The organism is Dysgonomonas gadei ATCC BAA-286 (assembly GCF_000213555.1).
Lineage (GTDB): Bacteria > Bacteroidota > Bacteroidia > Bacteroidales > Dysgonomonadaceae > Dysgonomonas > Dysgonomonas gadei.
On record NZ_GL891985.1, the window covers coordinates 1 to 57,671 of the forward strand.

The following is a 57,671-nucleotide window of genomic DNA, read 5'->3' on the forward strand; positions in this document are numbered from 1 at the left end:
TTCCCCTGTTATAGGTAGGTTGCATACGCGTTACTCACCCGTGCGCCGGTCGCCATCAAAGTATTGCTACCCTATGCTGCCCCTCGACTTGCATGTGTTAGGCCTATCGCTAGCGTTCATCCTGAGCCAGGATCAAACTCTTCTTTGTATATTCTTTTTTTAAACCTTTTGATCCTGTTCAAGCTTTCTTTACTATTGGGTAATAGTAATTGACGGTAGCACCTTTTTTAACTATCTCTAGCTTTTTTCCGGATATTTAATTTAATAAAAACCCAAATTGTGTACTACACTCTATAATGTTGTTATTTCAGTTCCTTCAAAGATCGCTCTTCCGCCCTACGCAAAACACCCTTCTTTAAACGTGCCCTTTAGTGGTAAAGCGGGTGCAAAAGTAGAAAACAATTCCTTACACTCCAAACTTTATGAAACCTTTTTTTGAAATATTTTTTAGACAAACATTGTAAAATCAAAGTATACACCTAGAATACAACATGTTGTTAAACATAAAAAAGTTTATATAAAATGACAAAATAGTTTTGAAAGCGACCTTCCATAAACAAGTTCAACTATTTTTATGTTTTATATTATATATATGGTAGCTTTAGATGTCATATAAATCACTACTTTTACACAAAATAACACCTAAATAACCGATTTATGATCTATGAACAGCTAATCAACCCCAAAAGCATCGTAGTAGTGGGCGCATCTGATAACATTTTGAAACCTGGAGGCAGTGTTTTACACAATTTAACCACAGGAACGTTTGACAAGGATTTATATGTTGTTAATGCCAGAGGCGGCTCGATACAGAACACAAAAGCGTATGTAAGCATTGAGGATATCCCACAAACCGACCTGGCTATCATCTCAGTTCCGGCAAACCAATGCCTGCAGACTGTGGAATATCTGGCCAAGAAAAAAGGAGTAAAAGCCTTTATTGTTTTCTCGGCAGGATTTAGTGAGGAGTCTGAAGATGGGGCTAAATTGGAAAAAGATTTGGTAGACATAGTCAACAAAGCCGGGGCAATCATGATAGGCCCTAACTGCTCGGGCTACTTCAACACTAAGCATCAGAGCATTTTTACCCGTCCGATCCCAAACCTGGATCCTCAAGGTGTAGATATCATATCCAGTTCGGGGGGTACTATTACATATATTATAGAATCAGCCATGCGGATTGGCCTAAGATTCAATTCTGCGTGGTCGATAGGAAATGCGGCACAAGTAGGCGTTGAAGACATTCTGGAATTCTTAGATAACGAATTCGACCCAGAATCCAGCCCTAAGATCAAACTATTATATCTGGAAAAAATAGCAGATCCAGACCGCTTCCTCAACCACTCAGCATCTCTCATCCGAAAAGGCTGCAAAATCGCCGCCATAAAATCAGGCAGCTCCAGTTCCGGCAGCCGGGCAGCCTCATCTCATACCGGAGCCATAGCAAGTTCAGACTCTGCCGTGGAAGCACTCTTCAGAAAAGCAGGGATCATTCGCTGCTATTCCAGAGAAGAACTGGCCAATGTAGCCGCCGTACTCACCCTTAAAGAAATAAAAGGGCGGAACCTGGCTATCATCACTCAAGCGGGAGGACCCGCAGTAATCCTAACCGATGCCTTATCAAAAGGAAACATTGACGTTCCGGAAATGAATAAAGAACTTGCAGCTGAGTTAAAAAAACACCTTCTCCCCGGAGCAGCTGTATCCAACCCCATAGATATTATCGGAACAGGAACAGGGGAACACATGGCTACCTGCATTGATTTTTGCGAAAAACGCTTCAAGGAAATTGATGGCATTGCCGTTATATATGGTAATCCGGGAGTAAGTAATGTGGCTGAAGCCTATGAAATATTAGACCAAAAAATAAAAACATGCAAGTTACCTATTTATCCTATCCTGCCTTCAGTCATTGCAGCTTCACAAGAAATGGACAACTTCGTCAAAAAAGGACATGTAAACTTTACTGATGAATACGCCCTGGCAAATGCCCTATCAAAAGTAGTATCATGGACTCCCCCATCGGTAGGAAAAATGGAGGATATAAAAATAGACATACCACGTATCAGAAATATTATAGACAATGCTTCGGACGGATATATAGACAGTGATACAATAAGGAAATTATTTGACGCAGCCGGAATACCTCAAGTACAAGAATTGGTTACCAATAACAAAGAGGAAGCCATCAGCTTTGCAAATAAAATAGATTATCCAATTGTAGCGAAGTGTGTCGGACCGGTACACAAGTCGGATGTTGGAGGTGTAGTCCTGAACATAAGATCTGACGACCATCTTGCCCTTGAGTTTGACAGACTGATGAAAATACCGGAAACCACCGAAGTAATGATACAACCTATGCTTTCGGGACAGGAATTATTTATAGGGGCAAAATACGAGTCAAAATATGGACACATTGTTTTGTGCGGTCTGGGCGGAATCTTCGTAGAGATATTGAAAGATGTAGCATCGGGGCTCGCCCCTTTAAGTTTCAACGAAGCATCATCCATGATACGCTCCCTCAGGGCTTACAAAATAATTCAGGGAACCAGGGGGCAAAAGGGACTAAACGAAAGATTATTCACAGAGATAATTGTCCGGCTGTCCATCCTACTAAGATTTGCTACCGAGATAAAAGAAATGGATATCAATCCGCTACTGGCAAATGAAGATAAAGTAATAGCTGTAGATGCCAGAATAAGAATAGAAAAATAAAAATCTATTCCACTCAGCACATAATAAACAGCGTTTATTCTTAGATAAACGCTGTTTGTTTTACACAAAAGCTCGAAATAATAAAGAAGCCATAGGCTTAAGTAATCCAGCCTCTACCCTTAACACTTTAAAAAGCGGCGCAATTATCAACAAAAATCAACTAACCGAACAATCTTTCGTTTTTAGATGTTAATTAACAATTGATTTGCTGTTTTTCCTCTTTAGAAGTATATATTTGTAATATTATTATGGAAAACAAGGAGATGGTCTGATTAAATATCATTCACAGCTAAAGACAATACTTTAAGATAGGCTATAATGTTTAGTTAGTCATCTCAAATTAACGCACTACATTCTTAACATTATGAGAATTGGAATAGACATAGATGGCACGAGCATGCGGTTAGGAATTGTTGATGGAGGTCAAATATTCCGCAAACTAGTGGTTCCCACAAAGGCTGACGAATCAGAGGGCGTCATTATAGATCATCTGATAGAAACGATCGGAACAATAATAAATTCTAATATTCGCGGGATAGGAATAGGTGTCTCGGGCATTGTCAAAACCAGTAAAGGAATCATACAAGATGCTATCAACATCCCGTCTTGGAAGAAAGTCCCTTTAAAAGATATCCTCGAAAAAGAATTCAGGATTCCGGTATTTGTAAACAATGACTCTAACTGCTTCGCTTTTGGAGAGCGCTACTACGGGGAAGGCACCCTCTATCGTGATATTGTCTGCGTAACATTAAGTATCGGGGTTGGAGCAGGCATCATTATAAACAATGAATTATATAACGGATACAATACAGGAGCGGGAGAAATAGGAAGCCTCCCTTATCTGTACTCCGATTATGAACGTTATTGCGGACAGAAATTTTTTGTACGCAATAATACAACGGCTCAAGAGGCTTACGAACTCGCCTTGCAAGGAGATGACAAAATGCTGGCCCTTTGGAACGAACTCGGCGAGCATATAGGCAATCTTATGAAAACTATCCTTTTCACCTATGATCCCCAAGCTATTATATTAGGAGGAAATATTGTAAAAGGATATGAACTTTTTGCAGATAATATGTATGAAAGCGTATATAAATTTCCTTTCAAGGAAACTGTTGAGCGGGTAAAAATACTTTTATCCAAGAAGGAAGATATCAATCTGCTCGGAGCCGCAGCCCTGGTTGTTTAAGCCATTTAATAAGAATGTTTATTCATAAATAATTATATATAAAACCTTTGATATGAGATTAGATTTAAGTTCGCAAATTGTATTGGACAGAGTACCCCTGCGTTACTACCGTCCTGAAAATGAATTTGAGCTATCTGCCCTGACCCGCTACGAAAAAGTGCCTACCGAGATTTATGAGTCCTCTGTAGAGGCATCTTTGCATATAGCGAGAGAAATAGCGCGAAAAATAAAAGAAAAACAAGCTACGGGGTCACCATTCGTACTTGCCCTCCCGGGAGGACATTCCCCTCAAACGATCTATCAGGAACTTATCCGCTTACATAAAGAAGAGAATTTAAGTTTTAAAAACGTCATTCTATTTAATATATACGAGTTTTATCCTATAGCACCTCAATCCAACAGCAATCTGAAACTATTAAAAGAATCTTTGTTAGATTATGTTGATATAGACCCTAAAAACGTATATTCACCTGATGGGTCCGTTTCGAAAGAGGAAATACTGAACTACTGTAAGACATATGAGCAAACCATCCACAATGTAGGAGGAATAGATTATCTTCTGCTAGGCTTGGGACGTGCGGGCAACATTGGCATCAATATTGCCGGATCAAGTATGAATTCACAAACCCGTCTGATTCTATTGGATGTACAGTCTAAGAAAGAGGCTGTCAACACGTTCGGGACTATAGACAAAGTGCCTGTCAGCGCCGTCACAATGGGTGTAGCTACAATCATGAAAGCGAAAGAGATAGCCCTGATCGCATGGGGTGAGGACAAAGCCGGAAGCGTTAAAGATGTGGTAGAAGGAACCATGTCGGATGCCATACCTGCTTCGTGCCTGCAAGCCCATGAAAATGCGAAAGTACACATAGACCTGAATGCGGCTTTTGAACTCACACGCATCAACCACCCATGGCTGGTAACAAACTGCGATTGGAGCAATAAACTCATCCGCAGAGCAATTGTGTGGTTATGTTTCAAAGTGAATAAGCCGATACTGAAGCTGACGAACAAGGACTATCAAGACAACGGACTGGAAGAACTTTTGGCTCTATATGGCTCTGCATATAATGTAAACATTAAGATATTCAATGACCTGCAACACACAATAACAGGTTGGCCAGGTGGAAAACCGAATGCCGATGATACCAATCGTCCGGAAAGAGCAAAACCATATCCGAAACGTGTTATAATTTTCAGCCCACACCCCGACGATGATGTTATCTCTATGGGAGGAACTTTCAAAAGACTGGTGGATCAAAAACACGATGTGCACGTTGCTTATCAGACATCGGGCAACATTGCCGTAGGCGATGAAGAGGTTATCCGCTATGTATCTTTTCTCGAGGATGTAAGACGAAAATATGATGCAGGTAATGAAGCTCTGAAGAAAAAGTATGCAGAAATACTTCAGTATCTGCTACACGACAAGGACGAAGAGGATATAGACACTCCGGATATTTTGTTCCTTAAAGGACATATCCGTCGCCAGGAAGCAACTACTGCCTGCCGTTATGTGGGTATGGATACACACAAAACGACCTTTCTCGATCTTCCGTTCTACGAAACAGGACGTATCAAGAAAAACCCTATATCAGAGGCCGATGTAGAAATAGTGAAGAAATATCTGGAATCGGTTCAACCCCATGAAGTATTTGTTGCAGGAGACCTCGCCGACCCGCACGGGACACATAAAGTATGTCTCGATGCCATCCTCGCAGCAGTAGATGAACTAAAAGGTGCGGAATGGCTCAAAGACTGCCGCTTCTGGATGTACCGTGGTGCATGGGCCGAATGGGAAATTGACCATATCGAAATGGCCGTACCTATCTCTCCTGAAGAACTCCGTTCTAAGCGGAATGCGATTCTAAAACATCAATCGCAGATGGAAAGCGCTCCGTTCTTAGGGAATGACGAACGTTTGTTCTGGCAGCGTTCCGAAGACAGGAACAAGGCTACAGCAGAGCTCTACCGCCAGTTAGGGCTTGCCTCGTATGAAGCAATTGAAGCCTTTGTAGAATATCATCCTCTATAAATTATAGTAAAAGGCAAACCTTTCAGGATATAAGAGTTATCTTTGGAAGGTTTGTCTTATTTTTTACCATAATATTAAAAACACTGATATATCATGAGACTAATTATCCAGCCCGATTACAGTTCCTTATCCCAATGGGCAGCTAACTATGTTGTAAACAAAATCAATGCCGCTAATCCTACATCTGATAAGCCATTTGTTTTAGGATTACCCACAGGGTCTTCTCCTTTAGGCATGTACAACGGTTTGATCAAGCACTATCAGGAAAAGCGGGTATCATTCAAGCATGTAGTCACATTCAACATGGACGAATATGTCGGCCTGCCGAAAGACCATCCCCAAAGCTACCATACCTTTATGTGGAGCAACTTCTTCAATCATGTGGATATAGATCCCGCTAATGTAAACATACTGAATGGGAACGCATCTGACCTGGATGAAGAGTGTGCTTCTTACGAGGCTAAAATGAAAGCTGTTGGGGGCGTAGATTTATTCCTGGGAGGAATAGGCCCGGACGGGCACATCGCATTCAACGAACCAGGTTCATCCCTATCATCCCGCACACGTATCAAAACATTGACCCATGATACAATCATAGCTAACTCCCGCTTCTTCAGCAATGATGTAAACAAGGTACCTAAGACATCTGTGACAGTCGGGGTAGGTACTATCCTCGATGCAAAAGAAGTCCTGATCATGGTAAACGGGCACAATAAAGCCAGAGCTTTGGCCCAAGCTGTGGAAGGTGCCGTTAATCAGATGTGGACTATCACAGCCCTGCAACTGCATCCGAAAGGAATCATCGTATGTGATGAAGCTGCCACGGATGAACTGAAAGTGGGTACGTATAAGTACTTTAAAGATATTGAAAAAGAGAATCTTTAAATATTCAGATTGTCTGTAAATATATCCGGGGAGGTTATAATAGCCTCCCTTAATTTTCATCCTTCTTTTTCCTTAACAATTGATTCTTCAACAAATAATTCGTCACCTGAACTGTCGCGGATGCATATACTCGCATGCTATCAAAAGCCTCTTTATGAACCGAGGCTACATTCTGCGAATTATTAGCCTTGTAATCATAAAGATACTCCTGCTTTGACAAGGTATTATAACAATAGAGGAAGTTATCGTCTATACAGCCCAGTTTGTCATCGGATGAAAACACCGCATACGGACGTGTTTCCTTCATCAGATCTATACCCAGAGAGTTGTTCTCATAATCCATATTCAGCAGCCCCATTACAGTAGGAAATATGTCTATCTGTCCTCCATATGTATCGATAACCTTCGGCGCATCTTCGAACAGAGGCGAATAGATGATAAGCGGAACATGATTGAACGACAGAGGCATCTCATACAAGGCCTGCCCTTCGAGGCGCCCGTGGTCAGCAACAAATACAAATATGGTATTATCAAACCAATCATGTTTAGCCGCATCATCCATAAACTGTTTTATGCACTGGTCGGAATAAAAGACAGCCTGCTCCGAATCGTTCTTGCTTACATACTTGAATTCATCCGGTATTATATAGTCGGGATGATTAGATATAGTCAGTATTCCTCCAAAGAAAGGTTGCCCACCGTTATTACCTAAAGTATTCGCAGCATATTTAAATAAATATCCGTCATTAACGCCCCAGGGGCTAACGTATTCCGACGGCGGATAATTCTCCCGCGAATGAAGGTTCTTCATCTCGTATCCATTCAGGCTAAAGAACATATCCATATTATTATATGCTTTTTCATGAGCCAGATAAAATGACGACACGTATCCTTTCTTGTTCAGATTATACGGTAGGCCTTCACATAATGGGAGCGGTACGGCATTAGAACCGCCTGTAGCAACCCTGTTATCCATAATCACCCTGTCGAAAAGCGAAGGAATGCCGTACAATGAACTGAATGTACCCTGATTTGTATGTATCGCTTGAGAATAAATATTCCTGAAATAATATGACTTGTTTATCAGTTCATTCAAGGTAGGCGTAAGGTGTGGAGTTTCTGTAATGAAATAAGAAGACATCGCCTCCATTATAACAAGTACGATATTGGGCCTGATCTCTTCTTTATCACTCGTTACCCGACGGCGGATACGGGAATCATCTTCTATAAAATACTGATATCCAAAATCCTTTTTTATCAGCTCGAACGAATCGTCCAGTGATATCAGATGATTCACCTCACGGTCTTTATACTGAGGAACAATCATACTCAACCAGAAATTGTATACAGGACTCACGGTCAACTCATTTGTAAAAGAACTTGAGCCCAGATAAGGTGTCCATAGAGTAATCGGATAAACAAAGCGTTGTTTCTTCGTTACACCTGTATAGCAGACTGCGAGCAAAGCAATAGGGATAAGAATATATTTCGCTAGCTTCAATTTACTGTTTACTGAGTCATCTGCATTGTAGTTCTTCCATTTCTTAGAGAAATATACAACACACAAACCAAATAAAAGAATGGTTATAAAAAACAAAGCGAAATATTTATAATAACTGGACTCCGCAAGAATCATCTGATACCCCTCTGTATCGTTACTCAACCAGGCCAGAATGGATACATCAAGATGTTTGAAAAAGAAATTAAAATACGGTATATCAGCTATTGCAAACCCAAATATAACAGTATAAATACTTATATAGTATATATTAAGACTATGCCGGAATATTTTCCGGTCCGATCCCCAAAAAGAGATAAGACAGGCAAAAATCACAGCAAGGGCGCTAATACAAGCTACCGGAATATTATCTATATAAAGGCCTAAACGGAAAGCTCCGGTAATAGATTCATTATCTACATATTCCACATTATGCCAGTTTGTAAACAACAGAATCAATCTGATTATAAAAAAGATAAGCAGCGCCAGCAAATGTATCTTGAAGATATATGCTATTACAGGATATAAGTTTGTAAGATATTTTTTTAAATCCATCTTATTTGTAAAGAATTTTGTGTTAAAGGCCTCTATTGTTCAAATAGATTGCAAAGATAAAAATTTGTCTGCAATTATAAATTATGAGTAATCTATTTTATATCCTTTTCGTTCGTAATTAACATAAGACTGATATCCCTACCGCAATTTTGAAAAAGTTACAAATGATACAATAAACAATATTCTCAAGCAGAGACGCAAATTCCAGCTCATCACCATATTTACGTTTATTAACCGTATTTTGTTAAAACCTGACACATCTGACAGCTTTTCCTTTGTTTTTATCTTGTCATCTTTGCATCCGTTAACTATACATAGTTAAAAAGTAACAAAGGTAACAGCTTTTAGCTATTAGCTGATAGCTGTTAGCCGATAGCTTATGTACAAAACCTGACAAACCTGACGACTTTTCACATAATTTTTATTGTCACTTTTTCTTCTAAAAACTCCGTGCTACTCCGTTTACTCTGTGGTTAAAAATAAAAGGTAACACGGAAAGCAATTAATAATTAAGAACCAACGGCCAGCGAAGCTAATTAACTTTCTACTCTCTCTGTAAGTCCCCCTTGGGGGATTGAGGGGGCCTTTCAATACATCAAAGAACCATAAGCCAACAGTAATCAATCATCAGCCATTACATATAGATAAATATCTTTCATATTCCTTATGCTATACCTCACAAATTCTTGTAACTTTACATGTTAATATGTTTCTTGACTGGTAAAATGACTGATTTTTCACAGACCGATATAAAGTTTTTAGCAGGAGTAGGGCCTAAAAAGGCTGAGATACTAAATAAAGAACTTAATGTGTTCTCGGTAGAAGACCTCCTCTATTATTTTCCCTATAAGTATATCGACCGTAGCCGCATCTATTTCATCCACGAAATAGACGGAAACATGCCTTATATACAACTCAGGGGTAGAATAACAGGCTTTGAAACACATGGCGAAAGACATAAAAAACGGCTTGTGGGACACTTTACCGACGGCACAGGATACATAGATCTGGTTTGGTTTCAGGGCGCAAGATTCATAGAAGAAAAGTATAAACTGAATTTGCCCTATATAGTTTTCGGCAAACCCACCATGTTCGGCGATAAGTTCAATATCGCGCATCCCGATATAGATCCTTATATAAACGAAGAAGAGCGGCCAACCGGCCTGATGCCGTACTACAACACTACGGAGAAAATGAAAAACCATTATCTGAATTCCAAAGCGATTCAGAAAATGATGGCTGCTGCCTTTACTTCCATTATAAGGAACCTACAGGAAACGTTACCCGAAAAAGTGATACAGAATGCCCGCCTGATGGACCTGAAGCAGGCAATGCGTAATGTGCATTTTCCCGAAAATGCGACTTTGCTGCGGGAAGCCCAGTACAGGCTCAAATTTGAAGAATTGTTTTATATACAACTAAATATACTGAGATATACTGCCGACCGTAAGTCAAAACTGAAAGGCTTTGTATTTACAAAAGTGGGTGGCTACCTCAATACATTCTACGAACAGAACCTCCCGTTCCCGTTGACCAATGCCCAGAAACGCATTATCAAGGAAATACGGCAGGATATGGCTACGGGCGAACAAATGAACCGCCTCTTACAAGGTGATGTCGGTAGTGGAAAAACTCTTGTTGCACTGATGCTGATGTTGATAGCCTTGGACAATGGTTTTCAGGCAGCACTGATGGCTCCTACCGAAATACTGGCAACACAACACTATTACACAATCAAAGAATTTCTTGCGGGAATGGATGTGAATGTAGAACTACTGACAGGCTCTACAAAAAAGAAGGACAGGGAGCGTATACATAGTGGCCTATTGACTAATGACGTACAAATCCTCATAGGTACACATGCCCTGATAGAAGACACTGTACAGTTCGGCAATCTGGGGCTGGTAGTGATAGATGAACAACACCGCTTCGGTGTAGCCCAACGGGCAAAACTATGGACAAAAAACACCAATCCTCCACATATATTGGTAATGACAGCCACACCGATCCCGCGCACACTGGCGATGACTGTATATGGCGACCTCGATGTCTCTGTAATAGATGAGTTGCCTCCGGGACGAAAACCAATACAGACCATTCATCAGTATGATAAAAAGCGGGGGGCATTATATAACTCCATCCGCAAACAATTACAGGAAGGACGACAAGTGTATATGGTGTATCCGCTCATAGAGGAAAGTGAAAAACTGGACTTAAAGAATCTGGAAGAAGGCTTCGAACATATAAAAGAAATATTCCCTGAATACACGGTGTGCAAGGTACATGGCAAAATGAAACCGAAAGAGAAAGATGCCGAAATGCAGCGCTTTGTTACCAACGAAGCCCAGATAATGGTTGCCACTACAGTTATTGAAGTAGGTGTAAATGTACCTAACGCCTCGGTTATGGTGATAGAATCGGCACAGCGGTTCGGGCTTTCCCAATTGCACCAGTTGCGAGGGCGTGTAGGTCGTGGTGCAGACCAGTCTTATTGTATTCTGGTCACACCTTACGAACTTTCGGCAGATACTCGCAAGCGTATCAACATTATGGTAGAAAGCAACGACGGGTTCGAGATAGCCGAAGCCGACCTTAAACTGCGTGGTCCGGGTGACCTTGAGGGTACGCAACAGAGCGGTATCCCCTTCAATCTGCGGATAGCCAATCTGGTACGTGACGGTGAAATAGTACAGTATGCACGGGAAATCGCACAAAACGTATTAGATGAAGACCCGTTGATGGAAAAGCCGGATAACCTCATCCTGCGAAAACAGTTGCGAAAACTGGGAGGAAACAGGTACAACTGGGGGCAGATCAGCTAAATGCCGAAGCCGATCCTTCATTATAGAGATACAACATCAAATCCGGAAGAATAGTTCTATTCAACAGTCTACGAAACAATAGAATAGTTTTTTATGATCTACAAGTTTGTTTGAAATCACAACAAAGCAATACAGCACATTATTTGTTGCATCTTGCTGAAAAATCCCTGCTTTATAGTTTTCTTTCAGCGATTGATAAAAAAGGTTATGGAATTTTAAAGTTAATCGGTAAAACGTACCTCACTGCTACTTTTTTCCCTTTATTTTCGCCCGGAATCCAATGAGGCATCAATCCTACTATCCGTTCTGCTTCTTTTGCCAGGACTAAGGAAGTAGAAGGACATTGTTCATTAAACCGGCAACGGACAACCCCGAATATATCAGAGATTTCTCCTGTTGGGGATATAATAAATTGCACCATTACCTTTCCTTCATCCTTATATTCTAATGCCTCAGAAGGATATTGCATATTGTCGGTGATAAACTTTTGCATCTTATTTATTCCGCCAGGGAACTGTGGATTCTTTTCGGCAAAAGCAAAAACTTCACCCTGGTATTGTTCTTTTTGAGGTGGTGGCAAAGGATACAATTTTAGTTTGCCATTTTCCGAATAATAGACGCCACCAAGCAAATAAGTAGTGCGCACTATTTTTCCATTTAGTTTACCGGGACGCCATTTTGTCATTGTTTTTGCCACGCGCAACACTTCGGCATCCAGAGCCGGATAACTTCCGGCATAAAGACTAAAACTATTCAAAGAGCCGTCTTTCTCTACCATAAAATGCACAATAACACTATTATCGCTCCTGTTTAAGGTTGTTCCTGGCGGAAAACGGACATTGTCATTCATATATTGCCATACATCGCCTCCCGAATACTCCGGTAAAATACCGTCTTCTCTGAAAATACGAACATCTTTTACAGGTTCTTCTTGCGAAACATCAGTTATCCCGCTTTCGCCCTCTATATGAACAGAGTCCGGCAATGTATTGGCATTACCCGTTAAGTCTTGTTCTTCGTTGTGTCTTCCGGGTTCGGAATTTTGTTGTTCTTTCGAAGTGTGACCACTGCACGCAGTAACTACCACAATCCACAAAAGAATGATTGTGTATTTGAAATTTACTTTTTTCATCATTTTAGTTATAATTCGTCAGACATTATCTATTTTCTCTCTTCAACAAATAAAGTTTTTATTAAATAAAACATAGCAGCATTGCAGCCAGCCATTTAATCGACCATGACTTTTAGGTCGTGGATAATAGATGAAAAGGGATGCAACATTGAAAGTACTTATACTAAGTAATTAAAAAAGAGAGGCAGAAAGTACTGCTGTCTGCCTCTTTAGAATAGTAGTAATTAGTGATTAGCCTTTATTTATTTTTTATCACTTTTGTTCAGCTTATAAACGATAGGTAAGGTGTAATATACATCCACAGCCTGCCCGTTCTGCTTACCGGGCAGCCACTTCGGCATGGAACCAACCATACGGGCAGCCTCTTTGTCCATGCCCGGATCTATTCCTCGGATAACCGAAACATCACTTACCTCGCCTGAGCTCCTCACAATGAAGCGGACAGTGACACGTCCCTGGATACCATTCTTTTGAGCGTCTTCCGGGTATTTCAGGTTATTGCTGATATACTCATGCATCGCCGACTCGCCCCCGGGGAAAGAAGGCATCTGCTCCACTGTTATAAAAGGCTTCATTTTATCATCCGGAGAACCCTCTTTCAAAGATGCAACTCCTACTTTTTTCTCCTGTGGTGCCCCATAACCGACTGCGACAATTTCATTCGGATCACCGCCGGGCTCCACTTTTTTAGTAGTACCCGCAAGCCTGAATACAACAGGCAATGTGTAGTATACATCCACCGCTTTTCCTCCCTGCTTGCCGGGTTCCCATTTAGGCATGGATTTTACAATGCGGATTGCCTCATTATCCAACAGAGGATCGATACCTCTTATTACTTCTATATCGGATATTTCACCGGTGCTCTTTACCACATAGCGGATAGTCACTCTCCCCTGAATACCTTTAGTCTGTGCCTCCACAGGATATTTCAGGCCATTAGCGATAAAGCGCTGTTGAGCATCTAATCCTCCGGGAAACGAAGGCATCTGCTCTACTGTCACATATACATCCCCTTTCTTTTGAGGAGCCTGGTCTCCATCCATCACTCCGGATATTTCATCTATCGAGAATTTATCTAAAGATGTAGTTGCCTGTACTGCGTTGCCTAAAAGCAATGTTGCGCATACCGGAACAACCAGCAGGTATTTTACGGATGTAAATACTGAGCTTTTCTTTTTATTCATCATCATAATGCGTTGTTTAAGTTGTGAAACGTTGAAATTATTAATAAGTGGTATACCGGTACTTCTATTTGAAACTTGTAATAATATATATTGATATTCTTTCGAATCGAATCCTGATTCCAACACCCCTTTATCTGCCAGATACTCCAGGTTCAGCTTTATCTCTTTCTTCAGTAACCATGCGAACGGGTTCCACCAGAAACAGATACATAAGATTTCGGATAATACGACATCAATAGAGTGATACTGCTTCACATGCATCTGCTCATGCGCAATTATCTCTGCCAGTTCGACCGGATTGTGAGCATCGGAGTTAATAAAAATCCAGTTGAAGAAAGAAAATGGGGATGTCCGTCTGTCTTTCATTTTCACAATACGGTAAGTGGACAATTTTTCAGTCTCATTCGCAATCCTCAATTTAACCAAACTGAATAGTTGCACAAAAAACTTAATCGCACAAAAAAACGATACGGCGGCAAGTATAGCTAAAACAACAACCCACATGCTCACAGTCGCCTCCGTCGAAGCCTCCGCATCAACCGCGCTCCCGACTTCAATATCCGATAGCCAGTATGTAGGAATCTGTACGGGAGCATCACCGGACGCAGATAATTCTATCGTAACGGCAGGGAATAACAGAGAAAATAATAAGGCTGATAAGAAGTAAATTCTCCTCAGTTTCAGAAATGTGTCCCTCTTCAGACAAAGAATGTATAGTCCGTAAAACAGTGCCAGAGCAACTGACACCTTGACCAGGTATATTAAAATTGTGTGATCCATGGTAGCTTCATATTGATTATTAACCTTTGCCCTTTTCTATCATCTTCATTATTTCCTGTAATTCCTCCGGAGATATTTTTTCCTCCTTCACAAAGAAAGAGACGAGCTCTTTGTATGAATTCTCAAAATAACTTTTTACGACATTCGACATAAACGCCTTCTTATACTCGTCTTCTTTGATTTTCGGAGTATACACCCATACATTGCCATATTTCTTGGAATTCAGGTAACCTTTCTGCTCCAGGTTGCGGACAACGGAGGCCACCGTCGTATAGGGAGGCTTAGGATCATCCATCTCATTTATAATATCTTTTACTACACACTCCTTTAGCTGCCAGATGTGCAGCATAATCGATTCTTCCTGATGAGTAAGCTTTTCCATATTTTACAAATTCAACGTAATTCTACTATTTTTTCGTAAATATACGGATATTTTTTTATTTGCAAAATATATAAGACTTTTTTAAAGGTCGAAAATGTTAAAAATCAACAGTAAAGATTCTCAAAAAAGGATTATTCAAAAGGACAAATCACATACCAGCTTTGTCAAAAGTAGCAAAAGCACTACTAACAGCATCGGCCTGACAATCTTTTGCCCGTTCCTGATAGCCAATCCGCTACCAATATAGTGTCCGGCGATGGCGCATAACGCCGCAGGTATTCCTACAACAAAAAGAACCTTTCCCTCTATTAGAAATACAATCAACGATGCTAAATTCGATGTCAGGTTAACCAGTTTCGCATTCCCCATACTTGTCAGCAAATCCAATCCCAGAACCGAAGTATAGGCTAATATAAGAAAAGTACCTGTTCCCGGGCCGAAAAAGCCATCATACCCACCAATAACAAAGCCGATCAGAGATGACAGGGTGATTATTTTGACTTTCGATAACTTTTTCGGAACTATGTTCGAAAAATTCTTTTTCTTAAAAACAACGATGGCAATAACCGGAATACCGGCAATAAGGATATATCGCAGAATTCCAGCGTCGAGACAAACCGCGATTTTAGACCCTATGGCGGAGCCTATAAATGCAAACAAGATGGATGGTATTGCACTCGTCAGGTCATAACTTTTATTCCTGACAAAACGCATTGTACTGAAAAATGTTCCTATACAGCTGCTGAACTTATTCGTTCCCAAAGCAAAGTGAGGAGACAGACCCGCAACATTATAGGCCGGCAGAGAGATCAGGCCTCCCCCACCCGCAATGCTGTCAATAAATCCACTGATAAATATTAAAGGACAGATTATTAGCAATTGCTCCGTATAATCCATTATCCCGGCGTATAGTTTGCAGTCATTCGCATATAAGATGATCAGCTAATAATTAGTAATTATCGAAAATATTACTTTACTACTTCATATCGGTCAACACCTTATTTTTAGGAGTAGTAGCCACGAATTCCTTCAGATAGAAAGGTTCGAAGTAGGCCACATCTTCAAAATCTCCGGCAGCATAGGCTTCCTCTGCCAGACTGATCATATCCAAAGCGCGCGGATAGACATTGTCTAAGAACAAAGCCGTTTCACTTTTCAATACAGTCTTACATTTTTCCGCCCCATTACCAAAGAAAAGAATCCTGCCTTTATTCAGATAATCAGCAAAGGAGTCTTCGTCAATAATATCGGCGCTAACAGGACGAACTTCCTGTAATTCTTTATTTAACAATACATCGTACACTTCCATTCTGCGGGCATCTATCATCGGGCAAAGCAACGTGTAATCCTGTAAATCTTTCATTTTAGATACGCCGTTTGCCATTATTTTTAAAGAATTAAGGGCAATCAACGGAATATTCAGCCCAAAGCAAAGCCCCTTCGCCTCCGATACACCAATACGAAGCCCTGTATATGAACCTGGCCCACAACTAACTGCCACGGCATCCGGTTGCAGATTCTGCGCGCGAAGGATTTTCACGGCTTCATCTACAAATGTTCCTAACAAAACGGCATGGGAAGGTCCCTTTGTTTCTTCCTTTTGAAAAATTACTCGTCCATCTCTGGACACCACTACTGAACACACTTCTGTAGCTGTTTCTATATTTAATATGCAAGGCATAATCTTATATTTCAGTTAATTCAAAAACAAAATTACATAAATTCTGACAAAAGTATTTCATTCACAAAGAATCAGATGTACAATTTAATTCTTTTTTGTACATTTGGTATTTAGTATGACAACCGGGGAATAACATTCTCAACCCGTTAATGTTTGCCCGATAATAGAAATTAATGAAATAAATCACATATGAGTAAGAACAAAGCTCCTCACAAAACTGATAAAAGAAAAACAAAAACAGATATCGTAAATAGCGTCGTAAACTTTTTCAATAGAAATTCAACAGAATCATTCAGCCCGAAGCAAATCACAGAAAAGCTGGGATTCAAAAAGCCTGCTGAAAAACAATTAATTAACAATATCCTCTACAACCTGCTCGAAGATGACTTCATCGTAGAACCTGTACGTGGAAAATATAAATCGAATAATCGCGGACTTTTTCTTGAAGGCACATTTGAAAGAAGAAGTAACGGAAAGAACTTTTTCAAACCGGATGACGAAAGCAATAATATCTTTATAGCTGAACGAAACTCGGCGCATGCCATGAACGGCGACCGTGTAAAAATACAAATATTGGCCAAACGCAAAGGACGTGATACGGAAGGCGAAGTACTGGAAATACTCGAACGTAAGCAAACAACCTTTGTAGGCACACTGGATGTTCAGAAACAATTCGCATTTCTGGTGATGGACAGTAAAATACTGGCTAATGACATATTTATACCCAAAGACAAACTGAATGGAGGTAAAGACGGGGACAAGGCACTGGTAGAAATCGTGGAATGGCCTCAGAAAGCAAAGAATCCGATAGGGAAGGTATTGGACATACTGGGCCAGGCCGGAGAGAATAATACGGAAATGAATGCTATCTTAGCCGAATTTGGCCTGCCATACAAATACCCTGAAAAGATAGAGGCTTTTGCCAACAAAATACCGGATGAAATCACTCCGGAAGAAATCGCGAAGCGTGAAGATTTCAGAAATACGCTTACATTTACAATAGACCCGCGCGATGCAAAAGACTTTGATGACGCCCTTTCGATCAAACAGATAAAAAATGGTCGTTGGGAAGTCGGAGTACACATTGCCGATGTGACACACTATGTTCAGGAAGGCGACATTATAGATAAAGAAGGCGAAAGCCGGGCCACCTCTATTTACCTGGTAGACAGAACCATCCCTATGCTCCCCGAACGGCTCAGCAACGGGCTGTGTTCGCTTCGTCCGCATGAGGATAAGTTATGCTATTCCGCTATATTCGAACTTGATGACGATGCGAATATAAAGAAAAGCAGAATTGCCCGCACAGTCATACATTCCGACAGACGCTTCACATATGAAGAAGCACAAGACATTATCGAAACAGGTGAAGGAGACTACAAAGATGAAATACTCAAGTTGAATGACCTTGCAAAAAAATTAAGGGGTAAACGTTTCGATAACGGAGCAATAGCATTTGACCGCCATGAAGTAAGATTTGAAATAGACGAAAAAGGAAAACCAATCAGTGTATACTTCAAGTATGCCAAGGATTCAAATAAACTGATCGAGGAGTTCATGCTTTTGGCCAATCGTACTGTTGCCGAATTTATCGGGAATGTACCGAAAAATAAGAACGCAAAAACATTTGTTTACCGTATCCACGACCTGCCGAATGCGGAGAAGATGGAGAACCTTTCTGAATTTATCCGCCGGTTTGGCTATAAAATAAAGGTGGACGGATCGAAAACAAACGTTTCAAAATCCATCAATCATTTATTGGATGAGGTAAGCGGCAAGCCGGAAGAAAACCTGATTTCTACCATTGCCATACGCGCCATGGCCAAAGCGATATACTCTACGGTAAATATCGGACATTACGGGCTGGCATTTGAGTATTACACTCATTTCACCTCCCCTATCCGCCGTTATCCCGATATGATGGTTCACCGTTTACTTACCCGCTATATGGATGGCGGGCGCAGTGTGAGCAAACAACTTTATGAAAGTAAATGCGAACACAGTTCGGAGATGGAACAACTGGCTGCCAATGCTGAAAGAGCATCTATAAAATACAAACAAGTGGAATACATGTCCGACAAACTGGGACAAGTATTCGATGCGGTTATCTCAGGAATTACAGAATGGGGCTTATATGCCGAAATCAATGAGAATAAATGTGAGGGTATGATTCCTATCCGTGACCTGGATGATGATTTCTACGAATTCGACGAAAAGAATTATTGTTTGCGCGGACGCCGCAACAAACGCACTTACAGTCTGGGCGATCCTCTGAAAATAAAAGTAGCCCGGGCAAATCTTGAACGTAAACAACTGGATTTTGCCTTAGTGGAAGAGTAAACATATAAAACAGCACGCCGGTTTGATGTTAAAACCGGCGTGCTGTTTTGCAGAAATACTTAAAACAACTACTTTCGTATTCTGCATACCGTTAACATTATTTCTAACAGATACATAAGAAAATGACACAAAAACCTTCAGGAAGACTATTGTCTCTCGATGTACTCCGTGGCATCACAATTGCCGGAATGATAATGGTGAATAATTCGGGATCAGGAGAGTATACCTATGCTCCGCTAAAACACGTTGCCTGGGATGGACTGACACCTACCGACCTCGTATTTCCGTTTTTCATGTTCATCATGGGAATATCCACTTATATTTCCTTGCGGAAATTTAATTTCGAGTTTAACACGCCAACTCTTTTAAAGATTCTTAAACGAACGATTGTCATATTCTTAATCGGACTCGGTCTTTCATGGCTCGGATTATCATTCCGTACGTATCACATGCTGGAGCCTGACAATCTGGGATTCTGGGAACGCTTTTTCAGGGCTATAACGGACTTCGGGCATCTCCGCACGTTAGGTGTTATGCAGCGACTGGCATTGACTTACGGTGCAGCATCCATCATTGCCATTACCGTAAAGCACAAATACATCCCATATATAATAGGTACGACATTACTGGCTTACTTTCTGCTGCTTGCCTTCGGAAACGGGTTCGAGAAAAGCGAAGACAGCATTGTATCCATAGTAGACCAGGCTATATTGGGCATAAATCACATGTACAAAGATTCGGGACTGGCTATAGATCCTGAAGGATTATTAAGCACCATTCCTGCCATAGCCCACGTTCTCATCGGATTCTGTTGCGGTGCACTTATTATGAATACAAAAGACAATGACAAACGGATATCCCAGCTATTCATTGTCGGCACGATACTCACTTTTGCGGGATTTCTGCTCAGTTACGGATGTCCTATCAACAAGAAGATATGGACACCTACATTTGTCTTGGCTACATGTGGTCTGGCCTCTCTGCTTCTTGCTTTATTGATATGGATAATCGACATAAAAGGACATCGAAAATGGAGTGTATTCTTTGAATCGTTCGGGGTTAATCCTCTCTTTATATATGTTATGGCCGGAGTGCTTGGCACCTTAGCCTATCAGGCAGTATTCCCTTACAATGGGGAATATATCTCGGCCAAAGGGTATATATATTCCGTTCTGTTACAGCCATATCTGGGCGATTATTTCGGCGCCTTGATATATGCTCTTATTTTTGTAGGTATCTGCTGGGTGGTAGGAAATATTCTTTATAAGAAAAATATCTATATAAAGATATAATTAATTCCAATTAGTAGTTAAAGTAATTATTGTAGTATAAAATTGTTGGATTTTTTTCTGCTGCACTTCGTTCCGCTTAAACATTCATTTTGGCATTGCCCAAAACGAACCAAAAGGCTAGCGCTCCGCTCCTCGGCGACCCAAAACCGTTTCGTCGGCTGAATCAAACAAACGGGCTATCGCCCCGTTTGATTCTACGCCGTCAGCAACGGATTGGGTACCCCGCCTGCGTCACTAATGCGCAAGGGCTGACGCACGTGGGGCTAAAGCCTGAAAAGACACAGTTCTGTCGCCGCATCGCGGTAACGGCCTCGGCCCTCAGGCGGGGTACCCAATCCGTAAAGCGGAGGTGTAGGGCAAAATAGGATAGCTGCTATACACGGCTGATAATCCGGCTATGGATGATTCCGTATTATTTTGCCCCACCGCAGCTGCGGTTTTGGGTCGCCGAAGGGATGCAGCCTTGATTTTTGTAACTTTTTATCAAGAAAAAGTTAAGAAAAACAAGCCGGCAGGCGCGTTAGATAAAATAGAACATTAAATCTCAACTACTGATTCGCATAATTAAGTTATTGCAAAAAACTACCCTGACAGGATAATATTATTTTCATGTTCAGGATAATTTCTCTACTTTTAGAACTTTAAAAAGTAACATATACAAACAAATCAGTTTAATCTATTAATTTTTAAAACCTTACACTATGAACAAGTATTCCATTAAGGCTTTCATTGAAGAAACAGCACAAGACGAGTCGAAAAATGACTTTTTCCAATTAGAAAGTCCCCATATGCTCGAGCTTAACATCAACAACCAGACTGTAATGTTGAAAAAAGGAGCAATGGTAGCTTATACCGGAAACGTGAAATTTGAAAGAGAAGGCATGCTGAGCAAAGGTATCGGCAACCTGCTTAAAAAAACCATGTCGGGAGAAGGTACTACAATGATGAAAACAACAGGTACAGGACGCGTTTATGCAGCCGATGTAGAGAAAAGAGTGCGTATCTTGTATCTGGAAAATGAATCGATCAATGTGAACGGCAACGATATCCTTGCACACGAAGAAGGAGTTAAATCGGAAGTGAAAATGATGAAAAGTGTTGCCGGTATCATGGGTGGAGGATTATTCCAGGCACGTCTGAGCGGAACCGGACATATTGCCATCACAACTCACGGCAACCCGATGACATTGATCGTGAAACCGGGACAACCAGTCTTTACAGACCCTAATGCAACAGTTGCATGGTCGGGCAATCTTGCCCCTCAGATGAAAACTGACATTTCTCTTAAAACATTTATAGGAAGAGGTAGCGGCGAAAGTTTCCAGATGATGTTCGAAGGTGATGGATGGGTTATTATCCAACCATGCGAAGAAGTATATGGAGCTCCTCAGTAAACATTTATTTCAGATACTTATAGAAACGGGACAACGGAAGTTTTCCCGTTTTTTCTTTTTTAGACATTTAAAATACCATCATTATGATAGACAATTAACTGATTTATGCTACTTTTGCAGTTTAATAACAATTTAGAGTAAAATCATCTATGAAAACGGTGACTATTAAGGATAAAGAATTTGATCTTTTTCTCACAGAAGAAGTTATAGAAAAAGCAATTGACAATGTAGCTGCCAGATTAAATAAAGATTTGGCCGGCAAAGACCCTTTATTCATTTGCGTGCTAAACGGTTCGTTTATGTACGCCTCTGAATTGATGAAGCGTGTATCTATCCCTTGTGAAGTATCTTTTGTAAAGATGTCGTCTTATAAAGGGACTTCTTCAACCGGAAAAATAAAAGAAATATACGGACTGGAAGAAGACATTAAAGGACGGACAGTTGTCATTGTGGAAGACATAGTAGATACAGGCTATACAATGTCATTGATGCTGGAGCAGTTGGTTTGTGACGAACCCGAAAGCATACTGGTAACCACACTTTTACTTAAGCCTGACGCATTAAAACATGATATAAAACTGGATTATGTGGCCTTGGAGATACCCAGCGATTTTATCGTTGGCTTTGGCCTGGATTACGACGGATACGGACGTAATCTTCCGGATATATATAAAATAAAAAACTCTTAAATATAAATCTTACAGGCCTGCCCTTACAATTGTGTAATCCGAGCCTGTAACATGTAACTTAATTAATATGTTGAATATTATAATTTTTGGAGCCCCAGGCTCAGGAAAAGGCACTCAAAGCGAGAACCTCATCAAGAAATATAATCTGGCACACATCTCTACAGGCGATGTTTTACGCGCTGAAATGAAGAACGGAACAGAACTGGGTAAGCTGGCTGAAGGATACATCTCGAAGGGGCAACTTGTACCCGACGACGTAGTTATCGGTATGCTGGCAAATGTGCTGGACAGCAAGAAAGATGCTTCCGGAGTTATCTTCGATGGGTTCCCACGCACTATTGCCCAAGGCGAAGCATTGGAAAAGATGCTCAAAGAAAGAGGACAGGATGTATCTGTTGTTGTCAGCCTCGAAGTGGACGAACCGGAACTGATAGACCGCCTTATCAAACGCGGACAACAATCGGGACGGTCAGATGACAATCTGGAAACAATCAAATCCCGCCTCGATGTTTACAAAAATCAAACATCTCCGCTAAAAGAACATTATAAAAACACAGGAAAACTTGCATCTATAAAGGGAGTAGGTACTGTGGAAGAAATCTTCGGTCTTATAGCTGAGGCTGTAGACAAAGTGAAATAATATTCCCCAATATAAAAGGAAGTTATAGGAACTATCTTATAACTTCCTTTGTTATCTAAATACAAATCAAAAGTTTCCCTTACAATACAAGCAGGAGACAACCAAAACAGTATGGCAGATTCAAATTTTATAGATTACGTCAAAATTTATTGCCGTTCGGGCAAGGGTGGTAGAGGATCGACTCACTTCCGTCGTGAAAAGTACATACCTAAAGGAGGCCCTGATGGTGGAGATGGCGGCGATGGTGGTCATGTGATATTACGGGGCAACCGGAACTTATGGACATTACTCCACCTGAAGTTTCAACGCCATATTCTTGCAGGACACGGAGAAAGTGGTTCCGGCAGGTTAAGTTCCGGCAAAAAAGGTGAAACCAAGATAATCGATGTCCCTTGTGGAACAGTGGCTTATGATGCCGAAACGGGAGAATATCTATGTGATGTAACCGAAGACGGCCAGGAGGTTATCATGCTGAGAGGTGGTAAGGGCGGCCGTGGAAACAACCACTTCAAAACGCCAACTAATCAGGCACCACGGTATGCTCAACCGGGAGAACCATATCAGGAACGCAGAGTGATATTAGAGCTTAAAGTATTGGCCGATGTGGGGCTGGTCGGATTCCCGAATGCAGGCAAGTCTACCTTACTATCGGTAATGACTGCTGCGAAACCCAAAATAGCTAATTATCCGTTTACTACGCTCGAACCGAAGATAGGAATTGTCAGCTACCGTGACTACAAATCGTTCGTCATGGCCGACATTCCGGGTATTATAGAGGGAGCAAGTGAGGGTAAAGGCCTGGGATTACGCTTCCTGCGTCATATCGAGCGGAATTCATTATTATTGTTCATTATAGCTGCCGATGCGGACGACATTCATCAGGAATATAGGGTTCTCCTCAACGAACTGGCTCAGTTCAATCCCGAATTACTGGATAAACGGCGGGTACTGGCCATATCTAAATCCGACATGCTGGACGAAGAACTGATGGAAGCACTGGAAGCCGATCTGCCGGAGATACCTCATATCTTTATTTCATCCATAACAGGCTATAACCTGGTAGCACTGAAAGATTTATTGTGGCGTGAACTGAATGCAGACGGAGAATATCAGAAATCATTCAATATAACACATCGCAATCTGGATATAAAGACCGTAGAGTTTGATGAAGAAGATGACTCTATACCGGAAGATGACTACGAGGAAGAAGACTGGGACGAGGAAGAGGAAGTGGACGGATTCTTCTACGAAGAGGATGAAACAGAATAAGGGTATGGACTTTTGATCCGTCTGCCTCATAATAAAATAAGGCCTGCCGAAAACATCTGGCAGGCCTTAACTTTTAATTCATCATCAGGAAAAAGCGTTTTTCGCAGACTTTCTTTCTCTTTTCAATGATTCTTTCTGCGATTTATAAGTATCTTTCAAAGACTCCAATCTTGCTTTTTTCTCTGATTTACTCAAATTATCATTATCTCCTATGGCATCCTTTTCTGCTTCATAGCGTTTTTCAAGAGCGTCCAGTTTATGCTCATATGTATCTCCGATGATATCTTTCAGTCCATCATTTTTTGACATTTTCCCGTATTTATTCTCAAATACGTTAACCTGCTTTTTAGTCAGTATTTTCTCTATATCCGATTTATGCTTTAGGGCCAAAGCACGTTTACGTTGCCCTTTTTCATAACCCGAAATGATTCTGTCTCGGCCAATTGCCTGAAACTGTTTCTTTACCTCTCTTTTCAATTCCTTGATTTGTGCTGCTTGAGCAGATGAAAGCTGCAAATCTTTATAGACCTCTATATTGTTATAATACAAAGATTCATCTCCCGTTTGCGCATATGTCGCAGACGAAGAGGCAAGAATAAATAATAATAACAAAATCTTTTTCATAACTTTATGTAGTTTAATAAATTCATTATAAGTAAAAAAGCTAATTATGGAATATTTCTCTCTAAATAATATCGGACTCTTCCGCTTCTCTATATTTCCCAACTCTAATCTGTTTCATTTTTCATCCAGCATAAAAGGAGGAGTTAGCACAGATACATACAGTTCCCTCAATCTTAGCCTGTACTCAGGAGATAATCCTGATCATGTGAAAGAGAACAGAGAACGTATTGCAAATGTAGCGGGCATTTCTGTAGAAAATCTGTATATCCCTTACCAAACCCATCATGACAGAATATTCATTGTAGACGAACAGTTTTTAAACCTTAATGATGAGGAAAAAGAAAAAAAGTTACACGGTATAGATGCCCTTATCACTAACCGGAAAAATATATGCATAGGAGTTACTACTGCCGACTGTGTGCCGGTATTGATATACGACCCGCACAAAGAAGTATTGGCTGCCATTCATGCGGGATGGAAAGGTACTGTTGAGCGGATTGCAGAAAAGACCGTGATAAAAATGACTGAACATTTTGGCTGTAATCCCAAAGACCTACTTGCAGGCATAGCGCCATGCATATCTCAGGAACGCTTCGAAGTGGGTGAAGAAGTAGTAGAAATCTTTCAGGAAGCAGGTTTTCAAATGGAGGATATTGGTTACCGGAACACCGCGACCGGAAAAATGCATCTGAATCTGCAGCAGGCAAATAAACTTATTTTGAATGATGCAGACATACCTGTTCAGAATATTGAAATTGCAAATCTCTGTACCTATTCGAATCCTCAGCTATTTTTCTCTGCCCGACGTCAGACTATTCACTCAGGACGAATGGTTACAGGTGGTATATTAAGATAATTATTTTGTATTTTTGTTATCTGATAAACTTTTTAGAATAAAAAACGAATGGCTCACCCTATACTTTTACCACCCGAATGGTATCCCCAAAGCGCAATACAACTCACATGGCCTCACATTGGTACCGATTGGGAATATATGATCGAAGAAGTAACCGCCTGTTATGTAAACATAGCGACAGAAATACTAAAAAGGCAAAAGCTTATCATAGTATGCTATAATGCCGAAAGCGTAAAGTTTGAATTGAGAGGGCACAAAGAATTATTTAGCAATCTCACGCTGGTTGAATTACCTACAAACGACACCTGGGCACGTGACCATAGTGGCATATCGGTTATTAAGGATGGTAAAAAACACGTATGTGATTTTACGTTCAATGGATGGGGATTGAAATTTGCATCTAATTTCGACAATCAGATAACCAGAGGATTATTTTCAAAAAGGATATTCGCCTCCGATGTAGAACTGATAAACAAAAAAGATTTTGTACTCGAAGGCGGAGCAATCGAATCGGACGGAAAAGGGACTCTGCTCACCACATCAGAATGTTTGTTATCTCCAAACCGAAATTCATACCTTTCCAAAGAAAGCATAGAAGAATATCTGAAAGAAGCCTTTGGACTCGACAGAGTATTATGGCTCGACCATGGCTACTTTGCGGGGGATGATACCGATAGCCACATCGATACACTCGCCCGTTTTTGTGACGAACACACGATAGCTTATGTAAAATGTGAAGATAAATCGGATGAACATTACGACGCTCTTTCTAAAATGGAAGAACAACTCAAAACATTTACCGATTATATGGGAAACCCATACAAACTGGTAACTCTACCTATGGCAAAGCCTGTGTATGACGAGGATAATCAAAGATTACCTGCGACATATGCCAATTTCCTTATTATGAATAATGTGGTATTGCTACCGTTCTATGACGATAAGGAAAGAGACGAAGAAGCTCGGAAGCAACTGCAAAAGGCTTTTCCGGCAAGAGAGATTATTGGGGTGGATTGCTCGCCGCTGATAAGGCAGCATGGCTCCTTACATTGTATTACAATGCAGTATCCCGAGGGTTTTATCTAAATATTATTCAGATGAAAGATCAGAAAGCATTATTGTTCAGATGCATAAAGAATGACATACCTGCAATGGTTTTTTCGGGGAATGATATACTGTTCCTGCCTCTACTGAAAAGATATTACGAAGACGCTAAGAAAGGTGGCTGTACACAGGAATTTCTGGATGATATACAACTGCGAATAGAAGAATTCGAAAAACATATAGAAATGTCGCCCGATACAATTAAGTTGCCGGATTAAGTAATTAATGTGCCAATGGGGCGAAGCGCTAAAAACTTGTAACTAAAATAATATGAAAATAGGAATTATACAGCAGGCCAATACGCCGGATATAAAACAAAATATAAATAACCTGAAAGATAAAGTCAGGGAAGCTGCAAAACAAGGGGCACAACTTATCGTTTTGCAAGAGTTACATAATTCACTGTATTTCTGTCAGGTAGAAGATACTAATATTTTCGACCTTGCCGAAACAATTCCCGGCCCGTCGACTGACGAGTTTGGAGCACTGGCAAAAGAACTCGGAGTCGTTATTGTCCTCTCCCTCTTCGAGCGCCGTGCACCGGGCTTGTATCACAATACGGCTGTGGTAATGGAAAAGGACGGGACCATTGCCGGAAAATACCGCAAGATGCACATTCCCGATGATCCTGCCTATTATGAAAAATTCTATTTCACTCCGGGAGACCTGGGATTCAAACCCATTGAAACATCTCTGGGGAAACTGGGTGTACTGGTTTGCTGGGATCAGTGGTACCCTGAGGCTGCCCGCCTGATGGCAATGGCAGGAGCCGATTTACTCATCTATCCTACAGCCATAGGCTGGGAATCGACCGACTCGCAGGAAGAAAAAGACCGCCAGCTAGGGGCATGGGTAATCTCCCAACGGGGACATGCCGTAGCAAATGGACTGCATGTGGTATCTGTCAACCGTACAGGTTATGAACCAGACCCGTCGGGACAAACAAATGGTATAACATTCTGGGGAAACAGCTTTGTGGCTGGCCCTCAGGGAGAAATACTATGGCAGGCTACGAACGACAAAGAAGAAGTCCGGATGGTGGAAATAGATATAAAACGCTCCGAACAGGTAAGACGCTGGTGGCCATTCTTTCGGGACAGACGTATCGATTATTTCGGGGATATAACAAAACGGTTTATAGATTAATCAATGTTACGAAACTTCGCAATACTTACACTCTCCCTTTTGTTTTCCTGTTCCTCAAAGGCAAACAAGCAGGAAGATAATGTGGAGATTAAAGAAGTAACAGAAGTTCAACAGCCTTCGAAATCTTATTCCGAACTGAAAAAAGAAATCCTCGAAACAAGGGATCTTTTCAGAAAGGAATACGAAATGAACAAAAGCAATAAAGAAAGCCAGGATAGCATTGTGAGTAAAGCACAAAAATATTTGTTAGCTATCTCTGATGATTTCTTCCTGTCGTGGTACGGTACGCCGTGGACATTTCACGGACATAGCCAGACTCCGAAAGAAGGGAGTATTGCCTGCGGTTATTTTATTACCACTACCCTGCGCGATATGGGTTTTAATATCCCCCGTATAAAGTGGGCGCAACAGGCATCGGAATATTTGATAAAAAAAGTATCAACAGATATCAGGCGTTTTCAACAAAAGCCGATGAAAGATGTTATAGCCTATATGGAATCGAAGGGCGAAGGATTATACATTGTCGGGCTGGATTCTCATGTAGGTTATATTTATTATATAAATGATAAAATGTCTTTTGTACATGCCAACTATTATAAGCCTAAAATCGGGGTAATGTCAGAGCCCCTGATAGGGCGTAATCCTTTAAATGATTCGAAATACAAGGTTATCGGAAAGGTTTTTGACAAGGATATGGTCAGAAACTGGATACTGAATATTCCTTATTCCGATTAAATTAACTGTAGCCAGAGACGGCCCCCTGATCAGCTTTTCGGAACAATATTTCTCGGAATGAAAATTTATCAAGGAGGTATAAAGTGACAGATAAGAATATATGCGAAAGATACAAAACCGGCCAGGTTTTAAGATAATAATTGAATAAGTTGTAAATACTAAAATAATGGCTATTATTTACTTCCGGTTGCCCATATTAAAATCTTTTTACGCATTTATTCCTACTCGTTTTTTTAGTATATTTTGCATTTAAAACGATTATTCCTACGCAAAAATGCAATCTCTAGTTTGCATTTTTAGTATATTTGCGCACGCGTAAAAAAATCACGTGATATCCCGTTTGCACAAGAACACAAGTAAAAACATCTATTATATGGACTTAATTAAACAAATTGTAGAAAGGGCCAAGGCAAACAAACAACGTATTGTCCTTCCCGAAGGAACAGAGGTAAGAACTATAACAGCTGCCGATCAGTTATTAGCAGACGGAGTTGCTGAAATTATTCTTATAGGGAATACAAAAGAGGTAAAGGAACTGGCAGCAAGTTTGAACCTGAAAAATATAGACAAAGCAACAATTCTTGACCCTCAGAACTATGAAAAGAAGGAAACTTATACCAATCTCCTTTTCGAATTGAGAAAAGCCAAGGGCATGACAATTGAGCAAGCCTCTAAACTGGCCGAAGACCCATTGTACATCGGTTGCCTGATGATAAAGAACGGAGACGCCGACGGAGAGATAGCCGGCGCACAAAATACGACAGGCGATGTGCTTCGTCCTGCGCTTCAGATTATAAAAACAGCACCCGGAATCAGTGTGGTCTCAGGTGCTTTTTTAATGTTTACAACTCAGAAACAGTACGGTAAAGACGGGTTGCTTGTTGTAGCCGATTGCGCTGTTACACCTGACCCTACCTCATCTCAATTGGCTGAGATCGCAGTCGCAACAGGCCAGACAGCCCGTGCATTGGTCGGGGAAGAGCCTCAGGTAGCCATATTGAGTTTTTCGACAAAAGGAAGCGCAAAACATCCGATGGTAGACAAAGTAATAGAAGCAACCCAGCTTGCACAGAAAATTGACCCGACAATGAATATCGACGGGGAATTGCAGGCCGATGCAGCTTTAGTGCCGTCTGTAGGTCAGCAAAAAGCACCCGGCAGTAAAGTCGCAGGACATGCCAATGTACTTGTTTTCCCTTCACTCGAAGTGGGAAATATTGCATATAAACTAGTTCAGCGTTTGGGTAATGCAGAGGCTGTTGGCCCTATTCTGCAAGGAATGGCAGCTCCGGTAAACGACCTTTCGCGCGGATGTTCAGTGAGTGATGTTTATAACATGGTGGCTATAGCGGCAAATCAGGCCATAGCGGCAAAGAATAAGTAACAATCAATAAATTATATATGGCAGAAATCATAGAACCTATTGAAGAATACGGGTTAAGCAATAAACATAAGAAAAGGTCTCTTTTCTCCAAAATCGGAGTTGTAGGCTGTGGGCGTGATGGCAGACATATTGTTAGCCTTACGGCTTTATCGGGGATGGAGGTTGTTTTCATAGAAGTTTCGGAAGAAAGAATTCAGGAAGCACTCAAAGATATTGGCCACGGACTGGATACCAAGATTGAAAACTGGGGTTTGACCCAAAGTGAGAAACGAGCCACTATGGGGCGTATAAAAGGCTCTCTCAATTACAGTGACCTCAAAGGATGCGACTTTGTGATAGAATGTATCCGTTACGAAGCGAACGGAGAACGCAGCACCGAACTTCGTAAGGAGGTTTTCAGAAACCTGGAACTGGTACTAGCTCCCGATGCGATTATTGCCACGAACGCCACTACTGTCATTATAAGCGAGCTGGCAGCAGAACTGACGCATAAAGCGCGCTGCATAAGCCTTCATTTCCCTATTACACATACCGATGCCCGTCTACTGGAAGTAGTAAGAGGTACATTTACATCACAAGAGGCAGTAGATAAGATATATCTGTTTGCCAATATGATTAAATATACGCCGATTCCGGTACATGAAAGCAGTGGTCTTGTGAGTTTCCGCCTGATGATAATAATGCTGAACGAGGCATGTAATATCTGGATGGAAAATGTGGCATCGCTTGAAGATATAGACAAAGAATTCACTATTATTTACGGCCAGCGTTATGGTATCTTTCACCTAGCCGATATCGTAGGCATTGAGAAACTGGTTATGCTGATGGAAGACATGTTCCATGAATACGGGGACAAAAAATATAAGGCTGCTCCGATTTTGTGGCGCCTGTACCGTTCTAAGCAGTTAGGCGTATCTTCGGGAAGAGGATTCTATGTCTATGATGAAACAGGAAAACAACTTGGTCCAAACAATTTAATTTAACAGTATGAAGATATTAGTATTGAACTGTGGTAGTTCGTCTATAAAATATAAGCTTTTCGATATGGAAAGCAAGGAAGTTTTGGCTCAGGGAGGTGTAGAGAAGATAGGACTGAAAGGTTCCTTCCTTAAATTTCCTGCTGCTAACGGAGATAAAGTTGTACTTGAAGGAGAAATACTCGAGCATCAGGCCGGTATAGAATATATTCTCGGAGTCCTTCTTAGTGAAAAATATGGCTGTATAAAATCATTAAGTGAAATAGATGCTGTAGGCCACCGCGTAGTACATGGGGGAGAAGAATTCAACAGCAGTGTATTTATCACAGATGAGGTGATTAAAAAAATGGAGGAATGCATAGAGCTTGCCCCATTACACAATCCACCCAATCTGGCAGGTATCTATGCTGTAAAAGAGCTGATGGGAGATATTCCTCAGGTGGGTGTATTCGATACAGCTTTTCATCAGACAATGCCGCCAAAGGCATATATGTATGGTCTGCCATATTCACTATATCAGAAATATGCCATCCGTCGTTACGGATTCCATGGTACGAGTCATCGTTATGTTTCGCGTAAGGCTTGTGAATCGCTGGGTATTCCATACGAGGAGCAACGGATTATTTCAGCACATATCGGTAATGGCGGCTCTCTGGCTGCTATTAAAGGAGGTGTTTCTGTAGACACATCGATGGGTATGACCCCCGTCGAAGGTTTGTTGATGGGGACACGTTCGGGAGATGTGGATGCAGGTATAATCTCATTCATAATGGAAAAAGAAAATATTGGCACACAGGCAATTTCTACTCTCGTAAATAAACATAGCGGTTTGCTGGGAGTTTCAGGCGTTTCATCTGATATGCGCGAAATCAGAGCTGCCATTGCCGAAGGAAACGAAAAGGCCAAATTAGCCTATGATATGTTTCTCTACCGTATCAAGAAATATATAGGGGCATATACAGCAGCTTTGGGAGGTCTTGATATCTTACTTTTCACAGGAGGTATAGGAGAAAATGCCGTTTACCTTAGAGAAGAAATCTGTCTCGACTTAGAATTTTTGGGAATAAAACTTGATACAGAGAAAAATGTGAAGATTTATGGGGAAGAGGCGGTAATTACCACACCGGATTCTAAAATAAAAGTGATGGTTGTACCAACTGATGAAGAATTTATGATTGCTTCGGATACTATGGATATCGTAAACAGATAACCATAATACTTAATAATCAATGAAATATATAAAAAGGTCTGGCTTCAGGCCTTTTTTATTTGTTTATAATACGCAAGGATATTTAACATTTGGGCAGATATTCCCAAGGTCTCCGTTAAACAAATTTAAACTGTTAAAATAACATTTGTGATTATTTGGAATATTCCCGGACACCCCTTATCTTTGTAATGTGTTTTTCATAGTATTAGATTTAAGGTTAACAATGAAGATTGGTTGTCGGGATGACAACCTTTTCTTTTTTATAGCAGTTTGATTAAATAAATACCATTACTCCGAAAACACATAAATCCCATAAATTACGATATAAAAACATTTTCAAGACTTTATAAATAAGGTTTACTCATCGCTATATGACTGGTATGATCATGCGGAAAGACTTGTTTCGGATAATAACCTCTTATAACCATTTAATAGCTCCGGATAGCTATATAATAATAACAACATTCCAGAATAATATTAAATCATAGATTTGACTTGAGATTTAAGTTATTAATTAAATTTGTTATTATGAAAACAAAACTATTGATTGTATTGCTGGTGTTAATCTCCATGTTTGCTCAGGCCAAAGAGGTGCGAACCTTCGACAAACTGAGGCAAGGCGACTCATTCAGGCTTAAAGTAACTGTGTCAGACGGAGTGGTCGGACATAATTCGATATGGGATTTCGATCAAGCGCAAAAGTTAGAAGTACAGTTCGATGTACTTTCTGTGGATAAAGATTCTGTCAGATTTGGAATCAAACCTACCAATTGGTTTGCACATTTCCAAGATAAGGATCAACATGATCCAAACCCATATAGCCTGTTTAAAGTATATAATTATTACGACTCTTATTTCTTTAGCCGTTATGCAAATGGTGAAAGCATATTCTATTTATTTAGAGATAATAATGTTATCCTTTCTGCAAGTATAAAGGATGGAAAAGTAAGTACTAACTTCCTCCCCATTCCCGAAGAAAGCGGAATATTCACACGTGACAGAAAAAGATGGTACAGCGATTTACTTCAGATAACAACAGGGGTAAAAATAATAGGAGGAGGTGGCATTCCGAAAGATTTGACATTAGACTTTGAGGCAGTCCTGAGAACTGCGGCTCAAGGCTTCTTTCACAATTGGATCGAAAAGAGCAGAAAAGGCAATCTGATGCCGTGGTTTGTCGATTTAAGAGACCCTGTCACTACCCAGAATACCCAAACTCCTACTTTTGTGCAAATAGTTTCGGCTTCATTTGATCTTCAGCCGAATGTACGTTTGATATATACGCCCTCAAAAGATATACCCGAGGATCGTGTCTTTATAACTAATAATGGCGAAAGAATCAGGCCTGCAAAAAAGTCATCTGATGGTTCATATACCTTTGAATTCTTCCTGTCATCACCAAAAAGAATGGAAATTAATGGCATTTTACTGGACCTCACACCTGATGATTCAATAAAGATAGAATATAATACTGTAGAAAATGACTATTTATTTACAGGCAGGGGCAGTGCCAATTCAGCCTATACTAACCAAATCGTAAAGTTTTATAAGGAGGAAAAAGAATTACAAAACTCTGGCGAACTCTGGAAAATTACACAGCAACAGATAGACGACTTCTTCGACAAAGGTAAAGCCAAACATCAGACCCTGCTGCAAACTTATGGCAAAGAAATGAATGCTTATTGGGTAAGATCGGCAGAACTATCATACAACTATTGGTATTTGTCCGAAAAAGTTAACATGCATAATGCCATAACGCAGCAGAATATTGGGGACTTAATGAAACCAATGCCTCTACAGTATCAAATAGACTGGACGAGTAAAGAATTTGGGTGTATATTTCCGACGACCGACTATTTGTACCAGCCTTATACATACGGAGAGTTCCTTGATAGCTATTATAGCTACAAAGCATGGCAGACAAATGATGATGTGCTTACCGGAATGAGGTATCTTCAAGAACATATTCCCAAATATTACTTTGCTGATGCCATATTCTGGGGATATCCGCGGTTCTATCTGACCTCTGAGACACTAAAATATCTGATGACAGGCTTTCATCTGGAGGATAGCCAAAGAGAATACGACGACTTCCTGAGAAAATGCGCTGAACCCGGATTACGTACAAGCATAACTTCTATGCATGAACAGGTGGAAAAAGTAGAACCCGGAGCGAATATTAAAGATCTTAATCTGGCAATTCAGAACTATATACCATTAAAAAATGCATCTGATAGTTATATCGTATTGCTTGTAGATGAAGGATTAACAGAATCCTTTAACCTTCAACTGAAGAATCCGTATAAAGAATCAGATAAGGAAAATGATTATCTCCGGGATAAAATAACGCCCTGCGTAATAACTTCCGCATCAAGGAAATCCCTTTTTGAAAAAAATAACAATGCGCAGGAGTATATTACTTTTGTATCCGATGATAAATTACGCGATTATTATGATAAAGTTATCACCCGAAAAGGATGTTATATCATAATGAGAAGTGATGGGACTATTCTGGATAGGGTACTGGGTAACTATAACGACTCAGGCATTCTTATCTTATCGGTAATAGAAGAAGATATTCAAAAACAAAAGAATCAGAGTACCGCTTCGGGCGGTATTCTGGTGCCTATTATTTTATCTTCACTTTTCTCTGTGATACTCACATTCTTCATAGTACGGCTGGTAATCCAACGGCGAGAGCGTACCAAAAGACATATTTCAGAACTTGAGCTAAAAGCTATCCGTGCTCAGATGAATCCACACTTTACTTTCAATGCTCTAGGTTCCATTCAGAATCTTATAAATCAGAAAAAGGATAAAGAAGCGAATGACTATTTGGTTAACTTTGCAAAACTGCTTCGTCTGGTATTATCAACATCGGAGAAGAGACTGATTACTCTGTCGGAAGAAATAGAGCAACTGGAATTATACCTTCGCCTCGAACAGTTGCGTGTACCTTTCAGGTATACTATTGATATAGATGAAAGTATCGACGTGGAGAACGAGGAAATACCCGGGATGTTGATTCAGCCGATTGTTGAAAATGCCGTAAAACACGGAGTTGTTCCCAAGGGAGGTGGACATATAAAGTTGACTTTTACAATGACCGGACAAGTGTTGTATGTAACCGTAACAGATACAGGCAATGGCTATGTTGTACCGGAAGACACCACAAAAACAGGATTTGGATTACAGGCAATCCGTGAACGGTTGAAGCTGTTAAACAAGGAGCTGAAACTCGAGATCGGTTTGCAAATAGAGAATATTGAAACAGATCGCAAAATCACCGGGTGCATGGTTACAATATCGATACCCGTTTAAAACTTAAGATATAAATGACAAATATTCCTATACGAGCAATTATTGTAGAAGACGAGCAAAATAATCGTGAAAACCTTCAGCAGCTTCTCTCTGAATACTGTCCTGCGGTTGAGATAGTTGCTTTATGTTCGTCGGCGCTTGAAGGCCGGCAGAATATCGTAGAATTAAAACCCGACCTGGTCTTTCTTGATGTGGAAATGCCGGGCGGTGATGGTTTCTCTATGCTGGAGAGTCTTTCCAAATTTGATTTCGAAGTGATTTTTGTGACTGCATTCACCAATTATGCAGTTAAAGCAATAAAAATATCGGCACTAGATTACATTGTAAAACCAATAGATACTATGGAGTTATTGAAAGCAGTGGATAAGGCTATAGAAACAATACACAGCAAACAAAATAACACACGAATGCTTAATCTACTGAATAACAGAAGTAAACAGGATAATAAGAAAACAATTGCCCTACCCCTGTCCAATAAAATTGAATTCGTAGAGATTATGAATATTATCCGGTGCGAATCGGATGGGAATTATACATTCTTCTATCTCAAGAGTGGCGAGAAATTATTGATATCAAAGACTCTTAAGGAATACGACGAATTACTCTCTCCTATAAATTTCCTTCGGGTACACCAGTCCCATCTGATAAATCTGAATGAAGTAAAAAGTTTTGTGAAAACCGACGGAGGGTATATATTGATGAAAGATGGGTCGAGTATCACGATATCCCGTCAGCGACGAGAGATGGTATTACGTGTTTTACATAAAAACGACTTCAAAGAACGCTAGGGTTTCGTTAGATTATATAACCGTTCGAAAAAAACATTCTAACCCAAAATATCCTGAGTTTAAAGCGGCACAAAATTTAATTTTAAATACAAACTAAAAATTTAAGATATAAAATATATCATTAGAATATACCCCTTTCTTATCTTCCTTTTTCTTATTTTTGTGCAACCATATCTTATCTAACAAATGGAATTCAGGACAAAAATAGAAATACCAAAATCAGACCTGACAGTTTCTCATAGAAGCAGCATATTAATGATTGGTTCCTGCTTTATTGAGAATATGGGAAGATTGCTTACCGATAATAAATTCAATGTAAATCTCAATCCGTTTGGCGTACTTTACAATCCTAAATCGATCAACCAGGCTTTAAAGCTACTCATCGAAAAAAAGAAATTCACCGAAAACGATGTTTTCGAATACAAAGGGCTTTATCATAGCTTTTTCCATCATAGTATATTCTCTAATATAGATATAGATAAATGTATTGAAGGAATAAACACAAAAATCGAAAAATCTTCTGCTGATTTACGGCAGGCAGATATTCTGTTCATCACATTCGGTACGGCATATGTCTTCCGGTCGAAAAAAAGCAATATGGTCGTAGGCAATTGCCATAAACTGCCCGCATCGGATTTTGACAGATACCGGCTTTCTGTCGATGATATTGTGAATGATTGGAAATCCTTGATAGACGAACTAAGACTGATAAACCCGACTCTCCAAATCCTGTTTACTGTAAGTCCTATCCGCCACATGAAAGATGGCGCCCACGAAAATCAGCTTAGCAAATCGACATTGCTCCTCGCTATTGATAAATTAAGGGAGAAAGCAACCGGGTTGCACTACTTTCCCTCCTATGAAATTGTTCTAGATGAACTGCGTGACTACCGATTCTATAATGATGATATGACGCATCCGAATACAATGGCGATCAACTATATATGGGAACGATTTTCCGATACGTATTTTAGAGCCGAAACTCATCCGGTAATAGAAGAATGGAACAAGATATACCTTGCTCTCAATCATCGGCCTTTCAATGCTGAAACCGATGAGTATAAGCATTTTTTAAGGCAAACTTTGTTAAAGATTAAAGCCTTCAACGAGAAATATCCATACATTTGCTGTAGTGACGAAGTCTCTGAATTAGAGAGCCGTCTATAAAAAGAAAGAAGAGACTGACATGAAATATTCCATTCATAAAATAGCCAAAATACTTGATGCTATTGTATCCGACCTGAACGATGCAGACATAAGTATATTGCTTACCGATAGCCGTCAAGTGTTTTATCCGGCTGAAACATTATTCTTTGCCTTATCCACGAAGAATAACGATGGACATAAATATATCAACGAACTATATGAACTGGGAGTCCGTAACTTTGTTGTTTCGCAGATACTTCCCGATTGGGAGAATTATAACGATGCGAACTTCCTTGTAGTAACAAATACCCTGGCTGCATTGCAGCGTATCGCGGCATATCATCGCAATCAGTTCGATATTCCTGTTATTGGTATAACAGGCAGCAATGGAAAAACAGTAGTTAAAGAATGGTTATATCAGATACTTCATCAGGACTTTAATATAACCCACTCGCCCCGCAGTTACAATTCCCAGATAGGAGTACCGCTGTCGGTGTGGCAAATGAATGATCATACGCAACTCGGCATCTTCGAAGCAGGGATCTCCCAACCGGAAGAGATGTCGAAGCTGGAGGCGATTATCCGTCCTACTATAGGCATTCTCACCAATATCGGACAGGCTCATCAGGAAGGCTTTAAATCCATGAAGCAGAAATGCCTGGAGAAACTGGAACTGTTTATCAATTGCGATGTCATCATTTGCGAAGAAGAAAATGAACTGATAGATGAATGTATGGAAATTGCGTGTCTGTCGCATAAACGTCTGACATGGTCACGCAGGGGTTCAAGTAAGAGCCCGTTATACATAATGAAAATAGAGAAGCAGGAAAAATCTACGACTATTCATTATTCTGTTTTGGGTATGGCATCTAAGCTGGTGATTCCATTCTCTGACGATGCTTCTATCGAAGATGCGATCCATGTACTGGCTACAGCGTTCTATCTTCATATGTCGCTTCCTGACATAAATGAGCGTATGTCGACTCTCGAGCCTGTAGCTATGCGGCTCGATGTACGTCAGGGGAAGAATAATTCTACTCTCATCAATGACTCGTACAACTCAGATATCAATTCTCTGAATATAGCATTGGACTTTCTTGCACAGCGTGCTACCACCAGCGAACAGAAAAAGGTACTTATCATATCCGACATTCCGCAATCGGGACTTATTCCGCGCGAGTTGTACTATCTGGCCGCCAATCTGGTGTTAAATAAGAAAATAGACCTTCTGATAGGTATAGGGCAGGAAATATCGGCTCACAAGGAGATGTTTAAAGATACCGAAAGCTTGTTCTTTAATACTACCGAAGACTTTATACACTCCAACATCTGGCACGATTTCCATGATATGTTCATCCTGTTGAAGGGGGCGAGAAGCTTCTCTTTCGAGAGTATAAATAAACTGCTGGAGGTAAAGACCCATGAGACCGTACTGGATGTGGACTTGGATGCTATTGTCCATAACTTTAAGTTTTACCGTTCCAAGCTGAATCCGAAAACAAAGATGATCTGTATGGTTAAGGCTGATGGATATGGTACAGGCTCGTCCGAGGTTGCTAAGACGCTCCAGTACCATAAATGCGATTATCTTGCTGTGGCTGTTGCCGAAGAAGGCGTAATTCTGCGTAAACAAGGGATAAAAGTTCCTATTATAGTTCTCAATTCGGAAGTCGGAGGCTTTGAGGAACTCGCCACGTATTCTTTAGAGCCTGAAGTTTATAATTTCAGAATATTGGACGCCTTCATTAAAGAAGCTAAATTGCAGGGTATAACCAACTACCCGATACATATAAAGATAGATACGGGTATGCACCGCCTTGGATTTACAGAAGAGGATATACCTGAATTAATGGATCGCGTCAAAGGGCAGACCGGTGTACGTATACAGTCCGTATTCTCCCATCTGGCTGCCAGCGAAAGCTGGAACTTTGATGATTTCACCCTCCAACAGATCAAGACATTTAAGAAGATAGCCGGAGAAGTTGAAGACAGCTGCCATTATCCGGTGATGAAGCATATTCTCAATTCAGCAGGAATAGAACGTTTCCCTGAAGAACAATTGGATATGGTACGCCTGGGGATAAGCCTCTATGGTGTCAGTGCCAGTGGCTTGAACGGGCTTCGCAATGTATGTACGCTGAAAACAACTATTTTGCAGATAAAGCACATCAAGGCCGGAGAAACCGTTGGTTACGGACGTAAGGGGCATTTCGACCACGATGCTACAATAGCCACTATCCGGATCGGTTATGCCGATGGTATCAGCCGTCAGTTTGGGAACGGTGTAGGGGTTGTCCTTGTCAACGGATACCAGGTCTCTATTGTAGGTAACATATGTATGGACCTGACAATGATAGATGTTACAGGTATAGAAGTCAAAGAAGGGGATATTGTTACTATCTTCGGAGAAAATCTTCCGGTAACCGATTTGGCAAAAAAAATAAATACGATCCCTTACGAAATATTTACATCGATATCCAACAGGGTTAAGCATATATATTATAAAGAATAATCAGTTCTTCTGTTGAAGGGCAGGATAGCGAAAAACTGACAAAGTTGACTACTTTTGTATACTTTTTATTTATCAATTTTAAATACAATTACAATTTTTCAAAGAGCTATAAGCTAACAGCTAAAGGCTATCAGCTCTATTTATAGATAAACTTGTATAGAAGAAATACGTCATAAGTATGTTTCTGCTAAAACTTCTTAAAAACTTATCTGTTATATAAAAATAATTACCTTTGTAGTTGAAATGAAAAAGTTTGGTCAGACACTTATATTATTGATTGCCGCCGCAACTGTATTTTTCACAGGTGCAGGGGTGACAATTATAAACTACTGCTGTACTACTTGCAGTGGCCAGACACTTTTTATGACCGAACAACATGTATGCTGCGCACAGGCTGGTCAAACTGAAGAAGCTTCAGGCTGCTGTTCTGTTAAAGATACAGCACATCACGATACATGTGAAACTTCGTTTAAAAGTGAGACGCACTGTTCGGCATCCCGCTTGTCTATAGATATAGATGCCTCATCATTCCGTCCTCAGGTGGCAACTCCTTTTGTGTGGATATCGGATGCTTCATTGGCTGTTACTTCGAATATTTTACCCGAAAAGGTAGAATATACCGATGAATATACTCAGTTTGAATCACCTCCCGAAAGTCCTCCGAGGGATTACCTGTCCCTTATCAGAGTACTTATCATTTGATTTCTCTACCTTAGTTATGTTATACAGGATATTCAGATAATCCTGTACTTAATGCTTTGTACTTACTACTAAGTGCTTATTAACTCATTACTAATAAAGAGAATCAAATGAAAACGATAAAACTATTTATAATATTACTACTTCTTCCCACACTGGCTTTCAGTAAAGACATATTGAAAGGATATATTTACGACGCTCAGAAGCAGCCTTTGATAGGCGCCAGCGTACATTGGGAAAATTCCAAAACGAGTGTGCTCACTGACGAAAAAGGCTACTTTGAGATAAACGGTACGCCTCACAAGGATCATATGCTCGAAGTGAACTATATCGGCTTTAAAAATAAGGTCGTTCACATCCACGATTTTGCGGATATGCAGAATATAACACTGGATGAAGATAATGAATTGGGTGAGGTCATTATAGAAAAGACCCCTCCGGGAACGATTAAGTCCCGTACCAGCCTCTTGAATACCGAAAAGATAACAACCAAAGAACTGCATCGCGCCGCATGTTGTAATCTGTCCGAAAGTTTTGAAACCAACCCTTCGGTAGACGTATCGTTCAGTGATGCTGTGACAGGGGCAAAACAAATCCAGCTTTTAGGTTTGGCAGGAACATATGTGCAGACTCTAACTGAAAATTATCCGAACTTTCGCGGGCCGGCTTCTATTTATGGTTTGGACTATATTCCCGGCCCGTGGATGGAAAGCATACAAATATCCAAAGGAGCAGCATCGGTGAAAAACGGCTATGAATCTATCACCGGGCAAATGAATGTGGAATACAAGAAACCGAATAGCGCCGATCCCCTCAGTCTGAATCTGTTTGCGAGTGATGCAGGCCGGTATGAAGGAAATGCCGACGCAGCCTTTATATTGAATGATAAGCTGAATACAGGCCTATTCCTCCATTATTCGAATGAGTCGGCTTCACATGACGATAATGACGATAGCTTCCTGGATGCGCCGAAGAAGCATCAGTTCAATATGATGAACCGCTGGCATTATATGTCGGGACGCTATGCTTCCCAATTTGGTGTCCGTTTTGTGCAGGATTACCGTACCAGCGGACAGACAATGCATACCTTGACTCCGTCATCCCTGAATAAGGATAACCCTTATGAAATAACGGTGAATGCAAACCGTGGAGAGTTCTATACAAAGAATTCTTATATTGTCGATGAAGAAAGAAATGGCAATGTGGCGCTGATATTCACAGGCTCATATCACGACCAGAAATCACAGTATGCAGCCAATAAATATAATGTGTACGGTAAAAATCTGTATGCCTCATTGATGTATGAAACCGGGCTTGGAAAGGCGCATCAACTAAGTGCAGGACTCAGTATGAACTGGGATAAATACAACCAGTCCATATATCTGGCACAGCCGATTACCAACCAGCCGGATCAGGAAACAACAACAGGCGGTTATCTCCAGTACACATTCAACAAGGATGACAAGTTTATCGCGCTGGCAGGTCTGCGTACCGATTACAGCTCCCTGCACGACAAAATGTTTGTAACTCCACGCCTACATCTGAAATATATGCCTGTAGAATGGCTGAACATGAGAGCCTCGGCAGGCAAAGGCTACCGGACTGTATTTGTTATGCCGGAGAATAGTTTCTATCTGGCCAGCAGCAGGAAGATAGAGATAGCCGATAATCTGAAGCAGGAATCGGCATGGAACTACGGTACAAGCATATCTTTCCATATCCCGGTCAAAGGCGAAGAGCTTACTATCTCCGGAGAATGGTACCGTACCGACTTCGATAATCAGGTAGTAACAGACGTGGACAGCAACCCTCATGCAGTACAATTCTATAACCTGCAAGGAAAGTCATACGCCAATAGCTTCCAGATAGAGGCATCTTATCCTTTATTCAAAGGCTTCAATATACTGGGAGCTTACCGTTGGACGGACGCGAAGACGAATTATGGCGGCAAGCTGATGAAGAAGCCTCTTGTCAGTGATTACAAGGCACTGGTTACAGCTTCATATGAAACCCCTTTAAGAAAATGGGTATTCGACCTCACATCTCAATTTAACGGTGGAGGGCGTATGCCTACTCCCTATGCAGCAAATCCGCTGTGGGATACCAGATTCGATTCGTTTACTATCCTGAATGCTCAGGTGACCAAGAACTTCCGAAACTGGAGTGTATATGTAGGTGCGGAAAATATAACTGACTTCAGGCAGAAGAATCCTATCATATCTTCCGAGAATCCATTCGGAGATGATTTTGACGCTACAATGGTCTGGGGCCCTACAATGGGACGTAAGTTCTATGCCGGCCTGAGATATACTATAGGGAAGTAAACGAGCCCCCTCCCGGCCTCCCCCTTGGGGAGGTGTCCGGTATAGAGTCTCTCATGAAGCCCCTCCTTCGGAGGGGTTGGGGAGGCTATAATACTCAAATTCGAATAGCAGACTATTATATGCTTCTTGCTTTATCAAGTTGTTATCATCCTTATATATAGATAACTTGTCCAGTATTATATCAGCTTCACTCTTTGATTGACGTCCTATGTGCTTCAATGCCAACGAGGCTGCATTGCGAAGAAACATATTATCTGAAATAACATCATCCCATATAAAGGTATAATCATTTGCAGACTGTTTATCTGCTTTCTTTATTAGAAACAGGCGGGCCAGAAGCCAATAGCCTGTTGTGCGGATACTCTCGTCTTTGCTGTTACTCCATCCCAAAGCCAGTTTACCGGCAAAAGGAAGGATTTGTAACAGATTAAGGGATAGTTGCTCCCTTATCTCCTGATTCGGAATCTCTGTAACCCATTTATTGGCGACGACCTCTGTAAAGTCATCGGCAGGATAGAGGAGAGTCGCCAGTATTTTTAGTTCTCGGGTATCTTCTTTCCAGAGTATTTCAGCTAGCTCTGCATCAGGTTTGTAACGACCGGACAACTCTTTTATCTGCTGGATATTCAGTCCGAAATTCACTTTGTAAGATATGCCCCGCTGCCGCATACTGGTAGATGCGATACCGTTCATGGCTTTGCGACAACGCTGACGGATATCTCTTATTATTTCTTCCTGTTGCATTTTATCCCTCGTAATCTACCGCTTTTCTATCCATAACCGCTTCTCTGATAAACGGAAGCACTGCCTGATGCAAAGGATGATTCTGATAGGTATCCAGCGCTTCTTTGCTTGATAACTCGGAATAGAGTACTACATCGAAATTTCCTCCTCCCAGAAAATCAATACCGACTTCTATTTTTAATAAGCCGTCGATTTTTCCGCTGAGGGCTTCCAGTTTTTCTTTTACCAGTCCGGCATTAGTTGCCTTGTTGTTTCCGTGGGCCTCGTCTTTGAGCTTCCACATTACAATATGCTTGATCATTATAGTTGAATTTAGTTTTACTTTTGTTTAATATAATCTTCCGGCATCAGTTTTACTTCCGCGAAAAGCTTTCCGTCCATTGTGTAATATGCATAATAAACAATCATTTTGTTGTCTTTAAACATATCTATATCCTTCCCTGTTGTACTCTGCAAAGCATAGGTGAGCATGGATTTTACATTTCTGGTAAATTCTTCTGCAGAAACAGTCGGAGCCTGAGTAAAAGTATAAGAATATTTATATTCTCTTTTAGACATGGCCTCCGCTTTATCCAATCTGATACCTCCCGGCATGGGCATAGGTGTTGTTTTATTGGTTTCTTCTGCCAGTTTTACGAACTTAGCATCAGGTGCATCGGCTTTATTTATTACTTTCTCAGTTTCGGAAGACGTTTCAGACTTAGTCTTCGATCCGCAACTTGTCGATACTCCTGTTATAAGAGTAGAGCAAAGGATAAATAATATAATCTTTTTCATATGCTTCTATTTTATAAAATGGGATAGGATTACGGCCTTAAAGATAGGTATTTGGTAATAAAGTAACAATCTTATCCTATAATTTGATGTCTGTAAAAAAACTTGCAAGTAAAAGTATATTCAGGAATGTCACAATAGATGCTATACCGTAGAGCCATATCTTAGTCCGCAGCGAATTCGCGTATTTACCCATTACCTTTTTCGATGACGTAAGCCGGACTTGCAGAAAGACTGTTACAGGTAGCTGCATACTCAATATTGCCTGCGATATAATCAGCCCTTTGAACGGGTCGCCTATCATAAATATAATGATTAAAGCCACACCTAAGGAAATAAGTATTCCTATGCGGGAGTGTATGTCCTTTATATTGTATGGCTCATTATACATTCCCGCAAAGATAGAACCGGCTGCGATACCCGATGTCATGGATGACGATATTCCGGCCAGCAACAGCGCGACAGCAAATATAACAACGGCATTACTGCCCAATAACGGTTGCAGAAGAGAATGTGCCTGTTGCAAATCGTCGACAATTACTCCCTGTTTGAAAAACGTAGATGCAGCCAGTAGTATCATGGCACTGTTTATCGCCCAGCCGATAAGCATCGAGAAGAACGTATCGAAAAACTCGTATTTCAGTTGTTTTTCCATCACTTTTTCGTCTTGCAGGTTCCATTGTCGGCTTTGTATAACTTCCGAGTGCAGGAACAGGTTGTGTGGCATCACTACGGCTCCGAGTACACTCATGATTATCAGCATGCTGCCTTCCGGCACAGACGGTACGACCCATGCTTTTGCCGCCTCACCCCATTCAATATCAACAAGGAACAGTTCGTATATAAAGGAAAGCCCAATCATGGAAACAAAGAAAATGATATAGCGTTCTATCTTCTTGTAGGGATTGGAGAACATCATTATAAATACAAAGACCGCGACAAATACTGCCCCTACTTTAATCGGCACATCTAACAACATATTCAAGGCTATTGCCCCTCCCAGAATTTCGGCCAGTGATGTGGAAATGGATGCGCCTATCGCAGACCAGAGTACAATGCGTGAACCGGTCTTCGGCAAATATTTATTTGCGGCTTCCGATAGGCACAATCCTGTAACAATCCCCAGATGGGCAACATTATGCTGTAAAATAATCAGCATTATGGTGGATAGTGTAACCACCCACAACAGAGCGTAGCCGAATTCTGACCCTGCCGCAAAATTTGACGCCCAGTTACCGGGATCGATAAAACCGACGGTAACCAAAAGTCCGGGTCCGATATATTTCAATACCTCAAGAAGTCCCGATTTTTGTTTGGGATTGATTGTATTATAATCTTTCTTTATCTTCTTAAACAGGCTTTTCATATTCTTTCTTCACCAATTACTTTTTTATTCCTTTTATTCTGTGTTCAAAAATCCTTTGTAAATATGCAGAAGGTAACAAAGGTAACACATGTAACACTTTTTACTCATTTGCTAATATGCTAATTTACAAATCTGCTAATTCATTTTTTCAAAGAGATATAAGCTAACAGCTAAAGGCTAAGAGCTATATACATAGATAAACTTTCCGGAATACCTTTACACATCTTTCTTCTTCCTGTCCCTTGCCGATGAAGCGTATACTCCGAATAAACATAATACAAGACAAATAACAAATGTTATCCGCATACTACCGATAAATTGAGACGACAAGGCAGGCGACATCCTCACATTTCCTATCATTATCGAAATAGCCATAATAGCGATACCCATACTGAATGCCTGCCCCGTGAGACGCATTGTTCCCATAGTGGCCGAGGCCAGCCCGTAATGTTTCTTCTCTACCGAACTCATAATGATATTGGTATTGGGTGAGGAAAAAATACCGAATCCCAGTCCTAATAATATAAGTATGCCTCCCAGATAATATAAGTTGGTAGTTTCGGTTATAAAGCATAATCCTACTAATCCTACAGCTATAATTCCCATACCGAGCGTTGCCAGAAATGTCGCGGACATTTTGTCCGACAGACTTCCCGATTTAAGAGAAGCTACCGCCTGTACCACCGATTGCACGATAAGTATCAGTCCGGCATCGCGGGGCGACAGGCCACGCACATATTGCAGATAAAGACTGAGCATAAAGGATATGGCAAAAGTTGCCGAATAGTTAATCAGTGCCGAGAGGGAAGATAAGCGGAATACCCTGTTACCGAGAAATACCCTGATATTGAATACGGGGAATTCCTGTTTTTTCTCATATACAGCAAAGTAAAGGATAACAACGATACCGATACCGATAAAAATGAATCCGCTGACATGAGGAAGTTCCGAAAAGCCATAGATCAAAGATGAAAGAGCCACGGCAAACAATATAGCCCCGACAGTATCGAACGTACTCTTTCCTTCCTCCTTCCAGTCGTCTTTAATTATCACTATGCCGCCGACAGCCACAATCAGGCTGAGTGCCGCCGATACAAAGAATATACTGTGCCAGTTGAAATACTGGGTAAGTATTCCTCCGATAAAAGGACCTGCAGCAAGGGAAAAATATACGGCCGCGGCAACCATACCCAGCGCTTTTCCCCGTTTTTCGGCAGGAACGGATGAGGTCAGTATAGCTGTACTTGTACCGAACATCATCGCACTGCCCACCCCGGCCAGAAAGCGGTATATGATAAGGCTTGTTCCCGTAGAGGCAAAGCCGCTTAAAACAGAAAATACAGTAAGTACAATGACGCCCCATACAAAAACCTTTCTGCGCCCTATCATATCGGCGATACGCGCGCAGGGTATCTGAAGTATAGCGGTGGACAACATATAGGAAGTCGGAACCCATCCCGACATGACCGCATCGAGTGATAAGTCGCTGTTTATGTACGGTAAAGCAAGGTTCAGAGCCGAACCCATGAATGGAACCAGAGAGGCCGACAGGCAGATAATGAATATCAGCGCGCCTGTACCTGTGTTATATGTTTTCTGTGTCATATATTTTCTATAAACTTGTCCATCGCGGATTTTATCATCCGGTTGCATTCCTCTATATAATGAGTATTATTTCGTATATAATTTTCTGTCTGAATGTATTTTCCGTCCGTTAGTTCGTCTAATCCGTTGTCCAGCATTTCCGCATAACTTTTTTCTGTCACTTCGAGATGAAATTGCAAAGCCAGAACATTGTCTTTGTACAAAAATGCCTGGTTCTTACACGCTTCACTCGAGGCCAGCAAGCTTGCGTTAGTAGGAAGGTCGAAGGTATCTCCATGCCATTGGAAAACAATAGGTGATGTGTCCTCACAACCGAATAAGGCTTGCGCCCTGATATCGGAAAAAGTAACAGGCAGCCAGCCTATTTCTTTTTCCTTATTCGGATATACTTTCGCCCCTAAGGCTCCGGCTATGATTTGTGAACCCAGGCAAATACCCATAACAGCCTTGTCTGCATTTATAGCCTCTTTCACAAATGCTATTTCTTCTTTCAGCCACGGATATTTATCCTCTTCATATGTGCCCATAGGGCCTCCCATAATGATGAGAAGATCGAATTCCGACAAATCAGGAAATTCGTAGTCTTCGTACATTTTGGTTGTGGAAAGGGTAAAATTGTTTTCATCTATCCATGTTCCAATATATCCAAGCCCTTCGAAGGGAACATGTTGTATGAAATGGATTCTGTAATTACTTTTATTTGCCATAGAGATAGTATATGTCATTTTATATGAATGCATCTAAGCTGCGGGAGCAAAAGCAAAATCTGTTCGGTTTATCCCGGATCACGAAAACGCTTAATGTTATTGAACTCATAAAATTATCAAATTGTTTATACTTAAAAGAAATTTAATCGGACATTCTTCATTTCATGCTGTAAATCTTTACCATACCTCACGGTAATCCCTTATCTTTGCAATCTTAACGTTTCAGGAGAATAATGACCGAACAGAATATACTACTTGCATTTATACTTACAGCTATTGCCGGGCTATCAACTGGTATAGGCAGCCTTATAGCGCTAATTGCCAAACATACGAATACAAAATTCCTGTGTGCGTCTCTGGGCTTTTCGGCAGGTATAATGTTGTACGTCTCATTTATGGAGATGATGCCACAAGGCAAACTGGAACTGGTATCGGTCTATGGCGAGAAAATGGGGACACTCTATCTTATACTTGCTTTCTTCGCGGGTATTGCCCTCATAAATATGATTGACTTTGCAATTCCCAAGTCATTAAATCCGCATGAGATTCAAGGTGTGGAAGATATGGATAAAAAACGTTCGCTAAAGCGTACAGGCATAGTAGTCGCCCTTTCCATTGCCATACATAATTTCCCTGAAGGTATCGCTACTTTTACGTCTGCGCTCGGCTCCCTTGATGTTGCCATCCCCATAACTATCGCTATTGCCATACATAATATCCCCGAAGGAATAGCTGTCGCCGTGCCTATCTATCACGCTACGGGCAGCCGCAAAAAAGCATTCTGGCTATCGTTCGCTTCCGGTCTGGCCGAACCTTTCGGTGCGTTGATCGCATATTTCTTCCTCATGCAGTTCTGGACTCCAGCTATGAACGGGATTATTCTGGCTGCCGTGTCGGGAATTATGGTGTTCATCTCCCTCGACGAATTGCTGCCCAGTGCCGAGAAGTACGGAAAACACCATATTTCTATCATGGGATTGGTAGCAGGTATGTTGGTAATGGCTTTTAGTTTATATCTGTTTGTTTAAAATTCCTTATTCAGCTTTTCCTGTTTCCAATCAGTATAGGACAATATTTTTGAATTAGTATGATAGGGTAATATAATAACAACATGATAATAATTGACATTACTACATTAGATAAGACATCCGGAGATAATGCGAATACATGAAAATATAAACAATTTAAAAGTGTTATAAGAGGAAAATGATATGCTAATATTACCAATGATCCTGATGATATCTTTTTGATAATATTAGATTCTATATTATTAAGCAGATTACAAGTACAGATAACCATAATACAACCAATAAATGCATTAATGTAAAATAAAATCGGATATTTACCAAAATAGCAAGAATACATGCCAATTCTCCCATTAATGTAATTCCCAATAAGTAGAGGAATAAATGTTATTACAATTAATATCAGCCCAGTATAGTTATTTTTTATTTTCTCTACTATCTGATACTTTTTCAAATAATAGCCAGCAATATAAAACGGAATAGCCATCAAAGCTGAATCAATAGAGAAATATACGTTTATCTTTAATTTCTGCGATATGTAAAAACAAGATGCGGATAAAAATACAATAATTAAGACTTGTAAAAAATGTTTTAGCTTTAAGATGAAGAAAGATATGACTTTAACAAAGAACAGACTTATCAGAAACCAACAAGCCGAGGCCGGAATGAACTTTTCACAGATTATAAAATTGAACGAGAGACTCTTAATATCGATATTGGAATGAAGATAATATGGGAACATAATAAGAAATACCGACAGGTTTAGAAGAACATATGGCACAACCAAAGTCTTGATATTCTTTGACAAAAAAACTTTAAAGTCATTCGATTGTTTATATAGATATCCAGATAATAAGAAGAATAAAGGCATATGAAAACTATAAATAAAATTTTGCAAAATAACTCCCCTATCCTCATATTCAAAATGTCCGAGAACAACTAGTCCCATTGTCAGTGCTTTAGCCCAGTCTATCCAATTTATCCGAACATCCATAGTGTGTTAAGTTTTTTTTGATATCCAAAGATAAATAAATGTTTTCGGGCAACAATAAACGATTTTATAGAATTATAAAATTACATGAAGCTGTATAGCCATTTCATCACCGGAAATGGACACTTCCTACAATTAGCCCTTTTTACCTACCCTTAATCGCAAATATTCTTTTATATTTGTGAATTAGTATATAATTAAATGGCAACGGACACAAATAATATAGCTATGAAAAAAAATCTTTTCCTCATCCCTGTTTTTCTTTTATCGTGTCTTTTTATTGTGAATTCATGTAAGAAGGGCGGTACCCGTGAAATTAATTCCGAGTTTGCAAAATATATTGCAGCATTTACATACGGAAAGGTTTCCTCATCCTCTGAAATACAAATAGAACTTACTCAGGATATTCCGACTGTGGAATTGAATAAGGAGATCGATCAGGAATTATTCAAATTTTCCCCATCAATAAAAGGAAAGGCTTACTGGTCAAGCTCCCGTACCATAAAGTTCATCCCCGATGCCGGAGAACTGAAGCAGGGACAAGAATACGAAGCCTGGTTCAAGCTTGATAAGGTATTGAAAGTAGAAAGCGAGTTTAAAGAGTTTTATTTTCACTTCCATATTCCGGAACAGAATTATAGTGTCAGCCTGATGCCGTATTCTCCGATCAAAGAGACCGACCTTAAATGGAACGCTGTTCAAGGAACCGTATTGCTGGCCGATGATGCCCAACTTGATAATGTCACCAAAATGTTTTCACTTTCGGGCGGAGATAAGGCCGGAGATGCGAAGATAAAGATTACGCCGACTGAAACAAAAGGACGCTTCAGCCTTTTAGTTGATAGCCTTTACCGGGGCAATTCAGATAATGAATATACCCTACATGTAAAAGGAGACGCTATCGGATTGAAAAAAGATGAAGATATAAAGATAGTGATACCCAAAATATCACAGTTTGAAGTAATAGATGTAGCTATGGAATACGATCCGCAGGAGTGTATCCGTGTTACCTTTAGCGATCCGCTCTCTCTCAGCCAGAATATACAAGGTCTGGTAAAACCCGGTACTATCGAAAGTTTTTCTTTCGATATAGACAGAAATGTGTTGAGACTGTATCTGGACAAAACTACGAGAGGCACGAGTGTCGAACTCAAGATATTCAAGGAGATAAAAAGTGTTGCCAACATATCACTCAAAGACGATTATACCTATAGTGTCAATTTTCAGAAGAACAGTCCGGAGATAAAACTGTTGAGCACAGGAAATATCCTTCCTAATTCCGACAACCTGATAATCCCATTTCAGGCAGTTAATCTGTGGGCAGTAGATGTAAAGGTGATTAAGATATTCGAAAATAATATATTGGGTTATCTGCAAGCTAATGACTTTGGTGAGAGTGACGAATTGAAACGTTTCGGACGCCTTATCCTCAAGAAACGTATCCGGCTGGACGAAGACCCTACAATGAAACTTGAAGAGTGGAACAACTTCTCCCTCGATCTGGCTACAATGATAAAGCAGGATCCGGGGGCTGTCTACAAAGTTGAGTTCTCCATGAAGAAAGAGTATTCTCTCTACCCATGTGGCGGTACAACTCCCCAGATACCCGAAGAAGCAACCCTCGAACGCTTCGACAACCAACTCTCGGAAGAGGACGAAGCTAAATGGGACAGGCCGGGATATTACTATTCGGATGATTGGGATTGGGATAATTATAACTGGGAAGAAAGAGAAAACCCATGTGATCCTACATTCTACATGAATAAGTCATATAGTTGTGTTGTACTTTCTTCCAATATCGGAATAACCACCAAACTGGGTGCTGAAAAGAAAATGTTCGTGGCTCTTACAGATATCCTTACCACCAAGCCTATATCGGGCGGCGTAGTAGACATCTATAACTATCAGATGCAACGTATCGGTAGTGGAAAGACAGATGGAAACGGATTCGCCGATATAGACTACAAAGGTGGCGTGCCATTTGTTGTAATTGCATCCCGCGAAAAAGAAAAAGGCTATTTGAAAGTAACTTCAAATCTTTCCCTTTTATTAAGCAACTTTGATGTGAGTGGAAAAGAAATAAAGAAAGGACTGAAAGGCTATATTTATGGCGAACGTGGCGTGTGGCGTCCGGGCGATTCCATATTCGTAACTTTCATTCTGGAAGATAAAGCCAAAACCCTGCCAAAAGAACATCCTGTTTCACTCGAGCTTTACACCCCTCGCGGGCAAATGGCTCAGCGATATACTTCCACTACGGGTAAAAATGGCTTCTATCCGTTCCGTATGGCAACAGATGCCAATGCCATTACAGGTAACTGGCAGGCACGGGTAAAAGTAGGAGGCGTTACATTCTATAAGACATTAAAGATAGAAACGGTGAAACCGAACCGCCTGAAAATCCGTCTCGAAGTAGGTGATATGATCGATGCGGGTTCAGGTTCATTCTCCGGTTCATTATCGTCGCAATGGCTACACGGTGCTCCGGCTGTAAATCTGGCGGCTAAAGTAGAGATGACATTGAGTCAGGTGCGCACACCTTTCAAAGGGTATGAACAATATGCATTTAATAATCCGGCGTCAAACTTTACTTCGGATACATACACTGTCTTCGATGGCAGGCTGGATGCTTCCGGCAATGCGACCGTAAGGGCGAATCTGCCTCAGGCGGCAAGTGCTCCGGGTATGCTTCGGGCAAATATTGTTTCGCGTGTATTCGAATCGGGAGGCGATGCCAGCATCTATACACAAACTGCGGCTTATTCTCCATTCCCGGCTTACATTGGTATAAAATCTCCGACAGAGAGTCAGTACGGGTGGCTGGAAACCGATAAGGATAACATGATAGACATTGTTACCCTTACACCGGCAGGCAAGCCTGTCAACCGTTCGGGACTGGAAGTTAAAATATACAAACTGAACTGGTCATGGTGGTGGAATTCGAATGATAATCTGGCCTCATATGTCAACAATACATCTACCAAGGTCATTCTAGACCAAAAGATTTCCACTTCGGGTGGAGGCAAGGCGAAAGTAAAGTTCCGTGTCGACTATCCTGAATGGGGTCGCTATCTGATAATGGTTACTGACGGGGGAGGACATACCTCAGGACGCTTGTTATATGCCGACTGGCCGTCGTGGCGTGGGCGTTCCGACAAGGAAGACCCTAGCGGACTGACTATGCTTTCGTTCACAACGGATAAGCAATCGTATAAAGTAGGGGAAACAGTTACGGTTATCCTCCCTAAAAGTTCCGATGGACGGGCGTTAATAAGCCTTGAGGACGGTTCCCGCATCATTTCACGTGAATGGGTGACTACAACGGCAAAAGAAGACACAAAACATACATTCAAGGTAACAGAAGACATGGCGCCTAACTTCTATATCTTTGCCAGCCTGTTTCAGCCACATGCGCAGACTGATAACGACCTGCCTATCCGCATGTATGGCGTATTGAATATAAATGTAGAGAATAGTGAGACCAAACTGACTCCTGTGATAACCATGCCGGATGAACTCCGTCCGGAGAAAGAGTTTTCTGTATCCGTATCCGAAAAGAACGGTAAAGAGATGACTTATACCCTTGCTATTGTAGATGAAGGATTACTTGACCTGACCTCGTTCCGTACCCCGAACGCATGGGACGAATTCTATACACGTCAGGCATTGGGCGTCCGCACATGGGATATGTTCGACATGGTGGTAGGCGCACAGACAGGAAAACTCGGACCATTGCTAAGCATCGGAGGTGACGAAGCGTTAAAGCCGGGCAATAATACAATGAGCCGTTTCAAACCGGTGGTGAAATACTTAGGACCGTTTACTCTTAGCGGAGGAAAGACCGATACACATAAGATTACCTTGCCGCCATATTTCGGTTCGGTACGTGTAATGGTTGTTGCCGGAAATCCGAATGGAGCATATGGCAGTGCCGAAAAGGCTGTGCCTGTACGCAACCCGTTGATGATATTATCTACCCTACCGCGCGTAGCAGGGCCGGATGAAGAGATTTTGCTTCCTGTCAATGTATTTGCTATGGACAAGAAGATAAAGAATGTAAGCCTGACAGCCCAGTCGAAAGGATTGTTCCAGTTCACAGAGGGAACTACCAAATCGGTGGCCTTTACCCAGACGGGCGATAAGATGGTTTACTTCAAAGTGAAGGTGGGTAAGAAAATCGGATTTGAAAAGATAATAATCAAGGCTACTGGCAACGGAGAAGCGGCGACAGAGACCATCGATATAGAAGTGCGCAACCCTAATCCACCTCTACTATTGTCGTCGCAGGCTTTAGTACCAGTCGATGGAACCTCTGAATTGAACATAGCTTTCGATGCTATCGGAGACGAGGATTGGGCTAAGTTGGAGATATCCCGTATGCCGGGTATAGACCTCAACAAGAACCTGTCATACTTGCACGATTATCCGCACGGATGCTCCGAACAAGTTACATCAAAGGTGTTCCCATTATTGTATGTACAGGCATTCCGTCCGTTCTCCAATAAAGAGAAAGATGTGATGGATAATAACATTCGTGAGGGTATAAGAATGATTACTTCGCGCCAACTGATAGACGGAGGCATCGCCTACTGGCCGGGTAATACTGTACCTAACGAATGGGTAACCACTTATGCAGGGCATTTCCTTGTAGAAGCCCAGCGGGCAGGGCGTGACGTGCCGGCGTCGGTGATAAACAAATGGAAGCAATTCCAGAAGAAAGCCGCTCAGTCATGGAACAGAGGCGACCTCTATACTTCATATTACAGTAATTCGATGGCCGACCTGCAACAGGCATACCGTCTATATACACTTGCCCTTTCCGGAGAACCGGAACTGGGGGCTATGAACCGTCTGAAGGAGATGAGCGGGTTGTCGGCACAGGCTCGTTGGCGATTGGCTGCGGCTTATGCCCTCGCAGGAAAGAAAGATGCGGCAAATCAACTGATAACCAATCTAAGCGATCAGGTAAGCCCTTATTCTTTCAACAACAATACGTATGGTAGTTCATCACGTGATATGTCGATGATAATGGAAACTTATCTGTTGTTAGGAAAAACAGAAAGGGCGCTGGCCTTGTCGTTTAAGGTATCGGAAAGCCTGAGTGACAAATATATTACGACACAGTCAGCAGCTTTTGGATTGATTGCTATGTCGAAACTTGCCGAGAAGATGGGTAAAGGTGTTATCTCCTACGATTGGGAACTGAACGGCGTGAAACAGAAGACCGGTAATTCGGGAGACGTGTTCCAGGAAATAGCCCTGAAACCACAGGAGAAAGTTCATGTTTCTATAAAGAACAAAGGACAGGGACAAATCTTCGTCCGCTTACTTGGACGTACTCAGCCGATTGTGGATAATACTCCGGCTCAAAGCAACGGAACGAACCTGTATGTGAAATATGTGGATGAAAACGGTAAGGAGCTGGATGTTACTTCCCTGAAACAAGGAACGGAATTCTTTGCCAATGTAATCGTACAGAACATTTCGGGGCAATACCTGACCGACATGACGCTAAGTCAGATATTCCCTTCGGGATGGGAGATATTCAATACCCGCCTGTTCAACGAAGCGGATAGCAGGACGGCAGGTTCGTTCAACTATCAGGATATAAGAGACGATAGGGTATATACTTATTATAATATCGGTTCCGGTTATTCATCTTCGTTCCGCATCAGGTTACAGGCTGCATATTGCGGCAGGTTCTACCTCCCTGCCATAAGCAATGAACCTATGTACAACCCGTCGGAGCAAAGCCGTACCACAGGCCGCTGGGTGGACGTGAAACAATAAGCCTGATATACAAGATAGAAAGTAGGGTATTTATCAAATAAATACCCTACTTTTGTACCCTATAATAACACAACATCAATGAAGAGAGCAGTCTGTACATTCGGCAGCTATTACTTAACTGAAGGTTTCCCCCGTTTCAGGAAGATGTGCGAAAGCATGGGTATATTTGATGATATCCATACCGTTTGCGAAAAGGATCTGGACAAAGACTTCTATAAACGTTGGGGAAGGTACCTTATCCCTTACTCCCGTGGATTCGGTTACTGGTGTTGGAAACCTTATTTCATTCTCAAAATTCTGGAAGGAATGCAGGATGGCGATGTGCTTCTCTATTCTGATATCGGTTGCTATTTCAATCCTAAAGGATGCGAACGTCTGCTGGAATACTATGATCTGGTGGAGAAGACGCCCACAGGGATTCTCGGTGTTAAGAGTCAGGAAGTATCTTATAACGGTATGCCTGAAACGCTCTATCATGAATATGAGTGGACGAAAGGGGATGTCTTTGCTTACTACAATGTATATGACGACAAGGCGTACACCCATACACCCCAGTTCGAATCCACAATCATTTTCTTTAAGAAAAGCCCTTTGGTGATGCAGTTCGTAAAAGACTGGTATCAGGCTTATCTGGACGATTATAGTCTGGCCACAGATTCCCCTTCACGTGTGCCGAACTTGCCGGGCTTTAAAGAGAACCGGCACGACCAGAGCATCTATTCCATTCTGGGAAAGAAATACGGCATAGCCGAGATTTCTACGAACGAGATTTTCCAGCGTGACTGGTCTCTGTTGGATACCTATCCCATACAGGCACGCCGCGATAAGTATTATACTAGCAAGTACCACTATAAGCACCGTTTCAGGTTGAGGAAGCTCTACCGCAGATTGTGGGCGGTGAAATACTGGTTCAAAGACTTATTCAACAATTAACACGACTTAGTAACTGTTTAGATTTTATTGGTATTCTGTTATGAGTTATTTTGAGATAGATTTTTTGATTTTTTCTTGCAGGTTTAGCGGGCTAAACCAAAAGGAAAAAGTAGAAAATATGCTCAAAAGAACCATAAAGAGAATGCCAAAGAATGAAAGTGGTTATGTAAGAAATAATTTCGGTAAAATTTAAACAGTTACTTAGATGAAGAGAGTTTTATGCACATTTGGCAATTACCCCATGTTTAAGGGAGCGGAACGATACCGGAAATCCGCTGAGAGCCTGAATGTTTTCGATGAAATATATACCTATAACGATAAAGACCTCGATGCCGACTTCAAAAAGAAGTGGGGACGCTATCTGATTCCTTATTCCCGCGGATTCGGCTATTGGTGCTGGAAGCCCTATCTGGTATTGCAGACACTGG

The 57,671-nt window shown here is 41.0% G+C and carries 44 protein-coding genes and 1 rRNA gene (1 of these 45 running past the window's edge); 30 read left to right on the forward strand and 15 right to left on the reverse strand.

All coding sequences use genetic code 11. The annotated features are described in order from the left end of the window. Positions 1–148: ribosomal RNA gene (locus HMPREF9455_RS12550) — 16S ribosomal RNA — on the reverse strand; the annotation flags it as partial. A gap of 509 nt (positions 149–657) precedes the next feature. Between HMPREF9455_RS12550 and HMPREF9455_RS12555 the strand changes: the two genes are divergently transcribed. The 4 genes from HMPREF9455_RS12555 to nagB all read left to right on the forward strand — a co-directional run bounded on the left by HMPREF9455_RS12555 (position 658) and on the right by nagB (position 6,824). Further along, positions 658–2,715 (forward strand): acetate--CoA ligase family protein, encoded by a 2,058-nt coding sequence (locus tag HMPREF9455_RS12555; RefSeq protein WP_006800080.1) that lies wholly within the window; start codon positions 658–660, stop codon positions 2,713–2,715. Between the two features lie 364 nt (positions 2,716–3,079). Then, a complete protein-coding gene (locus HMPREF9455_RS12560) occupies positions 3,080–3,904 on the forward strand; it encodes an ROK family protein (RefSeq protein ID WP_006800081.1) in 825 nt (274 codons plus the stop codon). Between the two features lie 52 nt (positions 3,905–3,956). After that, positions 3,957–5,939, forward strand: coding sequence for a glucosamine-6-phosphate deaminase (locus HMPREF9455_RS12565; protein WP_006800082.1), 1,983 nt, complete (start codon positions 3,957–3,959; stop codon positions 5,937–5,939). Positions 5,940–6,032: 93 nt separating this feature from the next. Continuing rightward, a complete protein-coding gene (gene nagB / locus HMPREF9455_RS12570; RefSeq protein ID WP_006800083.1) occupies positions 6,033–6,824 on the forward strand; it encodes a glucosamine-6-phosphate deaminase in 792 nt (263 codons plus the stop codon). A gap of 49 nt (positions 6,825–6,873) precedes the next feature. On the opposite strand, the gene HMPREF9455_RS12575 is transcribed toward nagB, so the two are convergent. Next, on the reverse strand, positions 6,874–8,877 hold the full coding sequence (locus HMPREF9455_RS12575) for an LTA synthase family protein (protein ID WP_006800084.1): 2,004 nt from the start codon (positions 8,875–8,877) through the stop codon (positions 6,874–6,876). 725 nt (positions 8,878–9,602) lie between these two features. On the opposite strand from HMPREF9455_RS12575, the gene recG reads away from it, so the two are divergent. Then, entirely contained in the window at positions 9,603–11,699 is a 2,097-nt protein-coding gene (gene recG, locus HMPREF9455_RS12580) for an ATP-dependent DNA helicase RecG (RefSeq protein ID WP_044216247.1), read from the forward strand. 205 nt (positions 11,700–11,904) lie between these two features. Here recG and HMPREF9455_RS12585 read toward each other — a convergent pair whose 3' ends face one another. From HMPREF9455_RS12585 to tsaB, 5 genes are all read right to left on the reverse strand, one after another. Beyond that, positions 11,905–12,834: an energy transducer TonB gene (locus HMPREF9455_RS12585; protein ID WP_044216249.1), complete on the reverse strand. Its 930-nt coding sequence runs from the start codon at positions 12,832–12,834 to the stop codon at positions 11,905–11,907. 239 nt (positions 12,835–13,073) lie between these two features. Then, complete coding sequence (locus tag HMPREF9455_RS12590) at positions 13,074–14,795, reverse strand: M56 family metallopeptidase (RefSeq protein WP_006800087.1); 1,722 nt, start codon at positions 14,793–14,795, stop codon at positions 13,074–13,076. A 19-nt stretch (positions 14,796–14,814) separates the two neighbouring features. Next, positions 14,815–15,177 (reverse strand): BlaI/MecI/CopY family transcriptional regulator, encoded by a 363-nt coding sequence (locus tag HMPREF9455_RS12595; RefSeq protein ID WP_006800088.1) that lies wholly within the window; start codon positions 15,175–15,177, stop codon positions 14,815–14,817. 135 nt (positions 15,178–15,312) lie between these two features. Further along, positions 15,313–16,074 (reverse strand): TSUP family transporter, encoded by a 762-nt coding sequence (locus tag HMPREF9455_RS12600; protein ID WP_006800089.1) that lies wholly within the window; start codon positions 16,072–16,074, stop codon positions 15,313–15,315. Between the two features lie 79 nt (positions 16,075–16,153). Beyond that, positions 16,154–16,858: a tRNA (adenosine(37)-N6)-threonylcarbamoyltransferase complex dimerization subunit type 1 TsaB gene (tsaB, locus tag HMPREF9455_RS12605; RefSeq protein WP_006800090.1), complete on the reverse strand. Its 705-nt coding sequence runs from the start codon at positions 16,856–16,858 to the stop codon at positions 16,154–16,156. A gap of 189 nt (positions 16,859–17,047) precedes the next feature. Between tsaB and rnr the strand changes: the two genes are divergently transcribed. From rnr to obgE, 7 genes are all read left to right on the forward strand, one after another. Next, on the forward strand, positions 17,048–19,198 hold the full coding sequence (gene rnr / locus HMPREF9455_RS12610; protein ID WP_006800091.1) for a ribonuclease R: 2,151 nt from the start codon (positions 17,048–17,050) through the stop codon (positions 19,196–19,198). A 122-nt stretch (positions 19,199–19,320) separates the two neighbouring features. Continuing rightward, positions 19,321–20,490 carry an acyltransferase family protein gene (locus HMPREF9455_RS12615; protein ID WP_006800092.1) on the forward strand — a complete coding sequence of 390 codons (1,170 nt, stop codon included), beginning with the start codon at positions 19,321–19,323 and terminating at the stop codon, positions 20,488–20,490. Between the two features lie 397 nt (positions 20,491–20,887). Next, entirely contained in the window at positions 20,888–21,031 is a 144-nt protein-coding gene (locus tag HMPREF9455_RS21395) for a hypothetical protein (RefSeq protein WP_157256601.1), read from the forward strand. 160 nt (positions 21,032–21,191) lie between these two features. Then, complete coding sequence (locus HMPREF9455_RS12620) at positions 21,192–21,884, forward strand: AIM24 family protein (protein ID WP_006800093.1); 693 nt, start codon at positions 21,192–21,194, stop codon at positions 21,882–21,884. Positions 21,885–22,033: 149 nt separating this feature from the next. Beyond that, positions 22,034–22,573 carry a hypoxanthine phosphoribosyltransferase gene (hpt, locus tag HMPREF9455_RS12625; RefSeq protein WP_006800094.1) on the forward strand — a complete coding sequence of 180 codons (540 nt, stop codon included), beginning with the start codon at positions 22,034–22,036 and terminating at the stop codon, positions 22,571–22,573. A 67-nt stretch (positions 22,574–22,640) separates the two neighbouring features. Then, on the forward strand, positions 22,641–23,213 hold the full coding sequence (locus tag HMPREF9455_RS12630; RefSeq protein WP_006800095.1) for an adenylate kinase: 573 nt from the start codon (positions 22,641–22,643) through the stop codon (positions 23,211–23,213). A gap of 111 nt (positions 23,214–23,324) precedes the next feature. Beyond that, entirely contained in the window at positions 23,325–24,482 is a 1,158-nt protein-coding gene (gene obgE / locus HMPREF9455_RS12635) for a GTPase ObgE (RefSeq protein ID WP_044216252.1), read from the forward strand. A gap of 84 nt (positions 24,483–24,566) precedes the next feature. On the opposite strand, the gene HMPREF9455_RS12640 is transcribed toward obgE, so the two are convergent. Continuing rightward, complete coding sequence (locus HMPREF9455_RS12640; RefSeq protein WP_006800097.1) at positions 24,567–25,106, reverse strand: hypothetical protein; 540 nt, start codon at positions 25,104–25,106, stop codon at positions 24,567–24,569. Between the two features lie 46 nt (positions 25,107–25,152). Between HMPREF9455_RS12640 and pgeF the strand changes: the two genes are divergently transcribed. The 14 genes from pgeF to HMPREF9455_RS12710 all read left to right on the forward strand — a co-directional run bounded on the left by pgeF (position 25,153) and on the right by HMPREF9455_RS12710 (position 43,308). Beyond that, the gene (gene pgeF, locus HMPREF9455_RS12645; protein WP_006800098.1) at positions 25,153–25,962 is read left to right on the forward strand and encodes a peptidoglycan editing factor PgeF; all 810 of its coding nucleotides are present in this window, start codon (positions 25,153–25,155) and stop codon (positions 25,960–25,962) included. Positions 25,963–26,010: 48 nt separating this feature from the next. Next, a complete protein-coding gene (locus HMPREF9455_RS12650) occupies positions 26,011–27,048 on the forward strand; it encodes an agmatine deiminase family protein (RefSeq protein ID WP_006800099.1) in 1,038 nt (345 codons plus the stop codon). Between the two features lie 11 nt (positions 27,049–27,059). Beyond that, positions 27,060–27,284, forward strand: coding sequence for a hypothetical protein (locus HMPREF9455_RS12655; protein ID WP_006800100.1), 225 nt, complete (start codon positions 27,060–27,062; stop codon positions 27,282–27,284). A gap of 52 nt (positions 27,285–27,336) precedes the next feature. Beyond that, on the forward strand, positions 27,337–28,212 hold the full coding sequence (locus HMPREF9455_RS12660) for a carbon-nitrogen hydrolase (protein WP_006800101.1): 876 nt from the start codon (positions 27,337–27,339) through the stop codon (positions 28,210–28,212). Between the two features lie 3 nt (positions 28,213–28,215). After that, a complete protein-coding gene (locus HMPREF9455_RS12665; RefSeq protein WP_006800102.1) occupies positions 28,216–28,947 on the forward strand; it encodes a hypothetical protein in 732 nt (243 codons plus the stop codon). 373 nt (positions 28,948–29,320) lie between these two features. Next, positions 29,321–30,331, forward strand: coding sequence for a phosphate acetyltransferase (gene pta / locus HMPREF9455_RS12670; RefSeq protein WP_006800103.1), 1,011 nt, complete (start codon positions 29,321–29,323; stop codon positions 30,329–30,331). 17 nt (positions 30,332–30,348) lie between these two features. After that, positions 30,349–31,314, forward strand: a complete 966-nt coding sequence (locus HMPREF9455_RS12675) for a 3-hydroxyacyl-CoA dehydrogenase family protein (protein WP_006800104.1) — start codon at positions 30,349–30,351, stop codon at positions 31,312–31,314. Between the two features lie 4 nt (positions 31,315–31,318). Further along, positions 31,319–32,518 carry an acetate kinase gene (locus HMPREF9455_RS12680; protein WP_006800105.1) on the forward strand — a complete coding sequence of 400 codons (1,200 nt, stop codon included), beginning with the start codon at positions 31,319–31,321 and terminating at the stop codon, positions 32,516–32,518. Between the two features lie 528 nt (positions 32,519–33,046). Then, positions 33,047–35,839 (forward strand): sensor histidine kinase, encoded by a 2,793-nt coding sequence (locus HMPREF9455_RS20745; protein WP_006800106.1) that lies wholly within the window; start codon positions 33,047–33,049, stop codon positions 35,837–35,839. 14 nt (positions 35,840–35,853) lie between these two features. Then, complete coding sequence (locus HMPREF9455_RS12690; protein ID WP_006800107.1) at positions 35,854–36,627, forward strand: LytR/AlgR family response regulator transcription factor; 774 nt, start codon at positions 35,854–35,856, stop codon at positions 36,625–36,627. A 186-nt stretch (positions 36,628–36,813) separates the two neighbouring features. Further along, positions 36,814–37,794 (forward strand): GSCFA domain-containing protein, encoded by a 981-nt coding sequence (locus tag HMPREF9455_RS12695; protein WP_006800108.1) that lies wholly within the window; start codon positions 36,814–36,816, stop codon positions 37,792–37,794. A 19-nt stretch (positions 37,795–37,813) separates the two neighbouring features. Continuing rightward, positions 37,814–40,285 carry a bifunctional UDP-N-acetylmuramoyl-tripeptide:D-alanyl-D-alanine ligase/alanine racemase gene (locus HMPREF9455_RS12700; protein WP_006800109.1) on the forward strand — a complete coding sequence of 824 codons (2,472 nt, stop codon included), beginning with the start codon at positions 37,814–37,816 and terminating at the stop codon, positions 40,283–40,285. Between the two features lie 243 nt (positions 40,286–40,528). Next, positions 40,529–40,987: a hypothetical protein gene (locus HMPREF9455_RS12705; protein WP_006800110.1), complete on the forward strand. Its 459-nt coding sequence runs from the start codon at positions 40,529–40,531 to the stop codon at positions 40,985–40,987. A 107-nt stretch (positions 40,988–41,094) separates the two neighbouring features. After that, positions 41,095–43,308, forward strand: a complete 2,214-nt coding sequence (locus HMPREF9455_RS12710) for a TonB-dependent receptor (RefSeq protein WP_006800111.1) — start codon at positions 41,095–41,097, stop codon at positions 43,306–43,308. A 51-nt stretch (positions 43,309–43,359) separates the two neighbouring features. Here HMPREF9455_RS12710 and HMPREF9455_RS12715 read toward each other — a convergent pair whose 3' ends face one another. The 6 genes from HMPREF9455_RS12715 to HMPREF9455_RS12740 all read right to left on the reverse strand — a co-directional run bounded on the left by HMPREF9455_RS12715 (position 43,360) and on the right by HMPREF9455_RS12740 (position 48,504). After that, complete coding sequence (locus HMPREF9455_RS12715; RefSeq protein ID WP_006800112.1) at positions 43,360–44,052, reverse strand: DNA alkylation repair protein; 693 nt, start codon at positions 44,050–44,052, stop codon at positions 43,360–43,362. 1 nt (position 44,053) lies between these two features. Next, positions 44,054–44,353, reverse strand: coding sequence for a Dabb family protein (locus tag HMPREF9455_RS12720; RefSeq protein ID WP_006800113.1), 300 nt, complete (start codon positions 44,351–44,353; stop codon positions 44,054–44,056). A 17-nt stretch (positions 44,354–44,370) separates the two neighbouring features. Next, the gene (locus HMPREF9455_RS12725; RefSeq protein WP_006800114.1) at positions 44,371–44,829 is read right to left on the reverse strand and encodes a hypothetical protein; all 459 of its coding nucleotides are present in this window, start codon (positions 44,827–44,829) and stop codon (positions 44,371–44,373) included. Positions 44,830–44,905: 76 nt separating this feature from the next. Then, a complete protein-coding gene (locus HMPREF9455_RS12730; protein WP_006800115.1) occupies positions 44,906–46,192 on the reverse strand; it encodes an Nramp family divalent metal transporter in 1,287 nt (428 codons plus the stop codon). 216 nt (positions 46,193–46,408) lie between these two features. Further along, positions 46,409–47,797 carry an MFS transporter gene (locus HMPREF9455_RS12735; protein ID WP_044216305.1) on the reverse strand — a complete coding sequence of 463 codons (1,389 nt, stop codon included), beginning with the start codon at positions 47,795–47,797 and terminating at the stop codon, positions 46,409–46,411. Beyond that, positions 47,794–48,504 carry a type 1 glutamine amidotransferase gene (locus tag HMPREF9455_RS12740; RefSeq protein ID WP_006800117.1) on the reverse strand — a complete coding sequence of 237 codons (711 nt, stop codon included), beginning with the start codon at positions 48,502–48,504 and terminating at the stop codon, positions 47,794–47,796. Before HMPREF9455_RS12740 ends, HMPREF9455_RS12735 begins: the two co-directional genes overlap by 4 nt. Before the next feature lie 233 nt (positions 48,505–48,737). On the opposite strand from HMPREF9455_RS12740, the gene zupT reads away from it, so the two are divergent. Beyond that, a complete protein-coding gene (gene zupT, locus HMPREF9455_RS12745) occupies positions 48,738–49,532 on the forward strand; it encodes a zinc transporter ZupT (RefSeq protein WP_006800118.1) in 795 nt (264 codons plus the stop codon). A 10-nt stretch (positions 49,533–49,542) separates the two neighbouring features. Here zupT and HMPREF9455_RS21955 read toward each other — a convergent pair whose 3' ends face one another. Next, on the reverse strand, positions 49,543–50,523 hold the full coding sequence (locus HMPREF9455_RS21955) for an acyltransferase family protein (RefSeq protein WP_006800119.1): 981 nt from the start codon (positions 50,521–50,523) through the stop codon (positions 49,543–49,545). 225 nt (positions 50,524–50,748) lie between these two features. Between HMPREF9455_RS21955 and HMPREF9455_RS12755 the strand changes: the two genes are divergently transcribed. The 3 genes from HMPREF9455_RS12755 to HMPREF9455_RS12765 form a co-directional block, all read left to right on the forward strand. Beyond that, positions 50,749–56,310 (forward strand): alpha-2-macroglobulin family protein, encoded by a 5,562-nt coding sequence (locus HMPREF9455_RS12755; protein WP_044216306.1) that lies wholly within the window; start codon positions 50,749–50,751, stop codon positions 56,308–56,310. Between the two features lie 78 nt (positions 56,311–56,388). Next, positions 56,389–57,243, forward strand: a complete 855-nt coding sequence (locus tag HMPREF9455_RS12760; RefSeq protein WP_006800121.1) for a hypothetical protein — start codon at positions 56,389–56,391, stop codon at positions 57,241–57,243. A gap of 205 nt (positions 57,244–57,448) precedes the next feature. Continuing rightward, positions 57,449–57,671, forward strand: the 5' portion of a protein-coding gene (locus HMPREF9455_RS12765) for a hypothetical protein (protein WP_006800122.1). The gene runs 647 nt beyond the window's last position; 223 of the gene's 870 nt are visible here — the first part of the coding sequence; it begins with the start codon at positions 57,449–57,451; its stop codon lies beyond the right edge, outside the window.

Bases quoted from the DNA above. Each gene is read 5' to 3' on its own strand.
- HMPREF9455_RS12620 (WP_006800093.1), top strand. From the start codon at position 21,192: ATGAACAAGTATTCCATTAAGGCTTTCATTGAAGAAACAGCACAAGAC.
- HMPREF9455_RS12650 (WP_006800099.1), top strand. From the start codon at position 26,011: ATGGCTCACCCTATACTTTTACCACCCGAATGGTATCCCCAAAGCGCA.
- HMPREF9455_RS12710 (WP_006800111.1), top strand. From the start codon at position 41,095: ATGAAAACGATAAAACTATTTATAATATTACTACTTCTTCCCACACTG.
- HMPREF9455_RS12715 (WP_006800112.1), bottom strand. From the start codon at position 44,052: ATGCAACAGGAAGAAATAATAAGAGATATCCGTCAGCGTTGTCGCAAA.
- HMPREF9455_RS12655 (WP_006800100.1), top strand. From the start codon at position 27,060: ATGAAAGATCAGAAAGCATTATTGTTCAGATGCATAAAGAATGACATA.
- HMPREF9455_RS12730 (WP_006800115.1), bottom strand. From the start codon at position 46,192: ATGAAAAGCCTGTTTAAGAAGATAAAGAAAGATTATAATACAATCAAT.
- pgeF (WP_006800098.1), top strand. From the start codon at position 25,153: ATGGAATATTTCTCTCTAAATAATATCGGACTCTTCCGCTTCTCTATA.
- HMPREF9455_RS12700 (WP_006800109.1), top strand. From the start codon at position 37,814: ATGAAATATTCCATTCATAAAATAGCCAAAATACTTGATGCTATTGTA.
- HMPREF9455_RS12575 (WP_006800084.1), bottom strand. From the start codon at position 8,877: ATGGATTTAAAAAAATATCTTACAAACTTATATCCTGTAATAGCATAT.
- recG (WP_044216247.1), top strand. From the start codon at position 9,603: ATGACTGATTTTTCACAGACCGATATAAAGTTTTTAGCAGGAGTAGGG.
- HMPREF9455_RS12695 (WP_006800108.1), top strand. From the start codon at position 36,814: ATGGAATTCAGGACAAAAATAGAAATACCAAAATCAGACCTGACAGTT.
- HMPREF9455_RS12705 (WP_006800110.1), top strand. From the start codon at position 40,529: ATGAAAAAGTTTGGTCAGACACTTATATTATTGATTGCCGCCGCAACT.
- tsaB (WP_006800090.1), bottom strand. From the start codon at position 16,858: ATGCCTTGCATATTAAATATAGAAACAGCTACAGAAGTGTGTTCAGTA.
- obgE (WP_044216252.1), top strand. From the start codon at position 23,325: ATGGCAGATTCAAATTTTATAGATTACGTCAAAATTTATTGCCGTTCG.
- HMPREF9455_RS12560 (WP_006800081.1), top strand. From the start codon at position 3,080: ATGAGAATTGGAATAGACATAGATGGCACGAGCATGCGGTTAGGAATT.
- zupT (WP_006800118.1), top strand. From the start codon at position 48,738: ATGACCGAACAGAATATACTACTTGCATTTATACTTACAGCTATTGCC.
- HMPREF9455_RS12720 (WP_006800113.1), bottom strand. From the start codon at position 44,353: ATGATCAAGCATATTGTAATGTGGAAGCTCAAAGACGAGGCCCACGGA.
- HMPREF9455_RS12615 (WP_006800092.1), top strand. From the start codon at position 19,321: ATGACACAAAAACCTTCAGGAAGACTATTGTCTCTCGATGTACTCCGT.
- HMPREF9455_RS12675 (WP_006800104.1), top strand. From the start codon at position 30,349: ATGGCAGAAATCATAGAACCTATTGAAGAATACGGGTTAAGCAATAAA.
- HMPREF9455_RS12600 (WP_006800089.1), bottom strand. From the start codon at position 16,074: ATGGATTATACGGAGCAATTGCTAATAATCTGTCCTTTAATATTTATC.
- HMPREF9455_RS12760 (WP_006800121.1), top strand. From the start codon at position 56,389: ATGAAGAGAGCAGTCTGTACATTCGGCAGCTATTACTTAACTGAAGGT.
- HMPREF9455_RS21955 (WP_006800119.1), bottom strand. From the start codon at position 50,523: ATGGATGTTCGGATAAATTGGATAGACTGGGCTAAAGCACTGACAATG.
- HMPREF9455_RS12585 (WP_044216249.1), bottom strand. From the start codon at position 12,834: ATGATGAAAAAAGTAAATTTCAAATACACAATCATTCTTTTGTGGATT.
- pta (WP_006800103.1), top strand. From the start codon at position 29,321: ATGGACTTAATTAAACAAATTGTAGAAAGGGCCAAGGCAAACAAACAA.
- HMPREF9455_RS12725 (WP_006800114.1), bottom strand. From the start codon at position 44,829: ATGAAAAAGATTATATTATTTATCCTTTGCTCTACTCTTATAACAGGA.
- HMPREF9455_RS12640 (WP_006800097.1), bottom strand. From the start codon at position 25,106: ATGAAAAAGATTTTGTTATTATTATTTATTCTTGCCTCTTCGTCTGCG.
- HMPREF9455_RS12690 (WP_006800107.1), top strand. From the start codon at position 35,854: ATGACAAATATTCCTATACGAGCAATTATTGTAGAAGACGAGCAAAAT.
- hpt (WP_006800094.1), top strand. From the start codon at position 22,034: ATGAAAACGGTGACTATTAAGGATAAAGAATTTGATCTTTTTCTCACA.
- HMPREF9455_RS12555 (WP_006800080.1), top strand. From the start codon at position 658: ATGATCTATGAACAGCTAATCAACCCCAAAAGCATCGTAGTAGTGGGC.
- HMPREF9455_RS12595 (WP_006800088.1), bottom strand. From the start codon at position 15,177: ATGGAAAAGCTTACTCATCAGGAAGAATCGATTATGCTGCACATCTGG.
- HMPREF9455_RS12735 (WP_044216305.1), bottom strand. From the start codon at position 47,797: ATGACACAGAAAACATATAACACAGGTACAGGCGCGCTGATATTCATT.
- HMPREF9455_RS12590 (WP_006800087.1), bottom strand. From the start codon at position 14,795: ATGGATCACACAATTTTAATATACCTGGTCAAGGTGTCAGTTGCTCTG.
- rnr (WP_006800091.1), top strand. From the start codon at position 17,048: ATGAGTAAGAACAAAGCTCCTCACAAAACTGATAAAAGAAAAACAAAA.
- HMPREF9455_RS12630 (WP_006800095.1), top strand. From the start codon at position 22,641: ATGTTGAATATTATAATTTTTGGAGCCCCAGGCTCAGGAAAAGGCACT.
- HMPREF9455_RS20745 (WP_006800106.1), top strand. From the start codon at position 33,047: ATGAAAACAAAACTATTGATTGTATTGCTGGTGTTAATCTCCATGTTT.
- nagB (WP_006800083.1), top strand. From the start codon at position 6,033: ATGAGACTAATTATCCAGCCCGATTACAGTTCCTTATCCCAATGGGCA.
- HMPREF9455_RS12665 (WP_006800102.1), top strand. From the start codon at position 28,216: ATGTTACGAAACTTCGCAATACTTACACTCTCCCTTTTGTTTTCCTGT.
- HMPREF9455_RS21395 (WP_157256601.1), top strand. From the start codon at position 20,888: ATGGATGATTCCGTATTATTTTGCCCCACCGCAGCTGCGGTTTTGGGT.
- HMPREF9455_RS12740 (WP_006800117.1), bottom strand. From the start codon at position 48,504: ATGGCAAATAAAAGTAATTACAGAATCCATTTCATACAACATGTTCCC.
- HMPREF9455_RS12660 (WP_006800101.1), top strand. From the start codon at position 27,337: ATGAAAATAGGAATTATACAGCAGGCCAATACGCCGGATATAAAACAA.
- HMPREF9455_RS12565 (WP_006800082.1), top strand. From the start codon at position 3,957: ATGAGATTAGATTTAAGTTCGCAAATTGTATTGGACAGAGTACCCCTG.
- HMPREF9455_RS12755 (WP_044216306.1), top strand. From the start codon at position 50,749: ATGAAAAAAAATCTTTTCCTCATCCCTGTTTTTCTTTTATCGTGTCTT.
- HMPREF9455_RS12680 (WP_006800105.1), top strand. From the start codon at position 31,319: ATGAAGATATTAGTATTGAACTGTGGTAGTTCGTCTATAAAATATAAG.